The organism is Xylophilus rhododendri (genome assembly GCF_009906855.1).
GTDB lineage: Bacteria > Pseudomonadota > Gammaproteobacteria > Burkholderiales > Burkholderiaceae_C > Xylophilus > Xylophilus rhododendri.
Window position 1 is genome coordinate 4,494,925 of the sequence record NZ_CP047650.1, and the last position, 56,606, is coordinate 4,551,530.

A 56,606-nucleotide genomic window follows, 5' to 3' on the forward strand; every position below is an offset into this window, starting at 1 on the left:
CCCAACCACCCGATCCGCTTCATCGTGCCCTTCTCGGCCGGCGGTGCCAACGACCTGATGGCGCGCGCCGCCGCCGAAGGCGCCGGCAAGCGCCTGGGCCAGACCATCATCGTGGAGAACAAGCCCGGCGGCTCCACCAGCCTGGGCGCGGCCTACGTGGCCCAGCAGAAGCCCGACGGCTACACCTTCCTGATCAGCGCGGCCGGCGTGATCTCGAACAACATGATCAAGAAGTCCATGCCCTACAAGGACGCCGACCTGACCCCTGTCGCCATGGTCGGCCTGGCGCCCTCGGTGGTGCTGGTGCCGCCGGACGCGCCCTACAACAACCTCAAGGAATTCATCGCCGCCTCGCAGAAGGGCCAGGGCTTCCACTGGGCCACCGCGGGCACCGGCAGCACGCCGCATTTCGTCTCCGGCATCCTGGAGACCAAGTACGGCGCCAAGCTCGACATCGTGCCCTACAAGAGCGGCTCCGAATCGGTCACCGCCGTGCTGGGCAAGCAGGTGCAGGCCACCTCCGAGGCCAGCATCGTCGCCCTGCCCTACATCAAGAGCGGCAAGCTCAAGGCCCTGGCCGACACCTGGACCGCGCGCATCTCGGCCTACCCGCAGCTGGCGACCGCCCAGGAGCAGGGCTTCCCCGACATGCAGATCGCCCACTGGTGCGGCGTGCATGCGCCGGCCGGCACGCCCGAGGCCATCCTCGACAAGATGGCCGCCGCCATCGACGCCGCCATGAAGGACGCGGCCACCGCCGAGCACCTGAAGGCGCTGGGCATCGAACCGATCGGCGGCACCCGTGCGTCGTTCGTGAAGTTCGTCGACGAGGAGCGCAGCCGCCTGCGCACCGTCGTCAAGGCCACCGGCATGACGGACGAGTGAGCGGGCGGGCGGGTCCGGACGGCACCGGCGCTGCGATGGACACCCGCCTGATGCGTTACCTGCTGGCCATCGCCGATGCCGGCAGCCTGACGCATGCCGCCGAGGCGCTCGGCGTGGCCCAGCCGGCCTTGAGCCAGGCCATCAAGCGCCTGGAGGCCGACCTGGGCGTGCGCCTGTTCGAACGCTCGCGGCGCGGCGCCGCCCTGACGGATGCCGGCCGCGCCATCATCGACGACGTGCGCGCCAGCCTGGCCCTGGCCGCCTCGGCCACCCAGCGTGCACGGGCGATCGCCGGCGGCAAGGCCGGCCGGCTGCACATCGGCTTCGTCACCCATGCGGTCTACGACGTGCTGCCCTCGGCGCTGCGCCTGCTGCGCGCCGACTTCCCCGGCGTGGAGATCGTGCTCAGCGAGATGGGCAATGCCGACCAGCTGCAGGCGCTGGAGCAGGGCGCCATCGACCTGGCCCTGCTGCACACGCCGCTGCCCTTGCCGGCCCGGGTGCGCATGAAGCTGGTGCGGCGCGAGCGCCTGGTGGCGGTGCTGCCTGCCGGTTATGCGCTGGGCGCGGACGGGCGGGTGGGCATGGCCGACATCGCCGCGCTGGGGCTGGTGTGGTTTCCCGAGCGGCAGCTACCTGCGATGCGGGCGGGCATCGTCGCCGCCTTCCAGCGGGCCGGGCTGGAGCCGCATTTCGTGCAGGAGGCCAATCGCTCGTTGACCGCGCTGTCTTGCGTGGCGGCGGGGATGGGGGCTTCGCTGCAGCCTCAGTCCGCGGCCATGCTGGCGCATCGGGGGGTTTTGTTTGCCGAGCTGCGGGATGGGGATAGCTTGCCGCATTTCGAGCTGGGGGTGCTTTGGGTCGCCGGGACTCGGCCTACCCTGGCGGAGCAGTTGGCTGAGCGGTTGTGAATTTTTTTGGGGGTTTGGGCTTTGGTCTGTTTGCTTCTTCTCCTGGTCGGAGGGTGGAGCTGGGGGCTTGCGCGCCCCAGACCCGCGGTAACTTTCTTTCTGCTGAAAGAAAGTCACCAAAGAAAAGCTCGGCGGTCTTTCGCCCGCAACGGGCCGTCGCTTCGCTCGGCCTGAAGAATGTGCCATCCAACGCTCTGGCCGTGACGGTTTGGCCGTGCGGGCTTCCACGTTCCGGGCCTTGCCTCCGGCTGCGGGCAAGGCGAGCAGGAACGCGGTGTTGATTGAAGGCACTGGCGAGGCACGCGCGCCGGTTTGCCCGCGCCGTCAGTGCGGTGGGGGCTGTTGGTCATCCTGCATGCCTTGCCCGCAGCCGGAGGCAAGGCCCGGAACGCCTGTTAGGCATGGCCAAACTGTCACCTCAAGAGCGCCCGATGGCACATTCCAGAGGCCGAGCGCAGCGACGGCCCGTTGCGGGCGAAAGACCGCTGAGCTTTTCTTTGGTGACTTTCTTTCAGCAGAAAGAAAGTTACCGCGGGTCTGGGGGCGCGCAAGCCCCCAGCTCCACCCTCCGCCCAGGAGAAAAAGCAAACAAACCCCAGAGCCCCCCTCCGCCCAGGAGAAGAAAAAACTCAACGCAGCATGGAAGACATAGCCGAACAGCAGTTGAGCATCCGCACAGCAGCCTCAACGCTCCCAGCAGTAAAGCCAAGCGTCACCCCATCAACCCGTTCGAATTCCGGCCACTGGCAGAACAGCTCGGCCAGCGCAGGCGACTGGGTGCGCAGGGTCACGCGCAGCGGCCCGGCCAGCACCAGTGGCCGCGCCTGGGCAAGCCCGGCCAGCCCTTCGATCACCCCGGCACGAATGGCCGCCCGCGACTGCTCCGGCGACAGCGAGATCCCGCTGGTGAACCCCGTCGCCCGCTTGGTCTGCACGAAGGCCGCCCGCGGGAACAGCCCCCGGTTCTCCTCGATGAACACATCGTCCCCGCTGCCCATCACCACCGGCACGCCGTACTCGCCCGCCAGGGCTCCGTAGAGCCCGGCCTCGCCCAGCTCCTGGTCATTGAGCCAGATGCCGGCGAAGGCAAAGCTGTTGATCGTGTGCGCCAGGATGCCCCGGCCGCGCGCCCGCGAGTGGTAGCCCACCATGCACAGCGCATCGGCACCCAGCTCCACCCCGGCCACCATGCTCAGGTAGCGCGGCTTGCCCTGGATGGCCTGGGCGCGCGGGTCCAGCACGTCGGGCGGCATGTTGCGGAAGCCGCCGTGCGAGTCGTTCACCCAGACCTCGGTGGCGCCGGCGGCGAAGGCGCCGTCGATGGCGGCATTGGCCTCGCGGGCCATCAACAGGCGGGCGCGTTCGAACTCGGGGTTGCCGGGGCGCACCTGTTCGGCGTGGTAGACGCCAGCGACGCCTTCGATGTCGGTGGAGATCAGGACTTTCATGGCGGGTCGCTTCTTCTTCGATCAGGAAAGGGCCAGCACTTCGGCCAGGGCCGGGCGGCGATGGCCGTCGCGGCCGGTCACCGATTCGGCGCGCAGCAAGGCGTGCACGATGGCCTGTTCGGTGCTGTCTGCCGCTGCCTGGAACAGGCTGTCGAGCAGCCCGTCGTGCAGCATCGCCACGGCGGGCATGGGGCGTTCCGGCCGGTCGGGCACGGTGTAGGCGGTGGAGAAGGCCAGGGCGATGTCGCCGCTGCCATGGCCGAAGACGGAGCCGGTGCGCGCCAGGCCCGCGCCGGCGCGTTGGGCCAGGCGGCGCAGCTGGCGGGCGTCCAGCGGCGCGTCGGTGGCCAGCACGATGATGATCGAGCCCTTCTCGGCTTGATCGGCCTCGGCGGACTCCGCATCGCTCAGCTTCGCGGCGAGCCTGTCGCCCAGCGCCTGCCCGGCCAGCACCAGCTGCCGCGGCTTGCCGTAGTTGGACAGCACCAGCGTGCCCACGGTGTAGTCGCGCCCCTGCACGGCGGCGATGCGCGAGGCGCTGCCGATGCCGCCCTTGACCTGGAAGCTCGACATGCCTCGCCCGGCGCCCACGGCACCTTGGGCGAACTCGCGTGCGGCGGCGACCAGCGCCAGCCGGTAGTCGGCCTCGGTGACCGCCATGCGCTGGATGTCGTTGAGCCAGCCGTCGTTGCATTCGAAGACCAGCGGATTGACCGTGGGCAGCGAGCGCCCCGTCTGCGCATTGGTCGCCACGCAGGCGCGGATCTGCGCCGTGGCCACGGTGCCGACCGAGAAGGTGTTGGTCAGCGCGATCGGTGTCTCCAGCACACCCAGCTCGGCCAGCTGCACCAGGCCCACGCTCTTGCCGAAGCCGTTGATCACCACGGCCGCGGCCGGCACCTTGTCGCGGAAGGCATCGCCCGCATGCGGGCGGATCACCGTCACGCCGGTCTGCACCGCGCCTGCCGCCAGGGTGCGGTGGCCGACGGTGACACCCGCCACGTCGGTGATGCTGTCGCGCGGCCCGCTGGGCAGGAAACCGATGGGAGCGGGCATCTCAGGTACGGTCGATCTTGGGGTCGAGTGCGTCGCGCAGCGCGTCGCCCAGCAGGTTGAAGGCCAGCACGGTGAAGAAGATCGCCAGGCTCGGGAACAAGGCCACATGCGGTGCGTTGACCATGTCGGCCCGCGCTTCGTTCAGCATCGCGCCCCATTCCGGCGTCGGCGGCTGCGCGCCCATGCCCAGGAAGGAGAGGCTGGCCGCCGTGATGATCGAGGTGCCCACCCGCATCGAGAAATACACGACGATGGAGGAGATGGTGCCCGGCAGGATGTGCCGCACCATGATGGTCCAGTCCGATGCGCCGATGCTGCGTTCGGCCTCGATATAGGTCTGTTGCTTGAGCACCAGCGTGTTGCCCCGCACCAGCCGCGCGAAGGCCGGCACGCTGAACACGGCCACGGCCACCACCACGTTGGTCATGCTGCTGCCCAGGATGGCCACCACGCCCAGCGCCAGCAGGATGCCGGGGAAGGCGAAGAGCACGTCGGAGATACGCATCACGATGCGGTCCCACCAGCCTTCGTAGTAGCCGGCCAGCAGCCCCAGCAGCGTGCCGATGGCGCCGCCCACCAGCACCGACAGGAAGCCGGCCGCCAGCGATATGCGGGTGCCCGCCAGGATGCGGCTGAAGATGTCGCGGCCCAGCGGATCCACGCCGAACCAGTGCGTGGCCGAGGGCCCGCTGTTGAGCATGTCGTAGTCGAAGTAGTTCTCGGCGTCGAAGGGCACGATCCACGGTGCGAACACCGCGACGAAGACCAGCAGCAGCACGAAGAAGGCGGCGACGATGCCGACCGGCTGCTTCTTGAAGCGGCGCCAGCATTCGCCCCATGGGGTGCGGACCTTGCCGGCGTTGGTGGGGGTGACGGCGCTCATTTACTTGTACCGGATGGTGGGGTTGATGTAGCCGTAGAGCACGTCCACCACCAGGTTGATCAGGATGAATTCGAGGGAGAACAGCAGCACCAGGGTCTGGATCACCGGGTAGTCGCGCATCTGCACCGAATCCACCAGCAGCCGGCCCAGGCCCGGCCAGTTGAAGACCGCCTCCACCACGATGGAGCCGCCCAGCAGGAAGCCGAACTGCAGGCCCATCATGGTGACGACGGGGATCAGCGCATTGCGCAGCGTGTGCTTGAGGATCACGCCGCGTTCGTTCACGCCCTTGGCGCGAGCGGTGCGCACGAAGTCCTCCTGGATCACTTCCACGAAGGAGGCGCGGGTGAAACGCGCCATCACGGCAGCGACTGCCGCGCCCAGCGTCAGCGAGGGCAGGATGTAGTGCTTCCAGGTGGCCGCGCCCACGGTGGGCAGCCAGCCCAGCTGCACCGAGAACACCTGCATCAGCAGCATGCCCAGCGCGAAGGCGGGAAAGGAGATGCCGGACACGGCCAGTGTCATGCCCAGCCGGTCCGGCCAGCGGTTGCGGTAGACGGCCGAGACGATGCCGATGCCCATGCCGAAGATCACCGACCAGACCATGCTGGTGATGGTCAGCATCAGCGTCGGGCCGAAGCGTTCGGCGATTTCGGTGGACACCGGCCGGCGCGAGCGGATCGAGGTGCCGAAGTCGCCCTGCAGCATGTGGCCGAAGAAGCTCACGAACTGCTTGGGCAGGGGCTGGTCCAGGCCCAGCTGGGCGCGGACCATGGCCACCGTCTTGTCGTCGGCCTCCTGGCCGGCGGCGAGCCGGGCGGGGTCGCCCGGCAGCATGTGGACGAACAGGAACACCAGCACCGCCACGATGAGCAGCGTGGGCACCAGGCCCATCAGTCGTTTCAGGAAATAGTTCAGCATTGCGGTGCAGGTGTCGCTCGGATCAACTCTTACTTGACAGCGATTTCGTCGCTGTTGATGTTGCCGTCAGGCATGACGTAGACACCGGAGAGGCGCTTGGCATGGGCGGCCAGGTTCTGCTCGGTGACCAGCGGCACGCGCGGCAGGTCCTTGCGGATCTGTTCCTGGGCGGTCTTGTAGAGGGCTTCCTTTTCCTTCTCGTCCACGGTCACCAGGGCCTTGGCGATGGAAGCGTCCACGATGTCGTTCTTGTAGTACGACATGTTGTTGAGCTTGGGCGCCCAGGCTTCCGAGGCGAACAGCGGGCGCAGCGCCCAGTCGGCCTCGCCGGTGGAAGACGACCAACCGGTGTAGTACAGGCGCACCGGTGCGGTGGCCGGGTCGGCCCAGGTGTCGACCTTCTCGGCGCGCTGGCCCACTTCCAGGGCCTGCACCTGCAGCTTGATGCCGACTTGCGCCAGCTGCTGCTGCACGAACTGGATCACCTTCTGGCTGGTCGTGTTGTTGTAGGCGCTCCAGAGCGTGGACTCGAAGCCGTTGGGGTAGCCGGCCTCGGCCAGCAGTTCCTTGGCCTTCTTCACGTCGTAGGGGATGGGCGCCATCTTCACCGCGTAGCCCACGCCCTGCGGCACGATGCCCTGGGCCGGGAAGGCGTAGCCGGCGAAGGCCACCTTGGCCAGCGCTTCCTTGTTGACCGCGTAGCCGATGGCCTCGCGCACCTTGGGGTTGTCATAGGGCTTCTGCAGCACGTTGAAGCTGAGGAAGCGGGTGATGATGGAAGGCGATGCCACCACCTCGAGCTTGTCGCTCTTCTTGAGCAGCTCGGCCTGTTCGTAGGGGATGGGGAAGGCGAAGTCGGCCTCGCCGGTCTGCAGCATGGCGGCGCGGGTGTTGTTCTCCAGCACCGGCTTCCAGGTGATGGTGTCGACCTTGGGATAGCCCTTGTTCCAGTAGCCGTCGAACTTCTTGCCGCGCACGGCTTCGGTCTGCTTCCACTCGACGAATTCGAAGGGGCCGGTGCCGACCGGGTGGAAGGCGATGTCCTGGTTGCCCCACTTCTTGAGCGCGGTGGGCGAGATCATGGCGGCCGAGGCATGGGCCAGCGAGTTGATGAAGGGGCCGAAGGGCTCCTTCAGGGTGATGCGCACGGTGGCCGGGTTCACGGCTTCCACCTTGGCGACACGGTTGAACTGGTTGTAGCGCAGCAGCTTGTTGTTCTGGTCGAGCACGCGGTCGAGCACGAACTTCACCGCCTCGGCATTGAAGTCGGTGCCGTCGTGGAACTTCACGCCGGTGCGCAGCTTGATGGTGTAGACCAGACCGTCTTTCGACACTTCATAGCCGGTGGCCAGCACGGGCTGGACCTTCAGGTCCTTGTCGAACTTGTAGAGGCCTTCGTAGAAGGTCTTGGTGACGGCCGTGGTGATCGTCTGGTTGGTGTTGTAGGGGTCCAGGGTTTCCGGCTGGAAGCCGATGGACAGCACCGCGTCCTTGGCGGCCATGGCGTGGCCGGAGGCGGCCAGCGCGGCCAGGCCCAGCAGTACGGAAGTCCAGCGCAGGGAGTGCGGGAAGGCGGTCGATTGCTTCATGGAAAAGAACTCCAGTGGGTCAGGGGACAGGGAACGAAAAAAGGAAACTTAGAACGCGCCGCCGACGGCATGGCGCGCCACGAAATGGCCGGGCCCGACCTGCACCAGCGGCGGCACGACGGGTTCGTCGCCGACGGCGCGGATCGGGCTGGGGATCTCGCCTTCGAGCTTGGTGCGCGGCAGGTGCCGGCGTGCCGGATCGGCCACCGGCACCGCCGCCATCAGGCGTTTGGTGTAGGCATGCTGCGGCGCCTCGAAGACGGCGCGGCGCGGGCCGATCTCCACGATCTGGCCGAGATACATCACGGCCACCCGGTGGCTCACCCGCTCCACCACCGCCATGTCGTGCGAGATGAAGAGGAAGGCCACGCCCAGCTCGCGCTGCAGGTCCAGCATCAGGTTGACGATCTGGGCCTGGATGGACACGTCGAGCGCGGACACGGATTCGTCGGCGACGACGACCTTGGGGTTGAGCGCCAGGGCCCGCGCGATGGCGATGCGCTGGCGCTGGCCGCCGGAGAACTCGTGCGGATACCGCTGGGCGGCCTCGGCCGGCAGGCCGACCTTCTGCAGCAGCCAGTCCACCCGGGCCTGGGCCTCGGCGCCCTGGGCGATCTTGTGGATCAGCAGCGGCTCCATGATGGAGAAACCCACGGTGACCCGCGGGTCCAGCGAGGCGAAGGGGTCCTGGAAGATGAACTGGATATCGCGCCGCAGCGACTGCAGCTCGCGGGTGGGCAGCTCGCGGATGTTGCGGCCGCCGAACTCGATCGCGCCCGACTGGCTCTCCACCAGCCGCAGCAGCGAACGCCCGGTGGTGGACTTGCCGCAGCCCGATTCGCCGACCAGGGCCAGGGTCTCGCCCGGGTAGAGGTCGAAGCTGATCTTCTCCACCGCATGCACCCGCCGGGTGACGCGGCCGAAGAGGCCGCTGCGCACGTCGAAGCGGGTGACCAGGTCGCGCACGCTCAGGATGGGCGTGGCGTCCTCGCGCACCGTGTCCTGCGGCGTGGCGGGCTCGGGCGGCGTGGTGTCGGCCTCGGTGCGCAGCAGCTCGAACTTGGCCGGCAGGTCGGTGCCGGCCATGGCGCCGAGCTTGGGCACGGCCGACAGCAGGGCGCGGGTGTAGGCGTGTTGCGGCGCTGCGAAGACGGTGTCGGAACTGCCGGCCTCCACCTTGTCGCCGCGGTACATCACCAGCACCCGGTCGGCGATCTCGGCCACCACGCCCATGTCGTGGGTGATGAAGAGCACGCCCATCTTCATCTCCTGCTGCAGCTCGCGGATCAGCTGGAGGATCTGGGCCTGGATGGTCACGTCGAGCGCGGTGGTGGGCTCGTCGGCGATCAGCAGCTGCGGCTTGCAGGACAGGGCCATGGCGATCATCACCCGCTGGCGCATGCCGCCGGAGAGCTGGTGCGGGAAGCGGTCCAGCACGTTGCGGGCTTCGGGGATGCGCACCAGCTCCAGCAGGCGCAGGGTCTCGGCGCGCGCGGCGGCTGCGCTCTTGCCCTGGTGGATACGGATGGCCTCGGCGATCTGGTCGCCCGCGGTGAACACCGGGTTGAGCGAGGTCATCGGCTCCTGGAAGATCATGGCGATGTCCGCACCGCGGATGGCGCGCATGGTGCCCTCGCGGGCCTGCGCCAGGTCCAGCACCTCGCCGTTGCGCCGGCGCAGGGCCATGCTGCCCGAGAGGATGCGGCCGCCGCCATGCTCCACCAGCCGCATCAGGGCCAGCGAGGTGACCGACTTGCCGGAGCCGGATTCGCCGACCACGGCCAGGGTCTCGCCGGCATCGACGTGGAAGGACAGGTTCTTGACCGCGTCGACGCTGCGCTCGGAGGTCGAGAAACGCACGCTGAGGCCGTCGACCGCGAGCACGCGGTGGTCGGGAAGCACGAGAGGGGAGGTCGTCATTTGGAGCTGTCGCCGAAGATGGCGGTATGGGGCGCTTCGTCGCCGCGGGCATGGCCGCGGTACATGCCTTCGGTGTTGAAGGCCAGGCTGAGGTTGCCGTGGCGGTCGATGGCGATCAGCCCGCCGGTGCCGCCGATGGCCGGCAGCACCTGGTGCACCACGGCGCGGGTGGCGGTGGCCAGGGTGACGCCGCCGTAGGCCATGCGGGCGCAGACATCGTGGGCGGCGGCGGCGCGGATGAACATCTCGCCGCTGCCGGTGCAGGACACGGCGGCGGTGCGGTCGTCGGCATAGGTGCCGGCGCCGATCAGCGGGGAGTCGCCGATGCGGCCGACACGTTTGTTGGTCATGCCGCCGGTGGAGGTGGCGGCGGCCAGGTGGCCGTGGCGGTCGAGGGCGACGGCGCCGACGGTGCCGAACTTGCGGTCCTCGTCGATCGGGGTGGCGGACATCGATGCCTCGGCGGCGGCCATGGCGGCGCCTTCGTGGTCCAGCACGATGCGGCCGGTGCCGCGCACCCGGTGCAGCTGCTCGCGCCGGGCCTCGGTGGAGAAGAAGGAGGGCTCGACCATCTCCAGCCCGCGGTCCCGCGCGAAGGCCTCGGCGCCGGCCCCGGCCAGCAGCACATGGGCGCCGTCTTCCAGCACCGCGCGGGCCGCGCGCACCGGCCGGCGGATATGGCTCACGCCGGCCACCGCGCCGGCGGCGAGCGTGGCGCCGTCCATCACGGCGGCATCGAGTTCATGGGTCTCGTCGTGGGTGAACACCGCGCCGTGGCCGGCGTTGAAGAGCGGGTGCTCCTCCAGCAGCTCGACCGCGCGGCAGCAGGCGTCGAGCGCCGAGGCGCCGTCCAGCAGCATGGCCTGGGCGGCCGCCACGATGGCGTGCAGGGCCGCGTGGTAAGCCTGGGTCTGGGCGGCGGTGGTGGTGCCCGCGCTGATGGTGCCGGCACCGCCATGGATGGCGATGACGGGGGTGGTGGGGTCTTGTCTCATGCGATTTTCTTTTGGGGTTCGATGGCGCTGTCCTGCCCCGGCGGCATGCCCTGGCCGCCATGCAGCCAGGGGCGCAGGGCCTGCAGGATGCGGCCGGCCGAGCCGACCGCGTCGGGCGCGCGCAGGGCGACGGCGCTGGTGAGCGCCTCGATCAGGCCGAGCACGGCGGTCTCGCAGTTGGCCCGAAAGCTGGTCTCGGTGTGGCAGTACAGGGCCACGTCGGCCAGCGGCGCCAGCGGTGAGCTGGGCCGGTCGGTCAGCACCACCACGGCGCAGCCCCGCTCGCGGGCGATGCGGGTGAGGGCCACGGTGTCGGTGAGGTAGCGCGGAAAACTCAGGGCGATGAACAGGTCCTGCGGACCGGCGTGGGTGAGGGTGCGGGCCGCATGGGTGATGCCGCTGGGGCCGGCGAGCAGGCGCACGTCCTGGCAGCTGGCGTCCAGCCCGTGCTGCAGCAGGCCGGACAGCCAGGCGCTGGCGCCGAAGCCGGCGATGTAGATGGAGCGGGCCTGGGTGATGTGCGTCACGGCCGCCTCGCAGGCCGCGTAGTCCAGCGACTGGCGGGTGGCGGCGATGTTGCGGCTGGTCTCGTCGAGGGCGGCGGCGAAGACTTCGGCCACGGTGGAGGGCTTTTCCAGCTTGCCGCGCAGGCGCTCGACCGGGGCAGCCAGCGGATCGAAGCCGCGCACCAGCTCCGCGCGGAAGGTGGCGTAGCCGTCGTAGTCCAGCGCCCTGGCGAAGCGGTTGGCGGTGGCGACCGACACGCCCGCGGCCGTTGCCAGCTCGTCGATCGGCAGCGTGGCGACCTGCAGCGGATGCTGGAGCACGTAGTCCGCCACCTGGCGATGCGAGCGCGTCAGGCGCGGCAGGGCCTGGGCGATACGCTGCGCCACGGTGGTGCTCGGGGGTGCTGCTTTGGTGCTCATCTGCGCCGCGGGTTTGTAAATATGTTTACAGCTGGTGCTGAAAAAGATGGAATTTTCTCATTTTCAGGGGAGCCTGCAAAATCCAAGCCAGGGTTTTGCCGGGTGTGCCGGTCGGGGGCCCTCCGCGGCGCTCTATGCTCGCCCCATGCACGACAGCCACGCACCTTCCTCCATCGTCGCCTTCTGGCGCGACGCCGGCCCCCAGAAATGGTTCAAGAAGGACGAGGCCTTCGACGCCGCCTTCCGGCAGGCCTTCTTCGACAGCCACCTGCTCGCCGCGCGGCAGCAACTGGGCCACTGGATGGACAGCGCCGAGGGCGCCCTCGGCCTGCTGCTGCTGCTCGACCAGTACCCGCGCAACGCCTTCCGCGACACCGCTCACATGTTCGCCACCGATGCCCTGGCCCGCCACTACGCCCGCCTGTCGCTGGCACGCGGCTGGGACCGCCAGGTGGACACCGCCCTGCGCCCCTTCTTCTACCTGCCCTTCGAGCATTCGGAAGACGCCACCCACCAGGCCCTGGCGGTGCGCCTGTGCGAATCGCTGGATGCCCAGACCCTGCGTTTCGCCCGCCTGCACGCCGACATCATCGAACGCTTCGGCCGCTTCCCGCACCGCAACGCGGTGCTGATGCGCCAGAGCACCGAGGCCGAACAGGCCTTCCTCGACCAAGGCGGCTTCGCCGGCTGAACCATGCCACCGCAGCTCGAAGACCTGCCCTTCAACACCCTGGACCTGGTGCTGGCGGCCATCGCGCTGCTGGCCCTGTGGCGCGGCTGGCGCACCGGCTTCCTGATCACCGCCACCCGCCTGGCCTGCCTCGCGGCCAGCCTGCTGGCGGCCGAGGCCGGCTATCCGGCGCTGGCCCGGGCGGTGCAGAACCTGGGCTGGATCGCACCGCCCTGGGCGGCGCCGGCCGCCTTCGTGGCGATCTTCGTGGTGGCTCAACTGCTGCTGGGCGGCCTGGCCTGGCAGCTGCTGCGGCCGCTGCTGCGCCGCATGACCTCGCCCTGGCTGCGCGGCATCGACAGCCTGCTGGGCCTGCTGCCCGGCGCGGTGAGCGCGGTGCTGTGCACCATGTTCGTGGTGGTGCTGATGGGCAGCCTGCCGCTGGGGCCGGTGCTGGCCGAGCAGCTGGAAGAAAGCGCCCTGGCCGATCCGCTGCAGGTGCCCATCGCCATGCTGGAGGACCGCATCGAGCCGGTGCTGGGCCCCGCCCTGGCCCTCACCGCCCGCACCCTGACCGCGCAGCCCGAGCCGCACCAGTCCATCGCCTTGCCCTTCACCGTCGCCAAGGCGCAGGCCCGGCCGGCGCTGGAGGCGCAGATGCTGGAGCTGCTCAATGCCGAACGCGAGCGCGCCGGGCTGCGGCCGCTGGCGGCCGATCCGGACACGGTGGAGGTCTCCCGCGCCCATGGCCGCGACATGTTCGCCCGCCACTACTTCTCGCACGAGACACCCGAGGGCGCCACGCCCTTCGACCGGCTGCGCCAGGCCGGCATCCGCTTTCGCGCGGCCGGCGAGAACCTGGCCCTGGCGCCCACGCTGGAGCGCGCCCATCAAGGCCTGATGGATTCGCCCGGCCACCGGGCCAACATCCTCAATCCGCTGTTCGGCCGGGTGGGCATCGGCATCGTGGACGGCGGCCGCCACGGGCTGATCGTGACCCAGACCTTCCGCAACTAGGGACCGCCGCTCACGCCAGCCCGTACGATACGGCCCTTCAGCCGTCCTGCCCGAGTGGACGCCCCGGCCACAGACATCACCATGAACGACAGCGACACGCAGGCGGGCCATGCCGCCCCGCCGCCTCCGGCTCCCATCTTTCCCTTCGGCGACTCCGCCATGGCCGCCCAGCTGCGCGGCCATGACTGGAGCGCCTCGCCGCTCGGCCCCACGGTCAGCTGGCCGCGCCCCCTGCGCCAGGCAGTGCGCACGCTGCTGGATTCCTCGGTGCCGATGTGGCTGGCCTGGGGCCCGCAGCTCTCCATGGTCTACAACCAGGCCTATGCCTCCATGCTGCATGGCAAGCATCCCGGCGCGCTGGGTGCGCCGCTGGAGTCGGTGTGGGGCGAGATCTGGCCGCAGGTGGAACCGCTGGTGCAGGCCGCCCTGGGCGGCCAGGCGCTGGCGCGGGAGGACATGGCGCTCGCCGTGCACCGCGACGGGCGGCTGGAAGAGGCCTGGTTCACCTTCTCCTACCTGCCGCTGCGCGACGACCTGGGCGCGGTGCGCGGCCTGTCCTGCACCGTCTGGGAGACCACCGGTCGGGTGCTCGACCAGCGCCGCCTGGCCGAGCGCGAGTCGCGCCTGCAGGCGCTGACCCTGGCCAGCACCAATGTGCTCTACCGCATGAGCCCCGACTGGCGCTGCATGCTCGAGATCAAGGGCCAGGGCTTCATGGCCGAAACCGCCACGCCCAGCACCCGCTGGATGGACGACTACCTGCACCCCGATGACCGGCCGGCCGTCGAGCAGGCCATCCACGCGGCGATCCAGGCGCGCCAGGCCCTGGCCATCGAGCACCGGGTGCTCAAGGCCGACGGCAGCGTCGGCTGGATCCATTCACGCGCCGTGCCCGTGCTCGATGCCGAAGGCGAGATCGCCGAATGGTTCGGCACCGCCAGCGACCAGACCGAACGCAAGGCCGCCGAACTCGCCCTGCGCGAGAGCGAGCGGCAGTTCCGCACCCTGTTCGACTCGATGGACGAGGGCTTCTGCGTCATCGAATTCCTCGATGGCCCGAAGGCCCGATGAGCGACTACATCCACATCCTGGCCAACCCGGCCTACCTGGCCAATGCCGGCATCGCCGACGTGGTGGGCCAGCGGGTGCGCGAGATGGTGCCGGCCGAGGCCGATGCCTGGGTGGAGACCTACCGCAATGTGCTGCTGAGCGGCACGCCGATCCGCTTCGAACGCGAACTGGAGCGCACCGGCCGCTACCTGGAGCTGTCGGCCTTCCGCATCGAGCCGGTGGAGCGCCGCCAGGTGGCGGTGCTGTTCCTGGACGGCACCCAGCGCCGCCGGGCCGAGAACGCGCTGCGCGATCTCAACGACTCGCTGGAGCAGCGGGTGGCGCAGGAAGTGGCGGAACGCCTGCGCATGGAGGAAGCCCTGCGCCAGTCGCAGAAGATGGAAGCCGTGGGCCAGCTCACCGGCGGCATCGCGCACGATTTCAACAACATGCTGGCGGTGGTGATCGGCTCGCTCGACCTGCTGGACCGCCGCTTCGGCGCGACCGACCCGCGCGCCAAACGTTATGTGGACGCCGCCCGCGACGGCGCCCGGCGCGCCGCCCAGCTCACCCAGCGGCTGCTGGCCTTCTCGCGCCAGCAGCCGCTGCGGCCGGTGCCGCTGGATGCCAACAAGCTGGTGGCCGGCATGTCGGACCTGCTGCAGCGCTCGCTGGGCGGCGCGGTGCGGCTGGAGACGGTGCTGGCCGGCGGCCTGTGGCGCACCCATGCCGATCCGAACCAGCTGGAGAACGTGATCCTGAACCTGGCGGTGAACGGCCGCGATGCGATGGACGCCCTGGCCGAAGGCGGCCGGCTCACCATCGAGACGGCCAACTGCCACCTGGACGAGCGTTACGCCGCCGAGCACCTGGGCCTGGCGCCCGGCCAGTACGTGCTGATCGCGGTGAGCGACACCGGCTCGGGCATGCCGGCCGACGTGGTGGCCAAGGCCTTCGACCCCTTCTTCACCACCAAGGAGGTGGGGCGCGGCACCGGGCTGGGGCTCAGCCAGGTCTACGGCTTCGTCAAGCAGACGGGCGGGCACGTGAAGATCTATTCCGAGCTGGGAGAGGGCACGACGGTGAAGGTCTATCTGCCGCGCCTGCTGGCCGTCCCGGTCGAGGAGTCCGAGGCCGAGCCGGTGCAGGATCTGCCGCGCGGGGATCTTCGGGAAGTCGTGCTGGTGGTGGAGGACGAGCCGGCGGTGCGGCAGTTCTCCGTCGAGGCGCTGACCGAGCTGGGCTACCGGGTGCTGGAGGCCGATGGCGCCGTCGCCGCCTGGCGGCTGCTGGATGCGCATCCGGAGATCTCGCTGCTGTTCACCGATGTGGTGATGCCGGAGATCAACGGCCGCAAGCTGGCGGACGAGGCCCTGCGGCGCAGGCCCGGCTTGCGGGTGCTCTTCACCACGGGCTATACCCGCAACGCCGTGGTCCACAACGGCGTGCTGGATGCGGGGGTGCACCTGATCGGCAAGCCCTTCACCGTCGAGGAGCTGGCCGCGCAGGTCCGGAAGGTGCTGGACCTGCCTTCCTGAGCGGGACGGGCTCTCCCGCCGCCAGGGCCTCCCGCCGCAGCAGGCCGATGAAGGCCCGCGCCGCCCGCCCGGGCACGACGCCTTCCTGGAACAGCACGCCCGGCGTGCGCACCGGCGTGGGGCTCTCCAGATGCACGATGCGCAGCTCGGCCAGCGCCGGCAGCGCATGCGCCGCCACGATGGTGCCGACCGGCAGCTTGCGCACCATGCTCAGCATGGCGGCCACGGTGTTCATCTCGGCGATCACCCGCGGCTCGCATTGCGCCGAGGCGAAGCAGTCGTCCAGCAGGCGCCGGGTGGAGAAGGTGGCCGGCAGCAGCACCAGGTCCTGCTGGTGCAGCTCGATCATGCGGATGCGCTTGCGCCGCGCCAGCGCATGGCCGGCGGCCACCACCAGCACCAGCTCCTCGTTGAAGAGCGGCTCGAAGCGCAGGCCGCCCGGCGCATCGGGCTTGTAGGCGATGCCGAAATCCAGCTGGCCGGCTTCCAGCCCGCGGGCGATGGCATCGGCGGGCAGCTCCTCCACGATCACTTTCACCGTCGGATTGCGCTGCAGGAACACCGCCACGCAGTCCGGCAGCAGCGCCAGGTTGAAGGTGTGGGTAGTGCCTATGCGCAGCACCCCGGTCATGGACCGGGCCGCGCTCTTCAACTCGGCCATGCCCTGGTCGATCTCCTGCAGCGCGCGCTGCGCATAAGCCAGGAAGGCATCGCCGGCCTCGGTCAGCACCACCCGTTTGCCGATGCGGTCGAACAGGGCCTGGCCCAGCTCGGCTTCGAGCTGGCGGATCTGGTGCGAGAGCGTCGACTGGGTGACGTGCACCTTCTCCGCCGCGCGGGTGAAGCTGAGCGCGCCGGCCACGGCGATGAAGTAGCGCAGATGTCGAAGCTCCATGGGTGTTCCTCGCCTCCTATCGATGGCATCACTGATGTGCAGTGGAATTCATCATTTTGACCTTCGCTTGCGCCCCCCTAAGCTCCGCTCCCATCGCAACGGAGACACACAAGGAGGGGCAGCGTGACCCACAAGGTACTGGCGGGCATCACCATCATCGAGCAAGGCACCTTCATCACCGGACCGGCCGCCGGCATGCTGCTGGCCGACCTGGGCGCCGACGTGATCAAGGTGGAGCAGCCGGGCGCGGGCGATCCCTTCCGCGCCTTCCAGGGCGGGCTCTACAGCCCGCATTTCCAGACCTACAACCGCAACAAGCGCAGCCTCACGCTCGATGCCAAGAACGCCGATGACGCCAAGGTCTTCGATGAGCTGATCGCCGGGGCGGACGTCTACATCCAGAACTTCCGCCCCGGCGCCGCCGAGCGCCTGGGCGCGGGCGAGAGCCGGCTGCGCTCGCTGAACCCGCGCCTCGTCTACTGCGCCATCAGCGGTTTCGGCCAGACCGGGCCGGCCGCCGGCCGGCCGGCCTACGACACGGTGGCCCAGGCCGCCAGCGGTTTCCTGAACCTGCTGGTGAACCCGGCCAACCCGCGGGTGGTGGGCCCGGCCATCGCCGATGCGCTCACCGGCTTCTATGCCGCCTACGGCATCCTGGGCGCGCTGGTGGAGCGCGGCCGCACGGGTGTCGGCCGCAAGGTGGAGGTGTCGATGCTGGAGGCCATGTGCCACTTCAACCTCGATGCCTTCACCCACTACTTCGCCGAGGGCGAGGTGATGGGCCCGTACAGCCGGCCCAGCGTCTCGCAGTCCTACACCCTGCGCTGCCGCGACGACAAATGGGTGGCGCTGCACATGTCCTCGCCGGAGAAGTTCTGGCAGGGCCTGGCGCGCGCCATCGAGCGGCCCGCACTCTTCCAGGACCCGCGCTTCGCCGACCGCAACGCCCGCATCGCCCACCAGGAAGAGCTGATCGTGCTGCTGTCCGACCTGTTCCGCGCCCGCGACCGGGCCGACTGGTGCGAACGCCTGCAGGCCGAGGACGTGCCCCATGCGCCGATGTACGACACCAGCGAGGCCCTGGAAGACCCGCAGGCCAAACACATGGAAATCGAGATCGAGGGCCATCACCCCGAAATCGGCCGCTGGCGCACCGTGCGTTCGCCGGTCAGCTTCGATGGCGTGCGCGACCGCCAGGTGACGCCGCCGCCCACCCTGGGCGAACACGATGCCGAGATCCGCGCGGCGCTCGCCGCCCGCCGCCAGCCCGCCTGAAGAAACCGCATCCCCCAGAAAAGAAAGAGACAGCACATGAAGATCGGCAAGGCCACCGTTCCCCACACCGCCATCAGCACCTCGGACGAACACCGCATCGTGGTGCGCGGCGAAGACCTGAGCCGCGACCTGATCGGCAAGATCTCCTTCACCGATTACTTCCACCTGCTGGTCACCGGCCGCCGGCCGGACGCCGCCGCCACAGCGGTGCTCGACGCCACCCTGGTGGCCATCGCCGAACACGGCCTGGTGCCCAGCGTGCAGGCCAGCCGCATGACCCTGGCGGCCGCGCCCGATGCCCTGCAGGGCGCGGTGGCGGCCGGCATCCTGGGCTGCGGCTCGGTGATCCTGGGCGCATCGGAGACGGCAGGCCGGCTGTTCGTGGAGGTCGAGCAGAAGGCCCGCGACGAGGCCCTGTCGATCGACGACGCGGCGCTCGCCGTGCTGCAGCAATACCGCGCCGACCGCCGCGCCATCCCCGGCTACGGTCATCCGCTGCACAAGGAGCGCGATGCCCGGGTGGACGCGCTGTTCCAGGTGGCACGGGAGCAGGGCGGCGGCACCGGCTATATCGACATCGCCGAGGCGGTGGAACGCCAGCTGCCCTCGGTGCTGGGCAAGGACCTGCGGCTCAATGTCTCGGCCGCGATCCCGGCCGTGCTGCTGGGCATCGGCTTCCCGCTGGGCGCCCTGAAGGGCGTGCCCATCCTGGCGCGCACGGCGGGGTTGATCGCACACCTGAACGAGGAGCTGGAGCAGACCATAGGCTTTGCGCTGTCCTATCAAGCCACCCGCGAGGTGCGATACGACGGCGCGATGCCAGCCTAGACAAAGAATCGACAGCGACAACAAGACGAGGAGACAAGACATGAAGAACCAGAACCCGAAGCGCCGCCTGGCGCTGCTTTCGGCCGTGGCCGCCTGCCTGGCGAGCGGCCTTCCCGCCATGGCGCAGACCAGCGCCTTTCCCACCCGGCCGATCCGGCTGATCGTGCCCTTCGGCCCCGGCACCTCCACCGACACCGTGACCCGGGTGGTCGCCGACGCCATGGGCCGCAGCCTGGGCCAGCCGCTGGTCGTGGAGAACCGCGCCGGCGGCGGCGGCACCATCGGCACCGACCTGGCCGCGCGCGCCCCGGCCGACGGCTACACCCTGGTGATGGGCACGGTGGGCACCCATGCCATCAACAAGACGCTCTACCGCAAGCTGAGCTACGACCCGATCAAGGACTTCGCGCCCATCGCCCTGGTCGGCCAGACTCCCACCCTGCTGGTGGTGGGTGCCGGCTCGCCGCTGCAGTCGCTACAGGACCTGGCGGCGGCCGCGAAGAAGGCGCCGGGGCTGGGTTTCGCCTCCGCCGGCAGCGGCACCTCGGGCCATCTGGCGGGCGAGCTGCTCAAGCAGAAGCTCGGCGGCGAGATGGTGCATGTGCCCTACAAGGAGGGCGGCCTGGCGCTGTCGGACGTGATGTCCGGCCAGGTCGATTTCATGTTCTACCACCCGGCCGCCGTGCTGCCGCAGATCAAGGCCGGCAAGCTGCGGGCGCTCGGCGCATCGGGCGCGCAGCGCAGCGCCGCGGCGCCCAATGTGCCGACGGTGGCCGAGCAGGTCGGCGGCGGTTTCGACCTGGTCGCCTGGTTCATGCTGTATGCGCCCTCGGGCACACCGGCGCCGGTGCTGGCGCGGCTGCGCGAGGCCGGGGCCAGGGCGCTGGCCGACGCCGATGTGCAGGCCAAGCTGCAAGGCCAGGGCGTGGAGAAGGGCGAGGTGCCCGCCAGGGACCTGGCCGCCTTCTCGCAGCGCGAGGTGGCCAAGTGGGCCGAGCTGGTGAAGGTCTCCGGCGCACAGGTCGATTGAAGGGGCATGGCATGACCACCGGACACGGTCCCCGTCGGCGGCAATTGCTCCAGGTCCTGGCCGGCGCCGCCGCGCTGCCCTGGCTGGCCAGCGGCTGCGCCACCCAGGGCGGCGGCGGTGTGCTGCGCCAGCGCACCGTCACCTCGTCGGCCAGCGACCAGGTGCCGCTGGCCGTCTTCGAAAGCGGCAACCCGCGCGGCCGGCCAGTGATCTTCATCCACGGCTTCGCGCAAAGCCACGAGAGCTGGATGCGCCAGCTCCAGGCGCCCGAGCTGCAGGGCGAGCTGCGCCTGATCGCCTTCGACCTGCGCGGCCATGGCGATTCGGGCAAGCCGCTGGCCAAGGAGGCCTACCACGACCCGCGGAAATGGGCGCAGGACCTGCAGTCGGTGATCCAGGCCAGCGGCGCGGCCAAGCCGACCCTGGTCGCCTGGTCCTACGGCGGCCGGGTGCTCAACGACTATCTCTCGGTCTTCGGCGACGGCGATGTCGGCGCGCTCGACTACGTGGCCGCCACCTCCACCGGCCAGCCCTTCGGCCAGGGTAGCGCCGCGCGGCTGATGGGGCCGATGCTGTCCGACGACGCCGCGCTGGTGCCGCAGGCCGATGCCGCCTTCCTGCGCGCCTGCTTCGAGAAGCAGCCCGGCGATGCCGACTTCGAAGCCATGCGCCGCTTCAATGCGCAGTGCCCGGTGGCCGTGCGCAAGCTGCTGGCCGGCCGGCCCGCCAACTACGACGACACCCTGCGCCGCCTCAAGGTGCCGGTGCTGGTCACCCACGGCGACCGGGACCGCATCTCGGCCGTGGCCATGAGCGAATACACCGTCTCCCTGGTGCCCCAGGCCCGGCTGTCGCTCTATCCCGGCATCGGCCACAGCAGCTTCCACGAAGACCCGGCGCGCTTCAACGCGGAGCTGCTGGCCCTGGCAAGGCAGAGCGGGTGAGCCGGGCATTTCATTGCAATTGGTAACCAATTGCCGTAAGGTCCCGGCACAGAGACAGTCAGATCCGATCTTTTGCCGACCTTTGCGATGACCCAGGCTTCGAAGCACCGTATCCGCCCGAGAGGTTTTTTCACTGTCGCCGAAAACGCCGTGCCCGGCGGCCAGCCGCCGCGCGCCTAGGCCATGGCCATGTCGCAGCGGGACCGGGACCGGGAGCGCCTGGAGCTGGCCCTGGATGCGGCCGGGCTCGACCTGTGGGAGAACAACCTGGTCACCGGCGAGGTGATCCAGCACGCCGCCCGCACCTTCCGTGAACTGGGCTATCCCGACGAGGAGGTGCCGCAGCTGGTGGCCAACTCCCTCGACCTGGTGCACGAGGATGACCGCGACCGGCTGGGCACCGCGCTCGGCGAACTGCTCGCGGGCAGCACGGCCGACTACCGCTGCGAATTCCGCCTGCGCGCCCGCACCGGCGACTGGGTCTGGTATGCCAACCACGGCCGGGTGATGGAAGGCGAGGGCGGCCGGCCCGGCGAGCGTTTCGTCGGCGTCACCTTCAACATCGACGAGCGCAAGCGCCGCGAGACCGAGCTGGCCGACATCTACCGCCAGCTCGAAGAACAGAACCAGCAGCTGCACCGGCTGATCGCCTCGCTGGAGCTGCTGGCCGCCACCGATGCCCTGACCGGCCTGGCCAACCGCCGCACGCTCATGGAAAGCTCCGCCCGCGAATGCAAGCGCGCCGAGCGCTACGGCCATGCCCTGGCCATGCTGCTGGTGGACATCGACCGCTTCAAGGACATCAACGACCGCTGGGGCCACCTGGTCGGCGACCATGTGATCTGCGCGGCGGCCGAGCTGTGCCGCCAGGGCATCCGCCAGGGCGTGGACATCGCCGCGCGCCTGGGCGGCGAGGAGTTCGTGCTGCTGCTGCCCGAGACCGACGGCCGTGGCGCCATGGCCCTGGCCGACAAGCTGCGCCTGGCCATGGCCGGCCACTGCGTGGCCGACGGCGACGGCCAGCCGGTGCCCTTCACCGTCAGCATCGGCGTGGCCTCCTTCGAGCCGGGACTGAGCCACATGCAGCTGCTGCACCATGCCGACAAGGCGCTCTACCGCGCCAAGCACCAGGGCCGCAACCGCGTGCACCGGTTCGAGGACGTGGCGGCCGGCTAGCCCACTGACAGACGGAGGGTGAGCGGCACCTACGCGGCAGCGCCGGGCCGGGACTTAAGGTCGTGCAAAACGACGATAACAAGGCCCGATCCGTGACCCACCATGCCCGCTCGCTCCCTCCCGCGCCCGACCTGCGCCAGCCCGTCCTGCTGAAGGCCAAGAACCTCAAGATGGCCACTTCCGCCCACGCCTATGTGCGGGGCAACACCCTCAAGTTCTACGAGTGGCTGGACAGCGCCGGCACCACCCTGCCGGAAGGTCCCTCGATCTGGATCTGCGGCGACTGCCATGTCGGCAACCTCGGGCCCATCGCCAACGCCAGGGGCAAGGCCAAGATCCAGGTGCGCGATTTCGACCAGACCGTCATCGGCAACCCGGCCCATGACCTCGTGCGCCTGGCGCTGTCGCTGTCCATGGCCGCGCGCAGTTCGGACCTGCCCGGCGTGGTCACCGCCCGCATGGTCGAGCAGATCGCCGAAGGCTACGAATCCGCCTTCGACCCGGCCGACGAACTGCAGGAACACACCCGCCCCGATGCCGTGCAGGTGGCCTTGAAGAGCGCCCAGCAGCGCACCTGGCGCCACCTGGCCGAGGAACGCACCCAGGGCAAGACCGTGGCGATACCGCTGGGCAAACGCTTCTGGCCGGTGTCCGGCAAGGAGCGCAAGGCCATCCGCGAACTGTTCGACGACGAGGTGGTCAGCGCGCTGGTGGCCCGGCTGAAGAACCGCGACAGCGATGCCAAGGTGCAGTTCCTGGACGTGGCGTACTGGATGAAGGGCTGCAGCTCGCTGGGCAACCTGCGCTACGCGGTGCTGCTGGACGTGGGCGGCCAGGCCTCCACCGGCCAGGACATCTGCCTGATCGACGTGAAGGAGGCCATCAAGGCCGCCGCGCCGCGCGCCGCATCGGCCGGGCAGCCGCGCGACAACGGCCTGCGGGTGATGGACGGCGCCCAGCGCATGTCGCCCAACCTCGGCGGCCGCATGGCCGCGGCCCATGTGCTGGGCCGTGCGGTGGTGCTGCGCGAGCTGCTGCCGCAGGACCTGAAGCTGGAGTTCGAACGGGTCGACCAGCGCGAGGCCATGCGCGCCGCCCGTTTCCTGGCCCATGTGGTCGGCCGCGCCCATGCCCGGCAGATGAACGAGGCCGAACGCCAGCGCTGGAGGACCGAGCTGGGACGCGGGCGCAGGAGCAGCCTGGACGCGCCGGCCTGGCTGTGGAACAGCACGGTGGACCTGATCGCCCTGCACGAACGCGCCTACCTGGATCACTGCCGCCGTTACGCGATGGAGACACTCGCGGTGGGCGATGTCGAGGCCCTGCTGAACTGACGCGGGCCGGGGACCATGAATAGCGCGGACCTATCGCCGCGATTGTCACAATAGATACACGGATCCGGGACAAACTTTTGACAGTGTGTCCTGCGTGCGTAGTGCTTGTATGCCGAGCTTGAACGCCGGGCGCGCCTAGCGCCCGTGCGTCCGCTTCGAGACGAGGGGCTGTCTTTTCCCAGGAACCCGTCCCCATGTCATCGTCTCGCGTCCACGCCCCGTCTTCCTTCCTTCTGCTGCCGCTGGCCATGGCCCTGGCCTCGGTGTTCGGTGCCGCCGGCGCCCACGCCGCCGACATCACGATCACCGGCAACAGCACGGCCGCGCAGTCGGTGGTCAAGAACCAGACCCTCACGGTGCAGTCCGGCGCCACGCTCACGGTAGGCGCCGGCGCCAACGCCGCCACCGTCACCGGCAATGGCGCGACCATCACCAACCTGGGCACCATGAGCACCACCGGCACCACCGCCATGGGCAACCAGAGCGGCCGCATCGTGCGCGACAACACCGGCGTCACCGGGCTGACGGTCAACAACGGCAGCGCGACCAATGCGAGCGCCGTGATGCAGACCGCCGACAACGACGTCATCCAGATGAACAAGGCCAGCGCCAGCGTCACGCTGAACAACTGGGGCTCGATGATCTCGTCGAATGCTTCCGGCGGCGGCGCGCAGGTGGTCGACTTCAACGCCATCACCTCCGGCGCCAACATCGTCAACAACTACGGCAGCATGCGCGCCACCGAAGCGGACGCGGTGCGCACCGGCGTCAACGGCGTGGTCAACAACTTCGGCACCATCGAATCGACCACCACCACCGGCAGCAGCAGCGACGGGGTGGACATGCAGAGCAACTCCGGCGCGCTCATCAACAACTCCGGCAGCATCGTGGGTGGCCGCCACGGCATCACCGGCGGCGCGGCCAACGCCACCAGCGTCTTCAGCGCCACCGTCAACAACAGCTTCAACAGCGTGATCCGCGGCTCCAACGGCTCGGGCATCAACATCGACGGCTTCAACGCCAAGGAGATGGTCTACGTCACCAACGCCGGCACCATCAGCGGCAACGGCATCACCGGCGATGGCGACGGGGTGGATGTGGACGGCCTGGTCACGGTGGTCAACACCGGCACCATCCAGTCGCTCAACGCCTTCAGCGCGGCCGGCAGCGGCCTGGCCTTCAGCGAGGGCATGAGCGTGGGCGGCGGCAGCATCACCAACTCCGGCGTCATCCGGGGCCTGGTGGCGGCCGGCAACACCAATGCGCTGGGCATCGGCATCACCCTGACCGGCAACGACATCACCACCGGCATCAACGCCGGCAAGCGCGACGGCATCTACGGCAACGCGCTGGTCGTCAACCAGTCCGGCGGCCTGATCCAGGGCCAGAACAGCTCGGCCATCGTCGCCAAGGGCCTGGCCAGCGGCTACACGGTCACCATCAACAACGCGGCCGGCGCCACCATCCGCGGCGGCGGCAGCAGCGACGCGGCCATCCAGACCGGCCTGGACCGGACCGTCATCTCCAACAGCGGCCTGATCGACGGCTCCAGCAGCGGCAAGGCCATCAGCATGGGCAGCGGCGGCAACTCGCTCACCGTGAGCGGCGGCTCGGCCAGCATCCTGGGCAATATCGACGGCGGCGCCGGCGGCCGCAACACCATGACGCTGGACATCGGCAGCGGCAACCGCTTCGCCTACGCCGGCTCGATCGCCAACTTCGACACGGTCACGGTGGCCAGCGGCACCACCACGCTGTCCGGCCAGAGCAGCTACACCGGCACCACGGTGCTGAGCAGCGGCGGCGTGCTGCAGCTGGCCTCGGCCAACACGCTGTCCTCGGCCAGCAGCCTGGACCTCGAAGGCGGCACCCTGGTGCTGTCCGGCGCCGGCTCCAACCAGACCTTCGCCAGCCTGAGCCTGGGCCGCAGTTCGAGCATCGACCTGGGCACTTCCTCGCTCACCTTCGCCTCGCTCGGCACCATCGCCTCCACCGCCACGCTGAGCATCGTCGGCCAGAGCGCCGACGGCACGCCGCTCTACGCCTTCCGGCTGCTGGGCGATTACAGCGGCAACACCGCCTTCGCCACGCTGCTGGCCAACACCACCATCGACGGCCTGAAGACCAGCCTGCGCTTCGACGGCACCTACACCACCGTCAGCGCCGTGCCGGAACCCGCCAGCCTGGCGATGCTGCTGGGCGGCCTGGGCCTGGTGGGGTTCATCGGACGCCGCCGCGGCGCCTTCGGCCGCGCCTGAGCGCGGTCCGCGGGCCAGGCAGCGCACGCGGCGTTTTCCTACGCGCCGACGGCGCTGCCCAAGCGGCGCGCCTCTCCTGCCTTGCGTCAGAGTGATATGCCGGTGGCAGGTGGCCTTTTCCAGGCCGCCTGCCCCGCATTTCAACCCTTTCGTCCAGACAGGAGTCCCCGCATGGCTGCGCCGGACAAACTCGACCGCTACAAGGCCAAACGCAACTTCGCCATCACCAGCGAGCCGGCCGAGGGCGGCGACGAGGGGAGCGAGGCGCTGAGCTTCGTCGTGCAGAAGCACTGGGCCAGCAGCCTGCACTACGACTTCCGCCTGGAGCTCGGCGGCGTGATGCTGAGCTGGGCCGTGCCCAAGGGCCCGAGCTACGACACGGCCGACAAACGCATGGCGGTGCATGTGGAGGACCACCCCATCTCGTATTCCTCCTTCGAGGGCGAGATACCGGCGAAGCAGTACGGTGCGGGCAAGGTCATCATCTGGGACAAGGGCACCTGGCATCCCATCGGCGACCCGGAGCAGGGCTATCGCGACGGCAACCTCAAGTTCGAACTGCACGGCCACAAGCTGCTGGGCAAATGGGCGCTGATCCGCATCAAGAACCGGCAGTCCAGCAAGCAGGAAGCCTGGCTGCTGATCAAGGAGAAGGACGGCTACATGAAGCCGGCGGCCGAGTTCAGCGTGGTGGACGAGTACCCGGACAGCGTGGCCAGCCTGCCCGCGCCGACGAGCGCCGCCGCCAGCCCCAAGCCTGCGCCGGCAGCAGCTGAAGCGCCCAAGGCCGAGCTGCCCGCCAAACTCTCGCCCCAGCTCGCCACCCTGGTGGAAGGCCCGCCGCGCGATCCGGAGAACTGGGTCTACGAGATCAAGTTCGACGGCTACCGCCTGCTGGCCCGGGTGGATGGCAAGTCCATCCAGCTCTTCACCCGCAACGGCAACGACTGGACAAAGAAGCTCGCCTCCCTGCACGCCACGCTCAAGAAGATGAAGCTGCTGCGCGGCTGGTATGACGGGGAGATCGTGGTGCTCAACGACAAGGGCGTGCCCGACTTCGGCGCGCTGCAGAACGCCTTCGACGCGGAATCGACCGCGGACATCGTCTTCTTCGTCTTCGACGCCCCCTACCTCGACGGCCGCGACCTGCGTGGCCTGCCGCTGGATAGCCGGCGCGAGCAGCTGCAGCAGGTGCTGGCGGAGCGGCCATCGGAGCAGGTGCGTTTCAGCGATGTGTTCGACGCCCCGCCTCAGAGCATCGTCGCCTCGGCCTGCCAGATCGGGCTGGAGGGCGTGATCGCCAAGCGCCGCGACTCGGTCTACCGCTCCTCGCGTTCGGCCGACTGGATCAAACTCAAATGCAGCCACCGGCAGGAGTTCGTGATCGCCGGCTGGACCGATCCCAAGGGCTCGCGCAGCGGCATCGGCGCGCTGGTGCTGGGAGTGCATGACGAGGACGGCAAGCTGGTCTATGCGGGTAATGTCGGCACCGGCTTCAACAGCCGTTCGCTCGAAGAGATCCGCGCGCGGCTCGATGAGGTGCCGGCCACCAAGTCGCCCTTCGCGGCCAAGGTCGCGATGGTCGGCAAGCCGCACTGGGTGGAGCCGGTGCTGGTCGCGGAGGTGACCTTCGGCGAGTGGACCTCCAGCGGCCATATCCGGCATTCGGTCTTCCACGGCCTGAGGACGGACAAGCCGGCCAGCGAGATCGTGCGCGAGAAGGCGGCCAGCGCGCCCAAGAAAACCAAGGCCAAGGCCCAACCCGTGGCGCGGCCGGCCGAGGCATCCCATGCGCTGTCCACCCGCCTGCGGGTGACCAACCCCGAGCGGGTGATAGACACCAGCACCGGCATCACCAAGGTGGAGCTGGTGCGCTACTACGCCCTGGTCGGCGAACTGATGATGGAGCACCTGCACGACCGGCCGGTCTCGCTGGTGCGGGCGCCGGCGGGTGTCGGCGGCCAGCTCTTCTTCCAGAAGCATGCCGAGACCGAGAAGCTGCCCGGCATCCGCCAGCTCGATCCGGCGCTCTACGCCAGCCATCCGCCGATGCTGGAGGTGGAGAGCCCGCAGGGCCTGCTGTCGGCCGCGCAGTGGAACGTGGTGGAGTTCCACACCCTCAACACCGTGGCGAGCAGCTTCGAGTTTCCCGACCGGCTGGTGTTCGACCTGGACCCGGGCGAGGGCGTGGCCTGGTCCGAGGTGAAGAAGGGCGCGGAGCTGATGCATGTGTTCCTGGAGCAGCTCGGCCTGCCGGGCTTTCTGAAGACCAGCGGCGGAAAGGGCCTGCATGTCGTCGTGCCGATCAAGCGCCAGCACGACTGGGACAGCGCCAAGGGCTTCGCGCAGGCGGTGGTGCAGCACATGGCCCAGACCCTGCCGCAGCTCTTCGTGGCCAAGAGCGGGCCGAAGAACCGGGTCGGCAAGATCTTCATCGACTACCTGCGCAACGGCCTGGGCGCGACCACCGCCTGCGCCTGGTCGGCGCGGGCACGGCCGGGGCTGGGCATCTCGGTGCCGGTGGGCTGGGACGAGCTGGGCAAACTCAAGGGCGGCGACCACTGGACCATCCGCAGCGCGCAGACACGGCTGGACAAGGGCAACGAACCCTGGGCCGGTTATGCCAAGGCGACCAAGGCGCTGACCAAGGCGATGAAGCTGATCGGCTACCAGGCCTAGCGCGCGGGGCCGAAGCCGAAGGCGCCGGGTTTTCTCGGCGCGTCGTCCTCGGCCGGCTCATCGTTCCCGGGGGCGTCGTCTGCCGTGCGGGGACCGGCGTCCAGGTCTTCCACCAGAGCCTGCAGCGCCAGCAGGCCTTTGGCCATCGCATCGCCGTAGTGCGCAAGGGCGCGGTCGGCGCGGTCCAGCGGCCGCCACGTGTCCTCTTCCTGTTCGATCAATACCCAGACGAAACCGCCCTCGGCTTCGTCCACATACACGGCAATCCGGCGCAGCTCGGTCTTCATCCGCACAGCCTAGACGGCCGGGTCCCCGCGACTGCATCAGACCGTATCAGCACCCGGCTGACCGCCTGTTGCCGGCCCCACCTACAAGCCCGCGCAACGGCCGGCCCGCACACTGGCCGCCAACCTGCCGGACCTCCCGGCGCAGCGAGGATCCTCATGGCAACTGGCAGTCGTACCCTCTGGAAAGGTGCCATCACCTTCGGCCTGGTCCATATCCCCGTCGGCCTGCACACCGCTTCGGTGGAGCAGGGCGTGGACTTCGACTGGCTGGACAAACGCAGCATGGACCCGGTCGGCTACAAACGCATCAACAAGAAGACCGGCAAGGAGATCGACAAGGACGACATCGTCAAGGGCGTTCAATACGCCGAGGGCAAGTACGTGCTGATCTCGCCGGAGGAGATCGAGAAGGTCTTCCCGCGCACCACCCAGACCATCGCCATAGACCGCTTCATCGACGCCACCGACATCCCCTTCGTCTTCCTGGAGCGGCCCTATTACGTGGCGCCGGTCAACAAGAGCGACAAGGTCTACGCCCTGCTGCGCGAGACCTTGGTCAAGACCAACAAGATCGGCCTGGCCAAGGTGGTCATCTCCACCAAACAGCACCTGGCCGCGCTGGTGCCGTCCGGCCCGGCGCTGGTGCTCAACCTGCTGCGCTGGGGCGACGAGGTCAAGACGCTGGACACGCTGAGCCTGCCGCCCGAAGGCAGCAAGGCCGGCTTCAGCGCGGCCGAGATGAAGATGGCCACCCAGCTCGTCAAGGAGATGACGGGCAAGTGGGATCCGGAAGACTTCAAGGACGAATTCCGCGCCCAGGTCATGAAGCTGGTGGACCAGAAGGTCAAGGCCGGCAAGACCGAGACGGTGCTGCAGCCGGAGGAGGACGAACCGGAAGGCGGCGGCGAGGTGATCGACCTGACGGCGCTGCTGCAGCGCAGTTTGAAGGGCGGCGCCAAGGCGGCCGCGAAGAAGGCGCCGGCCAGGAAGGCTTCGCCCCGGTCGGTGGTCCAGAAGAAGAAGGCGGCTTGATGCGCCGCTGATGGCTCAGCGTGTGGTCGGATGCGTCCGCACGAAATCCACGAAAGCCTGCAGCGGCGCCGGCAGCAGACGCCGGCCGGGGTAGTAGAGGAAGGGCCCGGAGAACTGCGGCCACCAGCCCTCCAGCACCGGCTCCAGCGCGCCGCTGTCGAAGTGCGGCTGCAGCCAGTCCTCGAACAGGTAGACGAGGCCCGAGCCGGCCATGGCCGCTTCCACCGCCAGGTCCACCGCCGCGCCGGACTGCACGATGAGCCGCGAGACCGGCTCGATCTGCAGCTTCTCGCCAGCCTTCTCGAACTCCCAGGCCGGCATGGCGCCGCTGTGGAAACGCATGCGCAGGCAGCGGTGCTTGAGCAGCTCCTGCGGATGCTTCGGCCGGCCGAACTGCTTGAGATAGCCCGGCGAGGCGGCGCAGGCGAAGCGTTGCAGGCGCGGGCCGATGGGCACGGCGATCATGTCCTGCTCCAGGCGCTCGTCGTAGCGGATGCCGGCGTCGCAGCCAGCGGCCAGCACATCGACGAAGCTGTCCTCGGCAATGATGTCGAGCACGATGTCCGGATAGGCCGCGAGGAAGCCCGGCACGATGGCCGGCAGCACCAGGCGCACGGCGCTCACCGGCACGTTCAGGCGCAGGGTGCCGGCCGGCCGGTCGCGAAAGGCATTGACCACGTCCAGCGCCGCCTCCACCTCGCCCAGGGCCGGCGCCAGGCGCTCCAGCAGGCGCTGGCCGGCCTCGGTCGGCAGCACGCTGCGGGTGGTGCGGTTGAGCAGGCGCACGCCGAGCTGGGTTTCGAGCCGGCGCACCGCCTCGCTGACGGCCGAGGCGCTCTGCCCGTTCTGCCGCGCCGCGCCGCGAAAGCCCTTGGCGCGCACCACGGCGACAAAGGCATGGAGGTCACCGAGGTCAGCTTGCATCGTGCGGATTTCAGCACAGCCCGTGCGGAAACGACGGGCTTATCGCACAGAGCCCCGAAACCTAGACTGGGCCGCATCCCATCCGAAAGGCAAGACACCATGAGCGACATCCAGAAATCCGGCAGTTATCTCCTCGCAGGCCGCCAGGTCAAACGCCTGGGCTACGGCGCCATGCAGCTCGCCGGCCCCGGCGTGTTCGGCCCGCCCAAGGACCGCGCCGCCGCCCTGGCCGTGCTGCGTGCCGCGGTGGAAGCGGGGGTGAACCACATCGACACCAGCGACTTCTACGGCCCGCACATCACCAACCAGCTGATCCGCGAGGCGCTGCATCCCTATGGCCAGGACCTGACCCTGGTCACCAAGGTCGGCGCGGTGCGCGACGACAAGGGCGGCTGGCTGCCGGCCTTCTCGGCCGAGGCCCTGGAAAAGGCGGTGCACGACAACCTGCGCAACTTGGGTCTGGACGTCTTGGAGGTGGTCAACCTGCGCGCCATGTTCGATGTGCACGGCCCGGCCGAAGGTTCGATCGAGGCGCCGCTGAGCGCCCTGGCCCGGCTTCAGCAGCGCGGCCTGGTGCGGCACATCGGCCTGAGCAATGTGACCACCACGCAGATCGCCGAGGGCCAGCGCATCTGCCCCATCGTGTGTGTGCAGAACCAGTACAACCTGGTCAACCGCAGCGACGACGCCCTGGTCGACAGCCTGGCGAAGGACGGCATCGCCTATGTGCCCTTCTTCCCGCTGGGCGGCTTCAGCCCGCTGCAGTCGCAGGGCCTGTCGGAGGTGGCGACGCAGCTGGGCGCCACGCCGATGCAGGTGGCGCTGGCCTGGCTGCTGAAGCGTTCGCCCAACATCCTGCTGATTCCGGGCACCTCCTCGCTGGGCCATCTGCGCGAGAACCTGGCGGCGGGCGGCCTGGAACTGTCGGCCGAGGTGATGACGGCGCTGGACGGTGTTGCCGCCGGAGCCGCCGCGCACTGAGCGGGTAGAGTCGGCCGCCACTTCCACCGCGAGCCGACACGCCATGAACCCACTGCAGTCCGAACTGCGCCGCCTTTACCTCCTGCCCCCGGCCAGCGAAGGGGAGGGCGATGCGGCGCCGCGGGATGCCCACCGTTGCCTGGTGCTGGAGCTGGCGCGTGCGCCGGGCTGGGGCGTGCTGTCCCGGGTCTGGCAAGGCGTGCAGGCCGAGCTGGAATTGCCGGCCCCGGCCATCGCGGTATCGGGCACCGACGGGCTGCAGCTGTGGTTCTCCCTGGTGCAGCCGGTCGGCATGGCGCGCGGCCATGCTTTCCTTGAAGGGCTGGCCGCGCGTTTCCTGGCCGATGTCGATGTGCGCCGGCTGCGGATGTTCCCCTCGGCCCGCGACGGCATGGCGCCACCGCCGGTGCCGGCCCTGCAGGGCGATTCGGGCAACTGGTCGGCCTTCATCGCGCCGGACCTGGCGCCGGTCTTCGAGGAAACACCCTGGCTCGATATCCCGCCCGGCAACGAGGGCCAGGCCGCGCTGCTGCGCACCATGCGTTCGATCAGCCGCAGCAATTTCGAGGATGCGATGGCGCTGCTGGCGCCCGCAGCCTCGTCGGCCCTGGCGGTCCAGCCCGGCCCGCTGGTGACGACCGATGTTCCCCTGCCCGCCAACGATCCCCGCCGCTTCCTGCAGAAGGTCATGGACGACGAATCGGTGGACCTCGCCTTGCGTATCGAGGCTGCGAAGGCCCTGCTGCAGACCGCTGCGTCGCGCTAGCCAGCTTCAATCGCCGAAACCGGCCAGGTTCAGGGCATACGAGCGGCCGATCCACAAAGCCCTGTCCCGATGGTCGCCCAGCCCATCGCCGGTATTGGGATGCAGGAACACATCCAGCGCGCCATGGTTCAGCGCCAGCCAACTGGTGACCTCCGCAAAGGCGGATGTGGGTACCGCCAGCTGGTAGCATCCACATCGGATGCGGGCCTACGGGCTTCTCATGAAAGCGGCCGATCTGGACCATGCTTGCCAGTTCGGCGGTGATCCTCTCGCGTAACGCCCAGGCCGCATCGCGGCTGTCGGCATCGAAATAGACATGGGCGTGCCAGTCGCGGATGGAGGCGGTGTCGCTTGCTTGCATGGTCCTGCGATTGTGGCCCGGGGATGCGATAGTGCCCGGCCCTGCCAACGAAAGGACCTGTGCGCATGCAGCCGCCCCACCTCCAGCCCGTCGAACTGTCCAAGGCCTACCGCCTGCTCAACCATGGCCCGACCGTGCTGGTCTCCGCCCGCCATGGAGGTGCCGACGACGTGATGGCCGCCGCCTGGGCCTGCGCGCTGGACTTCGCGCCGCCCAAACTCACCGTGGTGCTGGACAAGGCCACCCGCACCCGCGAGCTGGTCGAGGCCAGCGGTACTTTCGTGATCCAGGTGCCGACCCTGGCCCAGGCGCGGCTGACCCAGGCGGTGGGCACCCGCAGCTTGCACGACCAGCCGCGCAAGCTGGCCGACACGGGCGTCGAACTGTTCGAACTGGAGGGCTTCGACCAGCCCTTCGTGCAGGGCTGCTCCGCCTGGCTGGCCTGCCGGCTGCTGCCCGAGCCGCACAACCAGCAGACCTATGACCTGTTCATCGGCGAGGTGGTCGGCGCCTGGGCCGACGAGCGTGTGTTCCGAGACGGGCACTGGCATTTCCAGACCGCGCCGGGCGCATTGCGCAGCCTGCACTACATCGCCGGCGGGCAGTTCTACGCCATCGGCGAATCGGTGCTCGTGCCCGGCCCCACGCCGGACTGAATCAGGCCGCCGCCCGGCCGCGCGACTCCCGTCCGCAGGCCAGGGCGGCCAGCGCCAGCAAGGCCGCCGAGATGCCGTATAGCCAGGCCGAGGACACGATGGGCAACATCAGCCCCGCCACCAGCGGCCCGGTGCCCGCACCGATGTCGCGCCACACCGAACGCGCCGCCAGTGCCTGCACCCGGGCTGGACCCGGATAGCGGTGCGCCACGATGGGTGCGATCAGCGGCAGCTGCAGCGCCCGCAGCACCACGATGGCGCCCGCGCAGCTCCACAGCCAGCCGCAGCCGAAGCCCACCAGCGCCACGCAGGTCAGCAGCGACATGGCCACCAGCAGCCGCTCCGCGCCCCAGCGCTCGGCCATGCGGCCGCCCAGGGGGCTCAGCACGATCTCGCCGCCGTAGCGCAGGGCCAGCAGCACGCCTGCGGCCAGCACCGCGCCGCCGGGCAGCAGTTCCTGGCCGAGGAAGGACAGGCCGATGATGAACAGGCCGTCCAGCGTGAAGCCTTCCAGGAAGGACCAGCTGTCCAGCGCATTGGGCAAGCGCGGGCCGCGCCGCGTTGGCGGCGGCAGGGCCTCCACGCCGCGCGGCAGGCGGTGCGCGGCCAGCAGTCCGCACAGGGCGACTACAGCCAGCACATGGAAGATCGCCCGCGGCCCGGCGTACTGCGTCAGCAGCGCACCGGCGGGCAGGGCCAGCACCGGCCCGGCCGCGATGAAGGCCCGCGAGCGGCCGGAGCGCGAGGCCGAGTTGCGCGCCAGCGCGGTGGACAGCGCCTGCGTCACCAGGTTCAGCGCCGCGAAGCACAGCCCCCACACCAGGCGCAGCGGCAGCAGCCACCAGAAGCCCGACAGCGTCGCATACCCCAGCGCGCAGCCGGCGGCGGCCAGCACGGCCAGCAGGCAGGTGGCCCGGTCGCCATGGCGGGCGTAGAAACGCACCACCCAGCCATAACCCGCGATGCGCACCAGCCGGTTGGCCGCCAGCAGCAGGCCGGCCTCGGCCAGGCTCACGCCAAAGGATGCGGCGAACATCGGCAGCAGCAGGTAGAGCACGGTGTCGCCCGGCAGCGTGGTGCCCAGCGCGATGGCGGCATGGCGCGAGTCGCGGTCGGCCTGGTGGTCTTCGAGGGGTGGGGTGCTCTGGGTCGTGCTGGTCATGGGCGGCCGATGCTCGGCCGGCGCGGCCTTCCTGGCAAACGACTTTCCTGGTGCTGCATGCGTGCAAAAATCGCACGCATGACGGATCGCCTCCCGCCCCTCAACGCCGTGCGTGCCTTCGTGGCGGCGGCACGCCACCAGAGCTTCACCCGTGCCGCCGTCGAGCTGCATGTGACCCACAGCGCGGTGAGCCGGCAGGTCAAGAGCCTGGAGAGTTTCCTGGGCACCGCGCTGTTCGAGCGCCGCATCCGGCAGGTGGTGCTGACCTCGGCCGGCCAGGCCTTTTTCGCCGAGGCTTCGGCGGCGCTGGCGCAGATCGCCTTGGCGGCGGCGGCCTTCACGCGCACGACGGCGCCGCAGGCGGTGCGGGTGAATGTGCGGCCCTCGTTCGCGGTGCGCTGGCTGATTCCGCAGCTGCCGGATTTCGTGGCGCGGCATCCCGGCATCGAGCCGCAGGTCGTCACCAGCACCGCCGCGCCGGGGCGGGCGAAAGAGGGTTTCGATGTGGCCGTGCGGCGCGGCCTGCAGGGCTGGCCGCCCTCGATCCAGGTGCAGCCCTGGCTGGAGGATGGGGCGGTGGTGGTCGGCTCGCCCGAGCTGCTGGCCGCCACGCCGCTGGCCAGGGCGGCCGACCTGTCAGCCCATGTGCTGCTGTCGGCGCGCAGCCGCAGGAGCGACTGGGACGACTGGCTGGCGGTGGCCGGCTGGCGGCGCGGCAAGCCGGCCGGGCGGCTGCAGTTCGACCATCTGCACCTGGTGCTGCAGGCCGCGGCCGACGGGCTGGGCCTGGCGATCGCGCCGCTGTCGCTGCTGGGGCAGGACCTGGCGCGCGGCCGGCTGCTCGCGCCGCTGCCCGCGCAGCGCCTGCCGCTGGAGCGCTACTACCTGGGCCTGGCGCCGGATGCCGCGCCGCAGGCGGCGGTGTTCGTTCAGTGGCTGCTGGCGTCGCCCGGTTTCGCTTCCACCGCTGCCTGAATTTTGGGCATCGTGTCGCAGGCCGCGCCGGGCCACGCTTTGGCGCACTTGCTCCGGTGCCGGTCCACAAACTTATGCACAGGCGCGGTGGATAGTCCGGCCGCCCGGTTTCAGTGCAGCACCAGCTCGGCGTCGGGCCGCGGCGCGGGCGCGGGCGTGTCGCCCAGCATCTCGCGCAGGCCGGCTTCCACGCCGGCTGCCATGGCGTCCAGGGCCAGGTCGTTGTCGGCCAGGCCGAAGGGCTCCTCGATCTGGTCGCTCAGGGCTTCCAGCGCGAAGAAGGTATAGGACACGAAGGCCACCACCAGCGGTGTCATCCAGCCGATGGAGTCGACCAGCCCGAAGGGCAGCAGCGCGCAGTACACATAGGCGCTGCGGTGCAGGATCACCGAGTAGGTGAAGGGCAGGGGGGTGTTGGCGATGCGCTCGCAGCTGCCGACCGCCATCGAGAGTGCATTGAGCGAGCCGTCCATCACCTGCATGCGGTGGCCGTCGATCTGCAGCGGCGCGCGCTGCACCTGCAGCCAGCGTCCCAGCCACAGCAGCACCAGCGTGGGCGCGGAGCGGGCGCCCGTCAGCTGCTGTTGCAGCTCTGCAGGCAAGAGACCTTGCGTGCCATCGGCCGCGGCCCGGCCGCGCAGCTGGTTGCGTGCGGTGGCGGCGAAACCCGCCAGCCCCAGCACGAAGGGCCGCGCATCCACCTGCGGCGCGGCCGCCGACAGCACCAGCCGCGCCAGGTTGCGCGACTCCACCAGCAGCGCGCCCCAGTGCTTGCGCGCCTCCCACCAGCGGTCGTAGCTGGCGTTGATGCGAAAGCCCAAAAAGATCGCCATGGCCACGCCCATCAGCGAGAAGGGGCTGGCGTTGAGCGTGACCTTGAAGACGAAGAGCTGGCCATGCACCCAGACCACCGCGCAGGACAGCAGCACGATGGCCAGCTGCTGCTGCCAGATCAGCCGGATCAGCGATCCGCGCCGCACGAAGAGAAGGTGGATCCAGTGGGGGCGGGGGCGGACGATCACGCGGAACGCGCCTGTGCGGCGCCATGGCTTCGAGAGCCGGGGATTGTGGTGCATGCGGCGCCGCGACCGTTTTCCTCGGGAATCGGCGCGGGTGCGGAGATTGCATCCCCGCAAATCCCGCCGCCGGCGGGCCCGGCCGTGCTGGGGTAAGCTGCCGCGCTTTTTGGAAGCCTTCGTGCTTCCCTCACCAGGGAGTCTGGATTTTGTCCCACTGGGCCATTGGTATCGACATCGGCGGTACCTTCACCGACCTGGTCGCCATCGACCACGCATCCGGCTGCCAGTGCAGCCTGAAGATCCTCACCACCCACGAAGACCCCGCCGCGGCGGTGCTCGACGGCATCGCGCAGCTGATGGCGCGGCACGGCATCGCGGCCGCCGAGGTGCACCGGGTGGTGCATGCCACCACGCTCTTCACCAACGCCCTGATCGAGCGGCGCGGCGCCCGCACCGGCCTGCTGGCCACACGCGGCTTCGGCGACATCGTCGACATGGGCAACGAGCGCAAGTACAACCTCTACGACCTGCAGATCGAACGTGTGGCCTCCCTGGCGCCGCGCGACCTGCGCGCCGAGGTGGACGGACGCCTGAACGCCGCCGGCCAGGAGATCGAGCCGCTGGACATCGCCCAGGCCCTGGCCGAGGTGCGTCGGCTGGTGGAGGCCGGCGTGGAGTCGCTGGCCGTCTGCCTGCTGCACGCCTACCGCTCGGATGTGCACGAGCGGCGGCTGCAGGCCGCCATCGCCGAGGCCCATCCGGACCTGGCCGTCACCCTGTCCTGCGACACCGCGCCGGTCATCCGTGAATACGAGCGCATGACCACGACGCTCGCCAATGCTTACATCCTGCCCATGGCCGGCCGCTACCTGGCATCGCTGGCGCAGCGCCTGGGCGCGCTCGGCCTGCCGCAGGACATCCTGATGATGCTGTCCAACGGCGGCCTGGCGCACCTGGACCATGCACGCAGCCACCCCATCGCATTGCTGGAATCCGGCCCGGCGGCCGGCGCCATCTCGGCCGCATGGCACTGCCTGCGTGAAGGCCAGGGCGACCTGCTGGCCTTCGACATGGGCGGCACCACCGCCAAGCTCTGCCTGGTGGAGCACGGCCAGCCCTCGGTGGCCTTCGGCTTCGAGGCGGCGCGGCGCGAGCGTTTCGCCGAAGGCAGCGGCATGCCGATCAACATCACCGCCATCGACCTGATCGAGATCGGCGCGGGCGGCGGCAGCATCGCCCACCGCGACGCGCTGGAGCTGCTCAAGGTGGGCCCGCGCAGCGCCGGCTCCGAGCCCGGCCCCATGGCCTACGGCCGCGGCGGCGAGGAGCCCACGGTGACCGATGCCAACCTGCTGCTCGGCTACCTGGATGCGGGCTACTTCGCCGGCGGCACGCTGCAGATGGATGCCGACGCGGCCCGCCGAGGCTTCGAGACACTGGGCTCGCAACTCGGCCGCAGCGCCGCCGAAGCGGCCTGGGGCGTGCTCGACATCGTGGCCGAGAACATGGCTGCCGCCGCCCGGGTGCATGTGGCCGAACGCGGCCGCGATCCGCGCAATTTCGTGCTGGTCGCCACCGGCGGCGGCGGGCCGCTGCATGCCTATTCGGTGGCCAGAAAGATCGGTGTCTCCACCATCGTCTGCCCGCCGGAGGCCGGCGTGGCCTCGGCCTTCGGACTGCTGGTGGCCACGGCCCGCGCCGACCGTTCGCGCACCTTCAGCTTCCAGCCGGCCAGCGGCGACCTGGCGGTGCTGGAGCGCAGCTTTGCCGAACTCGAACACGAGGTGAGCGGGCCGCTGCTGGCCCTGTCGGCCAACTTCGGCCCGCTGCGCCTGCGCCGGCGCGCCGACGGGCGTTTCATCGGCCAGGGCTTCAACCTGGCGGTGGACCTGCCGGACGGCCCCTACCGCTTCGACGACCCCGCCGGCGAAACCGCCTGGCGTGCCGCGCTCGACCAGGCCTTCCGCCAGGAATACCAGCGCAAGTTCGGCCGCATGCCGCCGGACGTGGCGATCGAGCTGGTCAACCTGCGCTCCACCGGCGAGGCCGTGCCGCTGCGGCCCTTCGAGCCCGCCGCGCTGCAGCCGGCGGCCGTGCCCGAGCCACGCTCGCGGCGCAGCGTGTTCTTCCGCGAGACCGGTGCCTTCGTCGATACGCCGGTGTTCCGCCGCGAGCAGCTGGGCAGCGGCTTCGAGGCCCATGGCCCCTTGCTGATCGAGGAGTCGAGCACCACCACCGTGGTCGGCCCCGCGGCCCGTGTGCGGCTGAGCGCGCAAGGCAATCTGGTGATTTCGATCGAGGAGACCGCGGCATGAATACCGCCACCCCTATCCCGGCTGCAGCAGCCGCACCGGCCGGCCGCGCCGGCGATGCCATCTTCCTGGAGGTGTTCTGGACCCGGGTGCGCTCGGTGGTCAACGAGGCCGCCAAACTCATCGTGCGCACCTCGTTCTCCACCCTGTCCTCCGAGGCCAACGACTTCGCCGTGGTGATGACCGACTCGCGCGGCCAGACCATCGCCGAGAACGCCGGCGCCATCCCTTCCTTCATCGGCACCCTGGGCAACACGGTGCGGGCGATGATCGCGGAGTTCGGCGCCGAGGCCATGCGCCCGGGCGACATCTACATCACCAACAACCCCTGGATCGGCACCGGCCACCTCAACGACGTGTGCCTGGTCAAGCCCATCTTCCACGAGGGCCGGCTGGTGGCCTTTTCCGCCACCACCGGCCATGTGCCGGACATCGGCGGCAAGATCCGCTCGGTGGATGCACGCGAGCTGTTCGAGGAAGGCTTCCACATCCCGCCGATGCATTTCCTGCGCGAGGACCAGCCCGACCCCACCCTGCTGCGCCTGCTGCGCACCAATGTGCGCACGCCCGAGCAGACCACCGGCGACATCTGGTGCCATGCCGGCGCCAACGAACTCATCGCAGACCGCATCGCCGCGCTGCTGCGCGAGTACCGCCTGGACCAGGTCGACGACCTGGCCGATGCGCTCTTCGCCCGCAGCGAACAGGCCATGCGCCGCGCCATCGCCGCGCTGCCCGAGGGCGAGTACCGCTATGCCATGGAGACCGACGGCTTCGACGAGCGTTTCCGCTTCGAGCTGGCCCTGCGCATCCGTGGCGGCGAGATCGAATGCGACTTCGCCGGCAGCTCGCCGCAGCAGCCGCGCGCGGTGAACTGCGTGCTGGCCTATACCCACGCCATGGCGGCCTATGCGATCAAGAGCCTGCTGCTGCCGGAGCTGCCCAACAACCAGGGCCTGTTCCGGCCGATCCGCACCCTGGCGCCGGAAGGATCGCTGCTCAACCCGACGCAGCCGGCGCCGGTGGGCGGCCGCTCCTGCACCGGCCACTACGTGCCCACCGTGATCTTCGGTGCGCTCTACCAGGTGCTGCCCGACAAGGTGATGGCCGGTGTCGGCTCGCCGGTGTGGATCACCAACATGAGCGGCCGGCGCGACAACGGCAAGCCCTTCGCCACCGTGCTCTTCTACAACGGCGGCATGGGCGCCACTTCGGGCAAGGACGGCGCCTTGGTGATGTCCTGGCCGAGCAATATCTCGCCCACGCCGATCGAGGTGGCCGAGCGGGATTCGCCGCTGCGTTTCCGCTGCAAGCGTTTCATCGCCGGCTCCGGCGGCGAGGGCCGTTGGCGTGGCGGCCTGGGCGAGGAGGTGACCTTCGTCAACGGCCATGCCACGCCGGTGACCATCGTGTTCCTGACCGAACGGGTGAAGGTGCCCGCGCCCGGCCTGGGCGGCGGGGATGCCGGGCAGCGCGGCGCGGTGCTGATCAACGGCGTGGAGATCGATTCGCGGGTGCCGCAGGTGCTGCGGCCGGGCGACGAGGTCACGCTGCGCACGCCCGGCGGCGGCGGTTTCGGGCCGCGCGCGGAGCGGGCGCCGGATGCGCTGGCCCTGGACTTGCTGCGTGGCCTGGTCAGCGCCTGAGATGTCCTTCTTTCTTCCTTTTCACGCAGAAGCCGCCATGCAAGCCATTCGCTCCTCTTCCCGTACTCCCAAGACTTCCAGGAGAACCCTGCTCGCCGCCTCGCTGGCGGGCCTGGCCCTGGCCTTGCCCCATGTGGCACGGGCCGATTCCTGGCCGGACCGGCCGGTTACCCTGGTGGTGGGCTTCTCGCCCGGCAGCAGCATCGACATGGTGGCGCGGGTGATCGCCCAGCGCCTGGGCGACAGGCTGGGCCAGCCGGTGGTGGTGGACAACAAGGCGGGTGCTGGTGGCAACCTGGCCGCCGGGCAGATCGCCGCGGCGCCGGCCGATGGCTACAAGTTGCTGGTGGTGGCCAACAGCATCGCCATCAGTCCCGCGGTCTATCCCAACCTCAAGTTCGACACGCAGAAGGACCTGAAGGCCATCGCCTATGTGGGCATCGGGCCGGTGATCCTGAAGGTGAACCAGCAGCGGGGCTTCCAGTCGGTGGCGGATCTGGTGAAGTACGCCAAGGCGCATCCGGGGCCTTGAACTTCGGCTCTTCCGGGGTGGGCGGGACGCCTCACATGGCGACCGTGCTGTTCGACAGCATCGCGGGGATCAGGATGACCCACATTCCCTACAAGGGTGGGTCGGAGGCGCTGGGTGCGCTGGTGGGCGGGCAGGTGGATGTGCTGATCAATCCGTTGCTGGGGGATGCTGCCTCCGACAAGGTGAAGTCGCTGGCGATCAGCGGGGCGCAGCGGTCTTCCCTGGCGCCGGGGGTGCCTACCTTTGCGGAGGCTGGGTATCCGGGGTATGACATGGGGGTCTACTACGGGGTGATGGGGCCTGCTGGCATGCCTGCCGAGGTGGTCAGGAAGCTCAATACGGCCATCAACCAGGTGTTGGCTGATCCTGGTGTGGTGGATGCGTTGACCGTGCGTAGCGGGATCGTGTTGAAGCCTGGGTCGGCTGAGGCGTTTCAGTCGATGCTGGATGAGGATATTCAGCAGTGGAAGTCGCTGGTCAAGAGTGACAAGTCTATTGTTGAGTAGGCTTGTCTTGGCTTGGTTTTGTTCTCCTGCGGAGGGCGGGGCTGGGGCTGCGCGCCCCAGACCGCGCTCACTTTCTTTGCTTCGCCAAAGAAAGTAAGCAAAGAAAGGCGACCCGGCTGCGGGAGTCCCCCTCCTGCGGAGGGGGCACGCTGCGGTGCTCGCAAAAGCGGGGTCCACGACAACTCGCTTCGCTCAAACAGGTCGTGGCCCTGATCCGCTTTTGCTGCGCTCCTCGCTCACCCGCAGACGGGACCCGGATACGGGGACAGCGGCTGCTTCGCAGCGCAACGGGCCGTCGCTGCGCTCGGCCTCTGATTGAATAACCCGCCCTTTGGCATCGGCCGCATTTCAGTGGAGGCCGAGCGCAGCGAAGGCCCGTTGCGCTGCGAAGCAGCCGCTGTCCCCGTATCCGGGTCCCGTGAGCCCGAGAGCGAGGAACGGAGCAAAGGCGGATCAGGGCCACGACCTGTTTGAGCGAAGCGAGTTGTCGTGGACCCCGCCTTTGCGAGTACCGCAGCGGTGCCCGAAGGGCCTCGGGTGTCGGGTCGCCTTTCTTTGCTTACTTTCTTTGGCGAAGCAAAGAAAGTGAGCGCGGTCTGGGGCGCGCAGCCCCAGCCCCGCCCTCCGCGAAGGAGAAAAATCAACCCAAAAGCACAGACCCAAACGCCCGAAAAGCAACCCCCACACAAGCCCCCGCCAAAGCCGGCAAACAAACCCGCCCCACCCGAACCCCGGTAGAAGCAAACAACGCAACCCCCGGCAAATCCAGCGGGTGCAGCAAGAACCCCGCACTCCGCTCGATCAGCGAAACCCGCAGATGCCCCTGGTGCGCCATCTCCTGCACCACCCCCACCATGGCCGTATTGCCCGCCAGGTACTTGGTGACCATGGGCAGCAGCAGCCCACTGTCGATCCCGAACACCCGCAGCACGGGCGCCAGCGCCCGGTTGAGCGCATCCACACCCCCCACCCGCTGCAGCCCCAGGACGACCACCAGAGACATCAACAGCATCGGAATCATCGAGATGCAGATCCGCACCGCCTGCGCCCCGCTGCCATTGACGATCTGCAGCAGGCTGGTCCCATCCTCCGCACCGGCAAGGGCAGGCAGCGCGGCATGCGGCGCGGAGTCCAGGAAGCGCCCCGTGCCCCAGTAGGTGGCCGCGGCCGCCACCAGCCCGCCCGCGATGGACATCAGCAGCACCGGCGCCAGCTGCATGCCCATGCCCGCCAGCGGAAACATCGCATTGGCCGGCGCCATCGCCAGCATGGCCGCCAGCGTGGCGGCGAGCTGGCGGCTGGGGATGCCCTGGCGGTCCATCAAGGCCAGCGTGGGCATGGGCGCCGCGAAACTCACGAGCGTGATCTGCACCATGGCCAGCACGCCCAGCCCTGGCAGTCCGAAGGGCCGCGCCACGGGGGCCAGCCAGGCGACCAGCCGGCCGGTCACGCCGCGCACCTCCAGCCAGCGCATCAGGATCATCATCACCACCATGATCGGCAGCAGGGTGTAGAGGGCGGTGTCCACCGCGCTGCGGCCGGCGTGGAGGATGACATCGATCAAGGCTTGCATGGGACTCGGGGAACCCGGCGGAACGCGGGAAGGGAAAGCGGGAAAGGAAGGCGGGCGGGATGGTGCCAGCCATGGCGGGCCGGCGCGGGTGGCGGGGCTTTCAGGGCTTTGCGCGGCTTGCGAGCGTGGCGGCGGCGGGTGCCGCATCCAGCACCGCATGGTCGCTCTCGTCTTTCAGCTCCACGCCGCTGAGGCCGCGCCGCAAGGCTTCGCGGATCAGCCATGAAAGGCGGAAGGCGGCATCGGCATAGGCCAGGCCGGCCGGCCGCACGTTGGAGATGCAGTTGCGCTGCGCATCGTGCCGGCCCAGGCGCGGGCCGAAGGTGAGGTAGATGCCCAGGCTGTCGGGCGAACTCAGGCCCGGGCGCTCGCCGATCAGCATCACCGACAGGCGCGCGCCGAGCGCTTCGCCGGCCTCGTCGGCCAGGGCCACCCGGGCCTGCGTGGCGATGATGACGGGCGCCAGGCGCAGGGCCTGCGGCAGCAGCGGACGCAAGGCGTCGAGCAGGGGCAGGGCGTGGCGCTGCACCGCCAGCGAGGAGAGCCCGTCGCCGATCACCACGCAGAGATCGCAGGGCTCGGCGATGGCGCGCAGGCGCGCGGTGTCTTCGGCGTGCAGCCGGCGGCCCAGGTCGGGGCGGCGCAGGTAGGTGCCGCGGTCTTCTGCCTGGCTGCGCACCGACTCCACCGGCCAGCCGGCCTCGCGCAGGCTGGCGGCCAGGGTGTCGACGTCCAGCGCGGCATGGATCGCATCGCGCGCCATCGCATGGGCCCAGCCGAACCGCAGGGTCTCGTCGGTCGGCATGCCGGCGCCGCTGCGGCCCAGGGCCAGGCGGGCGGGCGTGGCGGCGCGCCAGTCCTGCCAGGGGTCGGGCGTGACGATGCTGGGTGCTGTTTCGTCGTTCATGCTTGCAGGGCCTTCAGGCCGCCCATGCCGGCCAGCAAGGCGTTGGCCGATGGCGGCGCCAGGCGGCCGGCGCCGTCGGTGATGCCCATGCGCTGCAGCCAGGCCTCGAACTCGGGCGCGCGTTGCAGGCCCAGGGTCTGGCGCAGGAAGAGGGCGTCGTGGAAGGAGGTGCTCTGGTAGTTGAGCATCACGTCGTCGGCGCCCGGCACGCCGATCAGGAAGTTGAGGCCGGCGGTGGCCAGCAGCACCAGCAGGTTGTCCATGTCGTCCTGGTCGGCCTCGGCATGGTTGGTGTAGCAGATGTCGCAGCCCATGGGCAGGCCGAGCAGCTTGCCGCAGAAGTGGTCTTCCAGGCCGGCGCGCACGATCTGCTTGCCGTCATAGAGGTACTCCGGGCCGATGAAGCCGACGACGGTGTTGACCAGCAGCGGCCGGTAGCGCCGCGCCAGCGCATAGGCGCGGGCTTCGCAGGTCTGCTGGTCCACGCCGAAATGCGCGTCCGCCGACAGGGCGCTGCCCTGGCCGGTCTCGAAGTACATGCAGTGCTCGCCCACGCTGCCCCGCTTCAGGGACAGGGCCGCGGCATGGGCCTCGTCGAGCAGCTCGGGCGTGACGCCGAAGGAGCGGTTGGCCTTCTCGGTGCCGGCGACGGACTGGAACACCAGGTCCACCGGCGCGCCGGATTCGATCAGCCGCAGGCTGTTGGTGACATGGGTGAGCACGCAGCCCTGGGTGGGGATCTCGAAACGCTGGATCAGCTCGTCCTGCAGGTGCAGCAGTCGCTCCAGCGCCGGCAGGCTGTCGCTGACCGGGTTGATGCCGATGACCGCGTCGCCCGCGCCGTAGAGCAGGCCGTCGAGCGTGGAGGCGGCCACGCCGCGCAGGTCGTCGGTGGGATGGTTGGGCTGCAGGCGCACCGCCAGCCGGCCGGGCAGGCCGAGCGTGTTGCGGAACCGGGTGACCACGCTGCATTTGCGGGCCACGGCGATCAGGTCCTGGTTGCGCATCAGCTTGGAGACGGCGGCGGCCATCTCGGGGGTGATGCCGCTGGCCAGGGCGCCGAGGCTGGCCGTGTCCGCGCGATCGGACAGCAGCCAGTCTCGGAAGTCGCCGACGGTCAGGTGCGATACCGGGGCGAAGGCGGCGGCGTCATGGCTGTCGATGATCAGCCGGGTGATGTTGTCCTCTTCGTAGGGGATCAGCGCCTCGTCGAGGAAACGCCGCAGCGGCGTCTGCGCCAGCACATGGCGCGCGGCCATGCGCTGCTGGGCGGTGGCGGCGCCTATGCCGGCCAGGTAGTCGCCGGAGCGCGCCGGGCTGGCGCAGGCCAGGAGCTGTTTGAGGTCTTCGAATTCGAAGACCTGGGCGGCGATGGTGGTGCGATAGCGCATGCGCCATGCTGCAGCAAGGCGCGTGCCGGTGTCAGCCCGGTTTCCTGCGGCGCCGTGCGGTGCAGCCGAGCAGGCCCAGGCCGCCTGCCAGCATCGCGTAGCTTTCGGGTTCCGGAACGGCGGCGACCTGCAGGTTCGAAATCGTCGCGCTGACCGGGAGCGAGGCGGTGATGGTGAAGTCGATGGCTCCGGTGTACGGAGTCGTGAATGTGTAGGTGCCGGAGTTGGCGAAATTCGAACTGAGAACCACAGTGGCGGCGGTGCTGCTCATGATCAGCATGCCGGCATTTGAGCCCGAGGCCACATAATCGAATGAAATCAGGTCCGTGACGTTGCCGAACAGGCCGCCAGCGGTGCCGAGTTGCGCTGAGGTGGATGTTGGAAAATTCACGCTGCCGGCTGTCGTGAAATGGGTGAGATCGAGCGCCGCGGCCTGGGTGGCCGCTGAGGCCAGGGCAAGTACCGATGTCGTGCAGACAGATGTCAATATCGATTTCATTGGATTATCCTTCTGAATAAAATGTCCCGTCATCTCGAATGAATATTCGAATCGATTGCTGACGGATATTTATTTTTCAGGAAATCGATAACGCCTGCCAATTCGTCATCGGCCTTGTTTCAGATATTTTCGGGAATCCGGATGATCTGCGTGGGGCGGCGATCGCCCATCGTTTGGAGCCTAATGTTCCGGCTCGAACATCGTGCGGCAATGTTCCAGGAAATCTTCCATGCTGTCGGCCTTGTCGAACACCGCTTCGGCCCCCAGCAGCAGGCAGCTGCGCCGCAGCAGGCTGGTGGCGCTGTTGCTGAGCACCACCACCCGCAGCCCCAGGGTCTGCGGCTGCAGCTTGATCAGCACCCCCAGGCCGGTGCCGGCGTTGAGGAACAGGTCCAGCACCACCAGGTCGGGCTTGGGGTGGCTGCGCAGCCAGTCGATCGCTTCCATCTCGGTTTCCGCCCATCCCACCGGCTCGATGTCCGATACGCTGGCCAGCGCCGCACTGAGGATTTCGCGTTGGGCGGGCTGGTCTTCGACAAGAAAGGCGGAATGCATGGCGGTGTTGGTGTGGAAAGCGCTTCCAGTGGTTCCGGCGAGATTGCCCGACAAGACCTCGCAGCTTCGTCGGTGTGCCGGCCAGGGCCTTGTAGGCGATGGGCGCGCCCGGCCCATAATTTGCCGATGAAGGGTTCTCGTAATTCGCTGGCCTCCCTGCGTGTCTTCGCCGCCGCCAGCCGCCATCTCAACTTCAGCCTCACCGCAGAAGACCTGCACCTGACGCAGAGCGCGGTCAGCAAACACATCCAGGCGCTGGAACTCAAGCTCGGCGCCAGCCTGTTCAAGCGCACGCCCACCGGCCTGCAGCTGACCTATGCGGGCGCGATCTACCTGGAGAACATCTCGGCCGCGCTGCGCCTGATCGACGAGGCCGATGCCAAGGTGGCCCACCCGTCGGCGCGGGTGAACCTCAACATCGCGGTGTCGCCGTCCTTCGCGCAGTACTGCCTGTTCCCGCATTTCCAGGATTTCTTCGACCGGCATCCGGAGATCCGCATCAACGTGCGGCCGCGGCTGATGTCGCCCCGGGACAAGTCCGAGCGCTTCGACGCCGAGATCCAGCTGCACACCGGCCACCGCTCCAACATGAGCTGCGACTATCTGTGCGGCCGCGAGATGTGCCTGGTGGCCGCGCCGGCGCTGCTGGCGCGCGCGCCGATCGCCTCGGTGGAAGACCTGCAGCGCGTGCCCCTGCTCAAGCGCGCCCAGCGCGGCTACGGCTGGGACGAGTGGAAGGCCGAGATCGCGCCGGACTGGCCCGGCCCCGGCCGCAACGCGCCGGAGTACGAAGGCTTCTCGATGCTGCTGCCGGCCCTGCTGCACGGCCTGGGCGCGGCCATCGTGCCGCTGTGCATCGTGCGGCCGGCGCTGGCCAGCGGCGCGCTGCTGCGGCCCTTCGGCGAGGCGGTGCAGGGTCGCTACGGCTACTACCTGATGCAGCCGCGGCCGCTGCAGGGCGGGCCTTATCTGGAGGCCTTCACCGGCTGGGTGCAGGAGCTGGCGGCGGGGCTGAACGCGCCGGGCTGAGGCTCGCTATTCCGGAGCGGAATAGCGTATGCCGATTCGTCGTTTGTCCGGCAGGAAACGGCCGCCCAGAATCGGCCGGACTCATTTTCAGCAGGTTCGTGATGACTCCCTTCCGCCGTTCCCTGATCGCCGCCCTGGCGCTGACTTCCCTCATCGGCAGCGCCGCCCAGGCCGCCTGGCCCGACCAGCCGGTGCACATCGTGGTGCCCTATTCGCCCGGCGGCAGCTCCGACGTGATCGCCCGCGCCATCGGCGACGAGCTGGGCAAGGTGCTTGGCCAGCCGGTGATCGTGGACAACCGCGCCGGCGCCGGCTCCATGATCGGCACCCAGTACGTGGCGCAGGACGCAGGCAACGGCTACACCCTGCTGCTGGCCGACGTGCCCTTCACCATCGTGCCCGCGCTCTACCAGGAGAAGGCGCGCTACGACGCCGAGAAGAACTTCGCCCCCATCGCCCTGCTGGGCGTGGCGCCGACCTATCTCTTCGTCAACGAGAAGTCGCCGATCCGCAGCGTGCCGGAGCTGGTGAAGAAGGCCAAGGCCGATCCGGGCGCGCTGTCCATCGGCTCGGGCGGCAACGGCTCGCTGACGCACCTGATGGCGGCTCTCTTCATGATCAACAGCGGCGCCAAGCTCACCCACATTCCCTACAAGGGCGCAGCCGCCTCGGTGACCGATCTGGCGGCCGGGCAGATCGACGCATCCTTCACCACCATGGCCAGCGCCACCGCCCTGTTGCAGGCGGGCAAGCTGCGGCCGCTGGCCGTCAGCAGCGAGCAGCGCCAGAAGGACACGCCCGCCGTGCCAACCTTCGGCGAGGCCGGCGTGCCGCGCATGGCGGTGGAGAGCTGGTGGGGCCTGATGGCGCCGGCCGGCACCCCGAAGGACGTCCAGGCCACGCTGACCAAGGCCATGGCCAAGGTGATGGAGACCACCGTGGTCAAGGCCCGCATGGCCGCCGTGGGCGTGGCCGCGCCGGCCGATGGCAGCCCGGCGGCGCTGCAGAAGATCGTCAAGGCCGACCTGGTGCGCTGGCAGGACGTGATCCGCAAGGCGGATATCAAGATCGATTGAGAGCGAAACAAACCCGATGAACGACAACAGAGACAACTGGCTGGACTCGGCCCAGCAGGATCCGGCCCTGATGGCCGATTTCCACACCCTGTGCAACTTCGGCGGCCGCCTGGCCGGCACCCCCGGCGAGGCCGCGGCCATGGCCTGGGCCGTGGCGCGCCTGGGCGAGATCGGCTCGAGCCGCCGGGTGGACGTGCCCTATGCCGGCTGGCGCGCCTTGGCGTGGAGCCTGCGTGTCGAGGGCGGCGCGGAGCTGGCCTGCTACCCGCTGCTGCGTTCGGCCGATACCCCGGCCGAGGGGCTGGTCGGCGAAGTGCTGGACCTGGGCGAAGGCCGCACCGAGGACTTCGACCGTGCAGGCGAGGCCGTGCGCGGCCGCATCGTGCTGGTGCGCCATGAATATCCCTTCTCCTCCCGCCACATGCACCGCCGCCGCAAGTACGACCTGGCGATGGCACGCGGTGCCATCGGTTTCCTGATGGCCAACCCGCTGCCGCCGGGCGGCCTGCTGTCGGGCTCCTCGGGCCGGGCGGTGGACGGTCCCGGCATTCCGGCCGCGTATGTCGATGCGGCTTCCTGCGCGGCGATCCTGGCTGCCGCGCCGGGCACGCAGGTACGGCTGAACATCGCCGGCGAGGAAATCCGCGGCGCGCAAGCCGGCATCGCCATGCTCGACCTGCCCGGCGGCAGCGGCAAGACCATCGTGCTCAGCGCCCATCTCGACGGCCACGACCTGGGCCAGAGCGCGCTGGACAACGCCACCGGCCTGTCGGTGGTGCTGGCCACGGCGCGTGCCCTGGCGCCGCGCATCTCGCAGGCCACGCACGGGCTGCGGGTGTGTTTCTTCTCGGCCGAGGAGTGGGCGCTGGCCGGCTCGGCCCAGTACCTGTCGGCGCTGGATGCGGCCGAGCGCGACAGCCTGACCCTGGACATCAACCTCGACACGGTCGGCGGCGACGACCGCCTGACCGCCCTGATCAGCGATTTCGCCGGCCTGCAGCCCTTCGTGGCCGACGCCGCGGCGCTGTCGGGCGTGCAGGCCGACAGCTACCTGCCGCTGATGCCCAACTCCGACCATGCCAACTTCGCGCGCCACGGCATCCCGGCCCTGCGCCTGGTGGCGGGCTTCGACCGGCCGGAGTCGCGGGTGCGCCACATCCTCTCGGCCGGCGACGTGCTCGAGGTGGTGGAGGAGGCCGAACTGCGCCAGGCACTGCGCCTGACCTGCGCCATGGCCGACATCGCGTTGAACCTGCCGGCCGCCGGCCTGGCGGCCCTGCGGCAGTGAGGGCGGCAGGGCCACTCAAGCCTTGATACAAGCCCGGGGCGATTCCGGCATCCAATCGTGCGCGAGGCCCGATCCACGGGACCCGCAACATCCAGAGGAGTCGCCATGCCGCAATACGCCACCGTGACAGGCCATGTCACCTACATGCCGGGAGACGGCACGCCGATCAAGATCCCCAAGGGCCGCATCGAGGTCGAACTCGCGCCCGACAGCGCCATCCTCAGCTGGGAGCAGGCCGACGGCGTGGTGGGTTCGGCGGCCATCCCGCGCAGCCAGTACGACGAGTACGTGGAGCAGGGCAAGATCGAGGCCTGAGGGGGGCCGTCAGGGGCCTCAGTGGGACGAGACCCAGGGCTCGTCCCCGGCCAGCGCCGGCATGGCGAAACGGTTGCGCAGCCGCGCCGTTTCCGCCGCCGGGCTCTGGCCGAAGAGGCGCTTGAACTCGCGGCTGAACTGCGAGGCGCTCTCATAGCCCACGGCGGCCGCCGCCGCGCCGGCCGTCATGTTCTCGCGCAGCATCAGCAGCCGCGCCTTGTGCAGCCGGATCGACTTCAGGTATTGCATCGGCGAGGCGTCGGTGATCTCCTTGAAGCGCGCATGGAAGGTCGAGACACTCATGCTCGCTTGCCGTGCCAGCGTGGCGATCTCCACCGGCCCGGCGTAGGCCGTGTGGATATGGCGCACGGCCCGTGCGATGCGGCCGACCCGGCCCTGCGCCGACAGTGCCGCCCGCAATGCCGGCCCCTGCGGCCCGGTGAGCACCCGGAAACAGATCTCGCGCACGATGGAGCCGGCCAGCATCGCGCATTCGACCGGCGAGGACAGCGTCTGCAGCAGGCGCAGCAGGCAGTCGGCAATCGGCCCGTCCATAGGCGTGGAGAGCAGGCTGGCCGGCTCCGCGCGCGAGGGCCCCAGCAGCCCGTCGAGCTGCGCGATCAGCTCGGCCACCAGGTTCAGGTCCAGTGTCAGGTAGACGGCCAGCAGCGGCTCATCGGCCGAGGCCTCGGTCTCCATCGCGAAGGGCACCGGCACCGCCACGGCCAGGTAGTGCCGGGCGTCGTAGACGAAGCTGCGGCCGCCCCAGCGGCCCTGCTTGCGGCCCTGGCAGACGAAGACGATGCCCGGCTCGTAGAGCACCGGCGTGCGCGCCAGCGGGCGGTTGGAACGCAGCAGGCGCAGCCGGGGCACCTCGGTGAGGGTGTAGCCCTCCTGCGGGGCCAGCGCCGCGAGCAGGGCGACCATGCGGCGCGATGTGTCGTCCGGCTCGGTCATGGCTTCCTTCAGGCGGTGTCGGTGGAGCGGCTCAGCGATTCGAAGCGGTCGATCCGCTCCTGCATGGCCTGCAGCTTGCCGCGCACCAGGGCCAGCGCATCGCTGCCCAGCAGCAGCTGGGTCGGCGGATCGGCCATGTCCAGCAGCTGCAGGATCGCCTCGGCGGCCTTGGCGGGGTCGCCCAGCTGGTGACCGTGCTTCTGCTGCCGCGCCTGGCGCACCGGATCGAAGAGGCTGTCGTAGTCGGCGATGGCGCGCGGGCTGCGCACCATGGAGCGGCCCGCCCAGTCGGTGCGGAAGGAGCCCGGCGCCACGGCGGTGACGGCCACGCCAAAGGGTTTCATCTCCTGCGCCATGACTTCCGAGATGCCCTCCAGCGCGAACTTGCTGCCGCAGTAGTAGGCGATGCCCGGCATGGTGATGAAACCGCCCATGGAGGTGATATTGACGATGTGTCCGCTGCGCCGCTGCCGCATGCCCGGCATCACCGCCTTGGCCATGGCGACGGCGCCGAAGACATTGACGTCGAACTGGCGGCGCATGGCCTCGAGCGGCGACTCTTCCAGCACGCCTTCGTGGCCGTAGCCGGCATTGTTGACCAGCACGTCGACCGGCCCCAGCTCGCCTTCGATGGCCTGGACCAGCCCGTCGATGCGGTCGAAATCGGTGACGTCCAGGATGCGGCCATGGGCCCGCCCCGGCGCCAGGGCCTCGAATGCGGCGCATGCCTTTTCGTCGCGCACGGTGCCGGCGACCCGGTGGCCGCGCGCCAGCGCGGCGGTGGCGAGCGCGCGGCCGAAACCGCTGCTGACGCCGGTGATGAGGAGGAGTTTGGGATTCGTCATGGGGACGATGGTAGGAAACGGCGGCCGATTCAGCACCGCCTGTTTCTCCGGCATGTTTGCCCGATTCTCCGGAAGTCAGGGCGCAGCACCGCCGCCGTGCAGGCGCCCCGGAGGCCTCAGCCCGGCACCTTGGCGAGCAGGCGCTGGTCCAGCAGCCGGCGGATGCGCAGGGCCAGCGCATCGTGGGTATAGGGCTTGCCGAGCAGTTCCACGCCGGCATCGAGCCGGCCGCCGTGCACGATGGCGTTCTGCGTGTAGCCCGAGGTGAACAGCACGGCCAGGCCGGGCAGGCGCTGGCGGGCCTGGCGGGCCAGCTCGGGGCTGCGCAGCGGGCCGGGCATCACCACGTCGGTGAACAGCAGCTGGATGTCCATGCCGCTTTCCACGATGGCCAGGGCCGAGGCCGCATCGCGCGCCTGCAGCACCCGGTAGCCCAGGCCTTCGAGCATCTCGACCACGGTGGCGCGCACCTCGTCGTCGTCCTCGGCGACCAGGATGGTCTCCTCGCCGCCGACGATCTCGCGCGGCGCTTCGGGCGCCACCACGTCCTCGGCCTGCGTGGCGCGCGGCAGGTAGAGCTTGACGGTGGTGCCGTGGCCGAGTTCGCTGTAGATCTTCACGTGGCCGCCCGACTGCCGCACGAATCCGTAGACCATCGACAGCCCCAGCCCGCTGCCCTTGCCCTCGGCCTTGGTGGTGAAGAAGGGGTCGAAGACCTTGGCCAGGATCTCGGCCGGCATGCCGCTGCCGGTATCGGTCACCGCCAGCAGCACGTACTGGCCGGGCTGGATCTCGGCATGCTGGCGCACATAGGCCTCGTCCAGCACCGCATTGCCCACCTCCACCGTCAGCCGGCCGGCGCCGTTCATGGCGTCGCGGGCGTTGATGGCCAGGTTGAGCAGGGCGTTCTCCACCTGCGAGGGGTCGGCCAGGGTGTTCCACAGGCCGCCGGCCACGACCGTCTCGACCTCGATCGATTCGCCCAGCGTGCGGCGCAGCATGTCGTCCATGCCGGAGACGAAGCGGCCGATGTTGACCACCTTGGGCTCCAGCGGCTGGCGCCGGGCGAAGGCCAGCAGGTGCTTGGTCAGCCGCGCGCCGCGGCTGACGGCGGCCATGGCGTTGGCCACGTGTTTCTCGCCGCGCTCGTTGCCGGCGGCCAGGCGCGCGAGCAGCTGCAGGTTGCCGGCCACCACCTGCAGCAGGTTGTTGAAGTCGTGCGCCACGCCGCCGGTGAGCTGGCCGACGCTTTCCATCTTCTGCGACTGGTAGAGCGCCGCCTCGCTGCGCTGCAGGGCCTCGGCGGCCTCGCGCTCGGCGGTCATGTCGCGGCCGACGGCGTGGATGCGGCCTTCGTCCTGCACCGCCGTCCACATGATCAGGCGCCAGTGGCCTTCGCGGTGGCGCAGCCGGCTTTCGAAGCGTGCGGTGGTGGTGCCGGCGGAAAGCGCCTGCAGCGCTGCGGCGGCGGCCTCGCGGTCCGACTCGTGCAGGAGATCGGTGAAGGCGCGGCCGGCGATCTGCTCGGCGGGCCAGCCCAGCATGGCGGTCCAGGCGGGATTGCCGGCCAGGATCAGCGCCTGGGTGTCCAGCACCATCATCAGGTCGGTGGCCAGGCGCCACATGCGGTCGCGGTCGGCGGTGCGCTCGGCCACCTGGCGTGACAGGCCCTCGGCGAACTGGCTGAGCTGGCGCTGGGCGGCGACCTTGCCGGTGGTCTCGATGACGGTGTCCACCATGCCCTGCACCTGCCCGGTCTCGTCGCGCACCGGGCTGTAGCAGAAGGTGAAGAAGGCCTCTTCCATGAAGCCGGAGCGGTTCACCGGCAGCGGGAAGTCCTCGATGTAGGTGGCCTCGCCGGCGTAGGCGCGGTCGACGACCGGCTCCAGCGTGTCCCAGGCCTCGTGCCAGACATCGGCGAAGGACCGGCCCAGGGCTTCGGGCTTCTGGCCGAGGATGGGGCGGAAGGCGTCGTTGTAGATGGTGATGCGGTCCGGCCCCCAGAGCAGGCACTTGGGAAAGTGCGAGGCCAGGATCATGTCGCAGGCGATACGCAGGCAGGCCGGCCAGGTTTCGATGGCGCCGAGGCTGGTCTGCGACCAGTCGAATTGGCGCACCTGCTCGCTCATCATGCCGCTGTGCGCGGGGAAAACGCCGGCGGGCGCCGGGTTCTCGTCATTCAAGGCAGGTGTCATCTCGGGTCTCGCGGGAGTGGGTGGCCGCTCTGGAAGCTGGGCGTCGGGCGGTGCATGCTACAGGAGCATGGTGAACCGTTCGCATTGTGGCAAACGCAGGGCGGCCGCGCTTCTATTCCAGCCCGCCCAGAGCGCGCAGCAGCGACTCGGCCGTCGCCGGGGCCTTCAGCAGCACCGGCCGGCCATCGCCGCGCCCGGCGGCCACGGCTTCGCGCAGGGCCTCGTAGACGGCGATGGCCAGCATGAAGGGCGGCTCGCCCACGGCCTTGCTGCCGAAGACGTTGTCCTCGCGGTTGGGTTCGGGCCAGAGGTCCACCCGCAGGTGCTCCGGGATGTCGCCGGTGGCCGGGATCTTGTAGGTGCTGGGCGCATGGGTGGCCAGCACGCCCCTGGCGTTCCAGACCAGCTCCTCGGTGGTCAGCCAGCCCATGCCCTGCACGAAGCCGCCCTCGATCTGGCCGATGTCGATCGCCGGATTGATGCTGCGGCCCACGTCGTGGAGGATGTCCACCTTGAGCACGCGGCTCTCGCCGGTGAGCATGTCCAGGGCGACCTCGCAGCAGGCCGCGCCGTAGGAGAAGTAGTAGAAGGGCCGGCCGGTGAGGGTGTGTTTGTCGTAGTGGATCTTGGGCGTGCGGTAGAAGCCGTCGCTCCACAGCTGCACACGGGCGGCGTAGGCCGCGCCGACTACGTCGGGGAAGGCGCGGCTGCTGGTCGGCGAGATGACCTGGCCGGCGAAGAAACGCACCTCGGCCGGCTTGCAGCCATCCTGCCCGGCGATGTAGGCGGCGATGTTGTCGCGCACCTGGCGGGCGGCGAACTGGGCGGCGCGGCCGTTGAGGTCGGTGCCGCTGGAGGCGGCGGTGGCCGAGGCGTTGGGCACCTTGGCGGTGTCGCTGGCGGTCATGCGGATGTCGGCGAAGTCCAGGCCCAGCTCGTCGGCCACGATCTGCGCGACCTTGGTGTGCAGGCCCTGGCCCATCTCGGTGCCGCCGTGGTTCACCTGCACGCTGCCGTCGGTGTAGACATGCACCAGCGCGCCGGCCTGGTTGAAGAGCGTGGCGGTGAAGGAGATGCCGAACTTCACCGGGGTGATCGAGAGGCCGCGCTTGACGATGGGGCTGTCGGCGTTCCAGGCCTCGATCTGCGCGCGGCGGCGGCGGTAGTCGGAGGTTTCTTCGAGCCGGGCAAGCAGCGGCTGCAGGATGTTGTCCTCCACCGTCATCTGGTAGTGGGTGACGTTGCGCTCGGTGATGCCGTAGAGGTTGCGCAGGCGCACGTCCAGCGCGTCCAGGCCCAGGTGGCGGGCGATGTCGCCGAGGATGGCCTCGATCACGATCACGCCCTGCGGGCCGCCGAAGCCGCGGTAGGCGGTGTGGCTCTGAGTGTTGGTCTTGCAGCGGTGCGAGCGCACCACCACGTCCGACAGGTAGTAGGCGTTGTCGGCATGGAAGACGGCGCGGTCGGCCACCGGGCCGGAGAGGTCGGCCGAGAAGCCGCATTCGGCCAGCATGGTGAGGTCGAGCGCGGTGAGCAGGCCGTCGTCGTCGAAGCCGGCCTGCCAGTCGTATTCGAAGGGGTGGCGCTTGCCGGTGACCATGAAATCGTCGTCGCGGTCCAGCCGCAGCTTGACCGGATGGCCGGTCTTCTTCGCCGCCAGCGCGGCCCAGACGGCCAGGTGGCCGGCCTGCGTCTCCTTGCCGCCGAAGCCGCCGCCCATGCGCCGGCATTCCACCCGCACCGCATGGTTGGCCACGCCCAGCGCATGGGCCACCCAGTGCTGCACCTCGCCGGGATGCTGGGTGCTGGAGTGGATCCACCACTGGTCCTGCTCCAGCGGCAGGGCGTAGGCGATCTGGCCTTCGAGGTAGAAGTGTTCCTGGCCGCCGACCTTCAGGTTGCCCGACAGGGTGTGGCGGGCGCGGGCCAGGGCGCCGGGTGCATCGCCGCGGGCGACCGTGACCGGGGGCAGCACGTAGCTGCCGGCGGCGTGGGCCTCGCGGGCGGTCATGAGGGCGGGCAGGGGGTCGATGTCCAGCAGCACCTTGCGGGCGGCGCGGCGGGCCTGCATGGCGCTGCGGGCGACGACCAGGCCGACCACCTGGCCGACATGCTGGACGGTGTCGAAGGCGAAGACCGGCTCGTCGTGGGCGAAGGCGGCCAGCATCTTGTCGCCGCTCACGTCGTGGTGCAGCACCACGTCGACCACGCCGGGCATGGCCAGCGCGGCGGCGGCGTCGATGCCGCGCAGCCGGCCGTGGGCCACGTTCGACAGGATGGGCGCCGCATGCAGGGTGCCGCGCACCTCGGGGATGTCGTCGATGTAGGTGGCGCCGCCGCTGACCTGCGCGCGGGCGCTCTCGTGGGCCTGGGAGGTGCCAGCCACACGGGGCCGGACTTCGCCGGAGCCCGATCCCGCCGGTTGCGGCAGGGTGGCGGCGGTGGTGTCGGCCACGGCATCGGCGGCCAGGGCGCGCGGGTCGTCCTCGGCGTCGCGGCTCAGCGGTGCGTGGTTGTCGCGGGTGTTCATGCGGCCTCCCCTGCGGTGGTTTCCTCGATGCGCAGCGAGGCCAGGCTGATGCTTCGCTC

Annotated in this window: 47 protein-coding genes and 3 pseudogenes (2 of these 50 only partly in view); 26 read left to right on the forward strand and 24 right to left on the reverse strand. The window is 69.6% G+C overall.

The window, feature by feature from the left end; all coding sequences use genetic code 11:
* Both GT347_RS20815 and GT347_RS20820 read left to right on the forward strand, forming a co-directional pair.
* Positions 1-885: the 3' portion of a tripartite tricarboxylate transporter substrate binding protein gene (locus GT347_RS20815; RefSeq protein ID WP_160554015.1), read on the forward strand. 93 nt of this gene lie to the left of the window's left edge; the window shows 885 of its 978 coding nt (coding positions 94-978); its start codon lies beyond the left edge, outside the window; it ends in the stop codon at positions 883-885.
* Between the two features lie 35 nt (positions 886-920).
* A complete protein-coding gene (locus GT347_RS20820) occupies positions 921-1,796 on the forward strand; it encodes a LysR family transcriptional regulator (protein WP_160554016.1) in 876 nt (291 codons plus the stop codon).
* 629 nt (positions 1,797-2,425) lie between these two features.
* Here GT347_RS20820 and GT347_RS20825 read toward each other — a convergent pair.
* From GT347_RS20825 to GT347_RS20860, 8 genes are read right to left on the reverse strand one after another with little or no spacing between them, the layout of a single operon-like run.
* A complete protein-coding gene (locus GT347_RS20825; RefSeq protein ID WP_160554017.1) occupies positions 2,426-3,244 on the reverse strand; it encodes a M55 family metallopeptidase in 819 nt (272 codons plus the stop codon).
* A gap of 21 nt (positions 3,245-3,265) precedes the next feature.
* Positions 3,266-4,300, reverse strand: a complete 1,035-nt coding sequence (locus GT347_RS20830; protein WP_160554018.1) for a DmpA family aminopeptidase — start codon at positions 4,298-4,300, stop codon at positions 3,266-3,268.
* A 1-nt stretch (position 4,301) separates the two neighbouring features.
* Positions 4,302-5,183 (reverse strand): glutathione ABC transporter permease GsiD, encoded by an 882-nt coding sequence (gene gsiD / locus GT347_RS20835; protein ID WP_160554019.1) that lies wholly within the window; start codon positions 5,181-5,183, stop codon positions 4,302-4,304.
* Positions 5,184-6,104, reverse strand: coding sequence for a glutathione ABC transporter permease GsiC (gene gsiC / locus GT347_RS20840; RefSeq protein ID WP_160554020.1), 921 nt, complete (start codon positions 6,102-6,104; stop codon positions 5,184-5,186).
* A 29-nt stretch (positions 6,105-6,133) separates the two neighbouring features.
* Positions 6,134-7,693, reverse strand: a complete 1,560-nt coding sequence (gene gsiB, locus GT347_RS20845; RefSeq protein ID WP_160554021.1) for a glutathione ABC transporter substrate-binding protein GsiB — start codon at positions 7,691-7,693, stop codon at positions 6,134-6,136.
* A 48-nt stretch (positions 7,694-7,741) separates the two neighbouring features.
* Positions 7,742-9,613, reverse strand: a complete 1,872-nt coding sequence (locus GT347_RS20850) for a dipeptide ABC transporter ATP-binding protein (RefSeq protein WP_160554022.1) — start codon at positions 9,611-9,613, stop codon at positions 7,742-7,744.
* Complete coding sequence (locus GT347_RS20855; protein WP_160554023.1) at positions 9,610-10,608, reverse strand: isoaspartyl peptidase/L-asparaginase family protein; 999 nt, start codon at positions 10,606-10,608, stop codon at positions 9,610-9,612. Before GT347_RS20855 ends, GT347_RS20850 begins: the two co-directional genes overlap by 4 nt.
* Positions 10,605-11,534: a MurR/RpiR family transcriptional regulator gene (locus GT347_RS20860; protein WP_160554024.1), complete on the reverse strand. Its 930-nt coding sequence runs from the start codon at positions 11,532-11,534 to the stop codon at positions 10,605-10,607. Before GT347_RS20860 ends, GT347_RS20855 begins: the two co-directional genes overlap by 4 nt.
* A gap of 145 nt (positions 11,535-11,679) precedes the next feature.
* Between GT347_RS20860 and GT347_RS20865 the strand changes: the two genes are divergently transcribed.
* From GT347_RS20865 to GT347_RS20880, 4 genes are all read left to right on the forward strand, one after another.
* Positions 11,680-12,225, forward strand: a complete 546-nt coding sequence (locus tag GT347_RS20865; RefSeq protein ID WP_160554025.1) for a DUF924 family protein — start codon at positions 11,680-11,682, stop codon at positions 12,223-12,225.
* 3 nt (positions 12,226-12,228) lie between these two features.
* Positions 12,229-13,221 (forward strand): CAP domain-containing protein, encoded by a 993-nt coding sequence (locus tag GT347_RS20870; RefSeq protein ID WP_160554026.1) that lies wholly within the window; start codon positions 12,229-12,231, stop codon positions 13,219-13,221.
* An 81-nt stretch (positions 13,222-13,302) separates the two neighbouring features.
* Positions 13,303-14,292, forward strand: coding sequence for a PAS domain-containing protein (locus tag GT347_RS20875; protein WP_160554027.1), 990 nt, complete (start codon positions 13,303-13,305; stop codon positions 14,290-14,292).
* Complete coding sequence (locus tag GT347_RS20880; RefSeq protein WP_160554028.1) at positions 14,289-15,809, forward strand: ATP-binding protein; 1,521 nt, start codon at positions 14,289-14,291, stop codon at positions 15,807-15,809. The genes GT347_RS20875 and GT347_RS20880 overlap by 4 nt, the downstream gene beginning before the upstream one ends.
* Here the strand turns inward: GT347_RS20880 and GT347_RS20885 are convergent.
* The gene (locus GT347_RS20885; protein WP_160554029.1) at positions 15,754-16,704 is read right to left on the reverse strand and encodes a LysR substrate-binding domain-containing protein; all 951 of its coding nucleotides are present in this window, start codon (positions 16,702-16,704) and stop codon (positions 15,754-15,756) included. The genes GT347_RS20880 and GT347_RS20885 overlap by 56 nt on opposite strands.
* 195 nt (positions 16,705-16,899) lie before the next feature.
* On the opposite strand from GT347_RS20885, the gene GT347_RS20890 reads away from it, so the two are divergent.
* The 8 genes from GT347_RS20890 (at position 16,900) to ligD (ending at position 28,228) form a co-directional block, all read left to right on the forward strand.
* The gene (locus GT347_RS20890; RefSeq protein ID WP_229722937.1) at positions 16,900-17,979 is read left to right on the forward strand and encodes a CaiB/BaiF CoA transferase family protein; all 1,080 of its coding nucleotides are present in this window, start codon (positions 16,900-16,902) and stop codon (positions 17,977-17,979) included.
* A 36-nt stretch (positions 17,980-18,015) separates the two neighbouring features.
* A complete protein-coding gene (locus GT347_RS20895; RefSeq protein WP_160554031.1) occupies positions 18,016-18,807 on the forward strand; it encodes a citryl-CoA lyase in 792 nt (263 codons plus the stop codon).
* Between the two features lie 40 nt (positions 18,808-18,847).
* The gene (locus tag GT347_RS20900) at positions 18,848-19,837 is read left to right on the forward strand and encodes a Bug family tripartite tricarboxylate transporter substrate binding protein (protein WP_160554032.1); all 990 of its coding nucleotides are present in this window, start codon (positions 18,848-18,850) and stop codon (positions 19,835-19,837) included.
* 11 nt (positions 19,838-19,848) lie between these two features.
* Positions 19,849-20,781, forward strand: a complete 933-nt coding sequence (locus GT347_RS20905; protein ID WP_160554033.1) for an alpha/beta fold hydrolase — start codon at positions 19,849-19,851, stop codon at positions 20,779-20,781.
* 189 nt (positions 20,782-20,970) lie between these two features.
* Positions 20,971-21,957 carry a GGDEF domain-containing protein gene (locus tag GT347_RS20910; protein ID WP_160554034.1) on the forward strand — a complete coding sequence of 329 codons (987 nt, stop codon included), beginning with the start codon at positions 20,971-20,973 and terminating at the stop codon, positions 21,955-21,957.
* Between the two features lie 92 nt (positions 21,958-22,049).
* Positions 22,050-23,291: a DUF2252 family protein gene (locus GT347_RS20915; RefSeq protein ID WP_229722414.1), complete on the forward strand. Its 1,242-nt coding sequence runs from the start codon at positions 22,050-22,052 to the stop codon at positions 23,289-23,291.
* Between the two features lie 194 nt (positions 23,292-23,485).
* Entirely contained in the window at positions 23,486-25,549 is a 2,064-nt protein-coding gene (locus GT347_RS20920; RefSeq protein ID WP_160554035.1) for a beta strand repeat-containing protein, read from the forward strand.
* 171 nt (positions 25,550-25,720) lie between these two features.
* Positions 25,721-28,228, forward strand: a complete 2,508-nt coding sequence (gene ligD, locus GT347_RS20925) for a DNA ligase D (protein ID WP_160554036.1) — start codon at positions 25,721-25,723, stop codon at positions 28,226-28,228.
* Here the strand turns inward: ligD and GT347_RS20930 are convergent.
* Entirely contained in the window at positions 28,225-28,515 is a 291-nt protein-coding gene (locus GT347_RS20930) for a hypothetical protein (protein ID WP_160554037.1), read from the reverse strand. The two genes, ligD and GT347_RS20930, sit on opposite strands and share 4 nt — an antisense overlap.
* Positions 28,516-28,671: 156 nt before the next feature.
* On the opposite strand from GT347_RS20930, the gene ku reads away from it, so the two are divergent.
* A complete protein-coding gene (gene ku / locus GT347_RS20935; RefSeq protein WP_160554038.1) occupies positions 28,672-29,547 on the forward strand; it encodes a non-homologous end joining protein Ku in 876 nt (291 codons plus the stop codon).
* Positions 29,548-29,562: 15 nt separating this feature from the next.
* Here ku and GT347_RS20940 read toward each other — a convergent pair whose 3' ends face one another.
* Complete coding sequence (locus GT347_RS20940) at positions 29,563-30,471, reverse strand: LysR family transcriptional regulator (protein ID WP_160554039.1); 909 nt, start codon at positions 30,469-30,471, stop codon at positions 29,563-29,565.
* A gap of 99 nt (positions 30,472-30,570) precedes the next feature.
* Here GT347_RS20940 and GT347_RS20945 point away from each other — a divergent pair, with 99 nt between their 5' ends.
* Positions 30,571-31,452: an aldo/keto reductase family oxidoreductase gene (locus tag GT347_RS20945; RefSeq protein ID WP_160554040.1), complete on the forward strand. Its 882-nt coding sequence runs from the start codon at positions 30,571-30,573 to the stop codon at positions 31,450-31,452.
* A 43-nt stretch (positions 31,453-31,495) separates the two neighbouring features.
* Positions 31,496-32,218 carry a hypothetical protein gene (locus GT347_RS20950; protein ID WP_160554041.1) on the forward strand — a complete coding sequence of 241 codons (723 nt, stop codon included), beginning with the start codon at positions 31,496-31,498 and terminating at the stop codon, positions 32,216-32,218.
* A gap of 6 nt (positions 32,219-32,224) precedes the next feature.
* On the opposite strand, the pseudogene GT347_RS20955 reads toward GT347_RS20950, so the two are convergent.
* Positions 32,225-32,579, reverse strand: a pseudogene (locus tag GT347_RS20955) (DOPA 4,5-dioxygenase family protein).
* 65 nt (positions 32,580-32,644) lie between these two features.
* Between GT347_RS20955 and GT347_RS20960 the strand changes: the two are divergent.
* A complete protein-coding gene (locus tag GT347_RS20960) occupies positions 32,645-33,235 on the forward strand; it encodes a flavin reductase family protein (protein WP_160554042.1) in 591 nt (196 codons plus the stop codon).
* Position 33,236: 1 nt separating this feature from the next.
* Here the strand turns inward: GT347_RS20960 and GT347_RS20965 are convergent, their stop codons facing one another.
* On the reverse strand, positions 33,237-34,397 hold the full coding sequence (locus GT347_RS20965; protein WP_160554043.1) for an MFS transporter: 1,161 nt from the start codon (positions 34,395-34,397) through the stop codon (positions 33,237-33,239).
* A gap of 78 nt (positions 34,398-34,475) precedes the next feature.
* Here GT347_RS20965 and GT347_RS20970 point away from each other — a divergent pair, with 78 nt between their 5' ends.
* A complete protein-coding gene (locus GT347_RS20970; RefSeq protein ID WP_160554044.1) occupies positions 34,476-35,372 on the forward strand; it encodes a LysR substrate-binding domain-containing protein in 897 nt (298 codons plus the stop codon).
* 110 nt (positions 35,373-35,482) lie between these two features.
* Here GT347_RS20970 and GT347_RS20975 read toward each other — a convergent pair whose 3' ends face one another.
* Positions 35,483-36,394: a bestrophin family protein gene (locus tag GT347_RS20975; RefSeq protein WP_160554045.1), complete on the reverse strand. Its 912-nt coding sequence runs from the start codon at positions 36,392-36,394 to the stop codon at positions 35,483-35,485.
* 203 nt (positions 36,395-36,597) lie between these two features.
* On the opposite strand from GT347_RS20975, the gene GT347_RS20980 reads away from it, so the two are divergent.
* The 3 genes and pseudogenes from GT347_RS20980 to GT347_RS27665 all read left to right on the forward strand — a co-directional run bounded on the left by GT347_RS20980 (position 36,598) and on the right by GT347_RS27665 (position 41,387).
* Positions 36,598-38,706, forward strand: a complete 2,109-nt coding sequence (locus tag GT347_RS20980; protein ID WP_229722415.1) for a hydantoinase/oxoprolinase family protein — start codon at positions 36,598-36,600, stop codon at positions 38,704-38,706.
* Positions 38,703-40,349: a hydantoinase B/oxoprolinase family protein gene (locus GT347_RS20985; protein WP_160554047.1), complete on the forward strand. Its 1,647-nt coding sequence runs from the start codon at positions 38,703-38,705 to the stop codon at positions 40,347-40,349. The genes GT347_RS20980 and GT347_RS20985 overlap by 4 nt, the downstream gene beginning before the upstream one ends.
* Before the next feature lie 208 nt (positions 40,350-40,557).
* Positions 40,558-41,387: pseudogene (locus GT347_RS27665) on the forward strand (tripartite tricarboxylate transporter substrate-binding protein).
* A 640-nt stretch (positions 41,388-42,027) separates the two neighbouring features.
* Here the strand turns inward: GT347_RS27665 and GT347_RS21000 are convergent.
* The 5 genes from GT347_RS21000 to GT347_RS21020 form a co-directional block, all read right to left on the reverse strand.
* Complete coding sequence (locus tag GT347_RS21000) at positions 42,028-42,960, reverse strand: nucleoside recognition family protein (protein ID WP_160554050.1); 933 nt, start codon at positions 42,958-42,960, stop codon at positions 42,028-42,030.
* Positions 42,961-43,060: 100 nt separating this feature from the next.
* Positions 43,061-43,867 carry an ethanolamine ammonia-lyase subunit EutC gene (gene eutC / locus GT347_RS21005; RefSeq protein WP_160554051.1) on the reverse strand — a complete coding sequence of 269 codons (807 nt, stop codon included), beginning with the start codon at positions 43,865-43,867 and terminating at the stop codon, positions 43,061-43,063.
* The gene (locus GT347_RS21010; protein WP_160554052.1) at positions 43,864-45,258 is read right to left on the reverse strand and encodes an ethanolamine ammonia-lyase subunit EutB; all 1,395 of its coding nucleotides are present in this window, start codon (positions 45,256-45,258) and stop codon (positions 43,864-43,866) included. Before GT347_RS21010 ends, eutC begins: the two co-directional genes overlap by 4 nt.
* Positions 45,259-45,289: 31 nt before the next feature.
* Complete coding sequence (locus GT347_RS21015; RefSeq protein ID WP_160554053.1) at positions 45,290-45,790, reverse strand: PEP-CTERM sorting domain-containing protein; 501 nt, start codon at positions 45,788-45,790, stop codon at positions 45,290-45,292.
* Positions 45,791-45,937: 147 nt separating this feature from the next.
* Entirely contained in the window at positions 45,938-46,312 is a 375-nt protein-coding gene (locus GT347_RS21020; protein WP_160554054.1) for a response regulator, read from the reverse strand.
* Between the two features lie 126 nt (positions 46,313-46,438).
* On the opposite strand from GT347_RS21020, the gene GT347_RS21025 reads away from it, so the two are divergent.
* From GT347_RS21025 to GT347_RS21040, 4 genes are all read left to right on the forward strand, one after another.
* Positions 46,439-47,341, forward strand: coding sequence for a LysR substrate-binding domain-containing protein (locus GT347_RS21025; RefSeq protein WP_160554055.1), 903 nt, complete (start codon positions 46,439-46,441; stop codon positions 47,339-47,341).
* Between the two features lie 101 nt (positions 47,342-47,442).
* A complete protein-coding gene (locus tag GT347_RS21030) occupies positions 47,443-48,417 on the forward strand; it encodes a Bug family tripartite tricarboxylate transporter substrate binding protein (RefSeq protein WP_160554056.1) in 975 nt (324 codons plus the stop codon).
* 16 nt (positions 48,418-48,433) lie between these two features.
* Positions 48,434-49,705: a M28 family peptidase gene (locus tag GT347_RS21035; RefSeq protein ID WP_160554057.1), complete on the forward strand. Its 1,272-nt coding sequence runs from the start codon at positions 48,434-48,436 to the stop codon at positions 49,703-49,705.
* A gap of 105 nt (positions 49,706-49,810) precedes the next feature.
* Positions 49,811-50,020, forward strand: a complete 210-nt coding sequence (locus GT347_RS21040; protein ID WP_160554058.1) for a hypothetical protein — start codon at positions 49,811-49,813, stop codon at positions 50,018-50,020.
* Positions 50,021-50,038: 18 nt separating this feature from the next.
* Here the strand turns inward: GT347_RS21040 and GT347_RS21045 are convergent, their stop codons facing one another.
* From GT347_RS21045 to xdhA, 5 genes and pseudogenes are all read right to left on the reverse strand, one after another.
* Positions 50,039-50,977 carry an AraC family transcriptional regulator gene (locus GT347_RS21045; protein ID WP_229722416.1) on the reverse strand — a complete coding sequence of 313 codons (939 nt, stop codon included), beginning with the start codon at positions 50,975-50,977 and terminating at the stop codon, positions 50,039-50,041.
* An 8-nt stretch (positions 50,978-50,985) separates the two neighbouring features.
* A complete protein-coding gene (locus tag GT347_RS21050; RefSeq protein ID WP_160554059.1) occupies positions 50,986-51,822 on the reverse strand; it encodes an oxidoreductase in 837 nt (278 codons plus the stop codon).
* Between the two features lie 116 nt (positions 51,823-51,938).
* Entirely contained in the window at positions 51,939-54,017 is a 2,079-nt protein-coding gene (locus GT347_RS21055; protein ID WP_160554060.1) for a hybrid sensor histidine kinase/response regulator, read from the reverse strand.
* A 112-nt stretch (positions 54,018-54,129) separates the two neighbouring features.
* Entirely contained in the window at positions 54,130-56,547 is a 2,418-nt protein-coding gene (xdhB, locus tag GT347_RS21060; protein WP_160554061.1) for a xanthine dehydrogenase molybdopterin binding subunit, read from the reverse strand.
* Positions 56,544-56,606 (reverse strand): annotated as a pseudogene (xdhA, locus tag GT347_RS21065) (xanthine dehydrogenase small subunit); it runs 1,466 nt beyond the window's last position. Before xdhA ends, xdhB begins: the two are co-directional and overlap by 4 nt.

Bases quoted from the DNA above. Each gene is read 5' to 3' on its own strand.
- GT347_RS20820 (WP_160554016.1), top strand. From the start codon at position 921: ATGGACACCCGCCTGATGCGTTACCTGCTGGCCATCGCCGATGCCGGC.
- GT347_RS20825 (WP_160554017.1), bottom strand. From the start codon at position 3,244: ATGAAAGTCCTGATCTCCACCGACATCGAAGGCGTCGCTGGCGTCTAC.
- GT347_RS20830 (WP_160554018.1), bottom strand. From the start codon at position 4,300: ATGCCCGCTCCCATCGGTTTCCTGCCCAGCGGGCCGCGCGACAGCATC.
- gsiD (WP_160554019.1), bottom strand. From the start codon at position 5,183: ATGAGCGCCGTCACCCCCACCAACGCCGGCAAGGTCCGCACCCCATGG.
- gsiC (WP_160554020.1), bottom strand. From the start codon at position 6,104: ATGCTGAACTATTTCCTGAAACGACTGATGGGCCTGGTGCCCACGCTG.
- gsiB (WP_160554021.1), bottom strand. From the start codon at position 7,693: ATGAAGCAATCGACCGCCTTCCCGCACTCCCTGCGCTGGACTTCCGTA.
- GT347_RS20850 (WP_160554022.1), bottom strand. From the start codon at position 9,613: ATGACGACCTCCCCTCTCGTGCTTCCCGACCACCGCGTGCTCGCGGTC.
- GT347_RS20855 (WP_160554023.1), bottom strand. From the start codon at position 10,608: ATGAGACAAGACCCCACCACCCCCGTCATCGCCATCCATGGCGGTGCC.
- GT347_RS20860 (WP_160554024.1), bottom strand. From the start codon at position 11,534: ATGAGCACCAAAGCAGCACCCCCGAGCACCACCGTGGCGCAGCGTATC.
- GT347_RS20865 (WP_160554025.1), top strand. From the start codon at position 11,680: ATGCACGACAGCCACGCACCTTCCTCCATCGTCGCCTTCTGGCGCGAC.
- GT347_RS20870 (WP_160554026.1), top strand. From the start codon at position 12,229: ATGCCACCGCAGCTCGAAGACCTGCCCTTCAACACCCTGGACCTGGTG.
- GT347_RS20875 (WP_160554027.1), top strand. From the start codon at position 13,303: ATGAACGACAGCGACACGCAGGCGGGCCATGCCGCCCCGCCGCCTCCG.
- GT347_RS20880 (WP_160554028.1), top strand. From the start codon at position 14,289: ATGAGCGACTACATCCACATCCTGGCCAACCCGGCCTACCTGGCCAAT.
- GT347_RS20885 (WP_160554029.1), bottom strand. From the start codon at position 16,704: ATGGAGCTTCGACATCTGCGCTACTTCATCGCCGTGGCCGGCGCGCTC.
- GT347_RS20890 (WP_229722937.1), top strand. From the start codon at position 16,900: ATGCTGCTGGCCGACCTGGGCGCCGACGTGATCAAGGTGGAGCAGCCG.
- GT347_RS20895 (WP_160554031.1), top strand. From the start codon at position 18,016: ATGAAGATCGGCAAGGCCACCGTTCCCCACACCGCCATCAGCACCTCG.
- GT347_RS20900 (WP_160554032.1), top strand. From the start codon at position 18,848: ATGAAGAACCAGAACCCGAAGCGCCGCCTGGCGCTGCTTTCGGCCGTG.
- GT347_RS20905 (WP_160554033.1), top strand. From the start codon at position 19,849: ATGACCACCGGACACGGTCCCCGTCGGCGGCAATTGCTCCAGGTCCTG.
- GT347_RS20910 (WP_160554034.1), top strand. From the start codon at position 20,971: ATGTCGCAGCGGGACCGGGACCGGGAGCGCCTGGAGCTGGCCCTGGAT.
- GT347_RS20920 (WP_160554035.1), top strand. From the start codon at position 23,486: ATGTCATCGTCTCGCGTCCACGCCCCGTCTTCCTTCCTTCTGCTGCCG.
- ligD (WP_160554036.1), top strand. From the start codon at position 25,721: ATGGCTGCGCCGGACAAACTCGACCGCTACAAGGCCAAACGCAACTTC.
- GT347_RS20930 (WP_160554037.1), bottom strand. From the start codon at position 28,515: ATGAAGACCGAGCTGCGCCGGATTGCCGTGTATGTGGACGAAGCCGAG.
- ku (WP_160554038.1), top strand. From the start codon at position 28,672: ATGGCAACTGGCAGTCGTACCCTCTGGAAAGGTGCCATCACCTTCGGC.
- GT347_RS20940 (WP_160554039.1), bottom strand. From the start codon at position 30,471: ATGCAAGCTGACCTCGGTGACCTCCATGCCTTTGTCGCCGTGGTGCGC.
- GT347_RS20945 (WP_160554040.1), top strand. From the start codon at position 30,571: ATGAGCGACATCCAGAAATCCGGCAGTTATCTCCTCGCAGGCCGCCAG.
- GT347_RS20950 (WP_160554041.1), top strand. From the start codon at position 31,496: ATGAACCCACTGCAGTCCGAACTGCGCCGCCTTTACCTCCTGCCCCCG.
- GT347_RS20960 (WP_160554042.1), top strand. From the start codon at position 32,645: ATGCAGCCGCCCCACCTCCAGCCCGTCGAACTGTCCAAGGCCTACCGC.
- GT347_RS20965 (WP_160554043.1), bottom strand. From the start codon at position 34,397: ATGACCAGCACGACCCAGAGCACCCCACCCCTCGAAGACCACCAGGCC.
- GT347_RS20970 (WP_160554044.1), top strand. From the start codon at position 34,476: ATGACGGATCGCCTCCCGCCCCTCAACGCCGTGCGTGCCTTCGTGGCG.
- GT347_RS20985 (WP_160554047.1), top strand. From the start codon at position 38,703: ATGAATACCGCCACCCCTATCCCGGCTGCAGCAGCCGCACCGGCCGGC.
- GT347_RS21000 (WP_160554050.1), bottom strand. From the start codon at position 42,960: ATGCAAGCCTTGATCGATGTCATCCTCCACGCCGGCCGCAGCGCGGTG.
- eutC (WP_160554051.1), bottom strand. From the start codon at position 43,867: ATGAACGACGAAACAGCACCCAGCATCGTCACGCCCGACCCCTGGCAG.
- GT347_RS21010 (WP_160554052.1), bottom strand. From the start codon at position 45,258: ATGCGCTATCGCACCACCATCGCCGCCCAGGTCTTCGAATTCGAAGAC.
- GT347_RS21015 (WP_160554053.1), bottom strand. From the start codon at position 45,790: ATGACGGGACATTTTATTCAGAAGGATAATCCAATGAAATCGATATTG.
- GT347_RS21020 (WP_160554054.1), bottom strand. From the start codon at position 46,312: ATGCATTCCGCCTTTCTTGTCGAAGACCAGCCCGCCCAACGCGAAATC.
- GT347_RS21025 (WP_160554055.1), top strand. From the start codon at position 46,439: ATGAAGGGTTCTCGTAATTCGCTGGCCTCCCTGCGTGTCTTCGCCGCC.
- GT347_RS21030 (WP_160554056.1), top strand. From the start codon at position 47,443: ATGACTCCCTTCCGCCGTTCCCTGATCGCCGCCCTGGCGCTGACTTCC.
- GT347_RS21035 (WP_160554057.1), top strand. From the start codon at position 48,434: ATGAACGACAACAGAGACAACTGGCTGGACTCGGCCCAGCAGGATCCG.
- GT347_RS21040 (WP_160554058.1), top strand. From the start codon at position 49,811: ATGCCGCAATACGCCACCGTGACAGGCCATGTCACCTACATGCCGGGA.
- GT347_RS21045 (WP_229722416.1), bottom strand. From the start codon at position 50,977: ATGACCGAGCCGGACGACACATCGCGCCGCATGGTCGCCCTGCTCGCG.
- GT347_RS21050 (WP_160554059.1), bottom strand. From the start codon at position 51,822: ATGACGAATCCCAAACTCCTCCTCATCACCGGCGTCAGCAGCGGTTTC.
- GT347_RS21055 (WP_160554060.1), bottom strand. From the start codon at position 54,017: ATGACACCTGCCTTGAATGACGAGAACCCGGCGCCCGCCGGCGTTTTC.
- xdhB (WP_160554061.1), bottom strand. From the start codon at position 56,547: ATGAACACCCGCGACAACCACGCACCGCTGAGCCGCGACGCCGAGGAC.